The sequence below is a fragment of the Enterobacter sp. ECC-175 genome, assembly GCF_043968675.1.
Classification (GTDB): domain Bacteria; phylum Pseudomonadota; class Gammaproteobacteria; order Enterobacterales; family Enterobacteriaceae; genus Enterobacter.
Map to the genome: position 1 here is coordinate 1,255,924 of NZ_CP143776.1, position 56,832 is coordinate 1,312,755.

Sequence of the window (56,832 nt, forward strand, 5' to 3'; positions counted from 1 at the left end):
TCACACAGGGTTAAACGCACTTTTGGTGAGTGGCTGGCGAGTACCGTTGACAGCACGCCCGCGCCGCAGCCCACGTCCAGCACTTTGCCTTTAGTATGCGGTGTGAGAGTGGACAGCAAAAGCTTGCTGCCGACATCCAGATAGTCGCGGCTGAAAACGCCCGGCAGGGTTTTGATGGTTAAATCGTCAAGCTGATACTCGCCCCAGAATTTCTCTGCGTCGAACGCAGGCTGTTTTTCGAGGCGCCCGTGATACAGGCCGCAGCGGCGGGCGCTGTCGACTTTGTTCAGCGGCGCATACTCTTCAAGCATCTGTTCTGCGCTACGCACGCCGCTGCGGTTTTCACCGACGATGAAAATATCGCAGCCAACCGGCAGCAGGGAGAGCAGGTTCATCAGCTGGAACTGGGCTTCCGGCTTGTTTTTCGGCCAGTAGTAGATCAGCGTATCGCAATCGGCGATATCGCTTTGCTCCGCCACCAGGCTAAAGCGCGCGCGCTCGCCCATCTGGCGGCTCAGCACCTGCCAGTGGTGGTAATACTGGGTGTGGGCACGGCTTTCAGCACAGTCGAAACGCGCAGGCAGGTCATCCTGCATATCTCCGGCAAACAGAATACGGCTTTGTTCGAAATCATCACTGTGACGCAGCAAGACTTCACTTGCCGGGGTAAATGCAGACATGAATTGTTCCTCAATAAACTCAGGCGGGGATTATAGTAGGTAGATGGCGCAGTTTCGACACATTTGCTATATTTGCGCGCCTGAGAGACAGGAGTTTTCGCTATGACATCCCGACGAGACTGGCAGTTGCAGCAGCTGGGCATTACCCAGTGGGCCTTGCGTCGCCCGACGGCGCTGCAGGGCGAAATCGCGATCGCGATACCTGCGCACGTGCGTCTGGTGATGGTGGCGGATGAACCGCCCGCCCTGAGCGAAACCGTGATCGGTGATGTGCTTCGTAGCCTAAAGCTCACGCCGGATCAGGTTTTGCAGCTCACGCCCGACCGCGTGGCGATGCTGCCGCCTGAAAGCCGCTGTAACAGCTGGCGAATTGGCGACGTGGGCGATATTTCTTTGCAAGGGAGCCAGATCTGCTCGCCAGCGCTGGAAGAACTCAAGGCCAACCCCAAGGCGCGCAGCGCGCTGTGGCAACAAATTTGCGATGACGAACATGATTTCTTCCCTCACGACGCCTGATCTCGCGCAAGCGTTCGCGATTGAAACCCGCGCCCACGCGTTTCCCTGGAGCGAGAAAACCTTCGCCAGCAACCAGGGCGAGCGTTATCTAAACTACCGTCTGGACGTTGACGGCACGATGGCGGCATTCGCCATCACGCAGGTCGTCCTGGACGAAGCGACGCTGTTTAATATTGCGGTTGATCCCGCGTTTCAGCGTCGGGGGCTCGGAAGAGCGCTGCTGGAGCACCTCATTCGCGAGCTCGAAACCCGTGACGTTTTCACCCTGTGGCTGGAAGTGCGCGCCTCGAACGTCGCCGCCATCGCGCTCTACGAAAGCTTAGGCTTCAACGAGGCGACAATCCGCCGTAACTACTACCCCACCGCAGAGGGCCGTGAAGACGCCATTATTATGGCTCTGCCGATTGGATAACAAAAATAAGGTTGTAACGATGAAATGGGACTGGATTTTCTTTGATGCCGACGAAACGCTGTTTACGTTTGACTCGTTCGGCGGCCTACAGCGGATGTTTCTCGACTATAGCGTGACCTTCACCGCGGAAGATTTTCAGGACTATCAGGCGGTGAATAAGCCGCTGTGGGTGGACTACCAGAACGGTGCCATCAGCGCGTTACAGCTACAGCATCAGCGTTTTGACGTGTGGGCCGAGCGGCTCAACGTCAGCCCGGGTTTGCTGAACGAGGCGTTTCTGAACGCGATGGCCGATATTTGCGCGCCGCTGCCGGGGGCCGTTTCCCTGCTGAACGCGCTGAGAGGGGAGGTGAAGCTTGGGATCATCACCAACGGCTTTACCGCCCTGCAGCAGATCCGCCTTGAGCGTACCGGCCTGCGCGATTATTTCGACGCGCTGGTGATCTCGGAAGAGGTCGGCGTGCCAAAGCCGGACCCGCGAATTTTTGACCATGCGCTTGAGCTGGCGGGGAACCCCGACCGCGCGCGCGTGCTGATGGTCGGCGATACCGCCGAATCCGATATTCTTGGCGGCATGAACTCAGGCCTGTCGACCGTCTGGCTTAACGCGCACGGTCGCGCTCAGCCGGAAGGCATCCAGCCGACCTGGACCGTCACGTCATTGAACGAACTGGAGCAGCTCCTGTGTAAACAATGATTGCCTGCCCCCCGTTGATGGGTAAAATAGCCGCAATTTTGTATTCCATGATGCGTGGCGTGCTGCCGCGCTTATAAAAGAAGATTTAATTATGACGTTGTCTCCTTATCTGCAAGAGGTGGCCAAGCGCCGCACTTTTGCCATTATCTCGCACCCGGATGCCGGTAAAACGACCATCACCGAGAAGGTGCTGCTGTTCGGACAGGCCATCCAGACCGCCGGTACCGTTAAGGGCCGCGGCTCCAGCCAGCATGCCAAATCCGACTGGATGGAGATGGAAAAGCAGCGTGGTATTTCGATTACCACGTCCGTGATGCAGTTCCCGTATCACGACTGCCTGGTAAACCTGCTGGACACCCCGGGCCACGAAGACTTCTCCGAAGATACCTATCGTACCCTGACGGCGGTGGACTGCTGCCTGATGGTGATCGACGCCGCGAAAGGGGTAGAAGATCGTACCCGCAAGCTGATGGAAGTGACCCGCCTGCGCGATACGCCGATCCTCACCTTTATGAACAAACTTGACCGCGACATCCGCGATCCGATGGAGCTGATGGATGAGGTCGAAAACGAGCTGAAAATCGCCTGTGCGCCAATCACCTGGCCGATCGGCTGCGGCAAGCTGTTCAAGGGCGTTTATCATCTCTATAAAGACGAGACCTATCTGTATCAGACCGGTAAAGGCCACACCATTCAGGAAGTGCGCATCGTTAAAGGTCTGGACAACCCGGAGCTGGACGCGGCGGTTGGCGAAGATCTGGCGGCGCAGCTGCGCGATGAGCTGGAGCTGGTGAAAGGTGCGTCTCACGAGTTCGATAAAGAGCTGTTCCTGGCGGGTGAAATCACCCCGGTATTCTTCGGTACCGCGCTGGGTAACTTTGGCGTTGACCATATGCTTGACGGCCTGGTGGAGTGGGCACCGAAGCCTATGCCGCGTAAAACCGACACCCGCGAGGTGGAAGCGCAGGAAGAGAAGTTCACCGGCTTCGTGTTTAAGATTCAGGCCAACATGGACCCGAAACACCGCGACCGCGTGGCCTTTATGCGCGTGGTCTCCGGCAAATACGAAAAAGGCATGAAGCTGCGCCAGGTGCGTATCGGTAAAGACGTGGTGATCTCCGATGCGCTGACCTTTATGGCCGGCGACCGCTCGCACGTTGAAGAAGCCTATCCGGGCGACATCATCGGCCTGCACAACCACGGCACCATCCAGATTGGCGATACCTTTACCCAGGGCGAGATGATGAAGTTCACCGGCATTCCGAACTTTGCCCCTGAGCTGTTCCGCCGCATTCGCCTGCGCGATCCGCTGAAGCAGAAACAGCTGCTGAAAGGCCTGGTTCAGCTTTCGGAAGAGGGCGCGGTACAGGTGTTCCGTCCGATTGCCAACAACGACCTGATCGTTGGCGCGGTTGGCGTCCTGCAGTTTGACGTGGTGGTTGCGCGCCTTAAGAGCGAATATAACGTTGAGGCGATTTACGAATCGGTCAACGTGGCGACGGCGCGCTGGGTTGAGTGCGCTGACGTGAAGAAATTCGAAGAATTTAAGCGCAAGAACGAGGTTCAGCTGGCGCTGGACGGCGGCGATAACCTGACGTATATCGCCCCAACCATGGTTAACCTGAACCTGACGCAGGAACGTTATCCTGACGTGCAGTTCCGTAAAACTCGCGAGCACTAATCCCCTTCAGAGCACGGCAGCCGCCGTGCTCTTCTTTAATTCCTGTCTTATTAATCCCTTGCGGAATGTTCTTAATTCATCGCTTTTTATTATTGATTGCGCGTTTTTTCCGCAATTCTGAAAGCGGCTTCGGAAATGTGATCTATATTTAACTCAGTGTTTAACACCGGGCGTGGATGAATTAACTGTTCAATGCATGACTTTGGGTTCGCCATTTTGCCTACGTGTTTATTCGCAAAATATAAATCTAGTGATAAAGGAAGTTTGACGCCCGAATAACGGGCAAAACACAGGAATACATCGATGAATATGACAAGACTGAAGATTTCTAAAACTCTGCTGGCCGTAACGTTAGGTAGCGCCCTGGTAAGCGGTTCCGTTTTCGCGGAAACCACCACTATGGACAAAGCGCAGTCCTCAGCGAATAGCGCAGGGGAAAAAATCGATAGCTCTATGAATAAAGTCGGTAATTTCATGGACGACAGCTCCATCACAGCAAAAGTGAAAGCAGCCCTGGTGGACGATGAAGCCATCAAGAGCACCGACATTTCAGTAAAAACTGAGAAAAAAGTTGTCACCCTGAGCGGCTTTGTTGAAAGCCAGGCCCAGGCTGAACAGGCCGTGAAAGTGGCCAAAGGCGTTGAAGGCGTCGCCTCTGTGAGCGATAAGCTGCACGTACGCGACGCGAAAGACTCCTCCGTGAAAGGTTATGCCGGGGATGCGGCTACCACCAGCGAAATCAAAGCTAAACTATTAGCAGATGACGTCGTGCCGTCTCGCAAGGTGAAAGTTGAAACGACCGATGGTGTGGTTCAGCTTTCCGGTACGGTGGATTCGCAGGCACAGATTGAACGTGCTGAAACCATCGCCAAAGCCGTTGATGGCGTGAAAAGCGTCAAAAACGATCTGAAAGCGAAGTAATCGACATAATTCGCCCTAACGGCTGAGGCCTGCGGGCGAAATAACAACGACACTTGAATACTGCGCCGGTGAGGTGCCTGAGCACTCACGTTTAGCGGCCGACATTAACTATGGTAAAGGAGAGGCTTATGTTTCGTTGGGGCATTATATTTCTGGTTATCGCGTTAATTGCCGCCGCATTGGGCTTTGGTGGACTGGCAGGTACAGCTGCATGGGCAGCTAAAATTGTCTTCGTTGTCGGTATTATCCTGTTCCTGGTCAGCCTGTTTACGGGTCGACGCCGTCCGTAGCGATACGCTCATTGAAAACAATACTTCAAAGCCAGTCCATGCGACTGGCTTTTCTTGTTTGAGTAATCGTACCTGAGTGCGGTACTGTGTCTTCACAGAACAATAAAAACAGGAAAGCAGAGGTGGGGCAGCGAATACCCGTTACGCTCGGAAATATTGCGCCGCTCGCGCTAAAACCGTTTCACGCAGGCCAGCTTGCGCTGGTATGTGAAGGCGGCGGACAGCGCGGCATTTTCACGGCCGGCGTGCTGGACGAATTTATGCGCGCGCAATTTAACCCGTTCGATCTCTATTTTGGCACCTCTGCCGGGGCGCAAAACCTGTCTGCCTACGTCTGCAACCAGCCCGGCTACGCCCGAAAAGTCATCATGCGCTACACCACGGCGAAAGAGTTTTTCAATCCTGTGCGCTTCGTGCGCGGCGGAAATCTTATCGATTTAGACTGGCTGCTGGATTCCACCTCCAGCCAAATGCCGCTGGCGATGGATACGGCGGCGCGACTTTTCGATACCGGTAAAGCGTTCTGGATGTGCGCCAGCAAAGGCGATGATTACTCCCCCAGCTATTTTTCACCGCAGAAAGAGAACTGGCTCGATATTATCCGCGCATCAAGCGCTATTCCCGGCTTTTACCGTACGGGCGCGCTGCTGGAGGGGATCAACTATCTGGACGGCGGCATTAGCGACGCGGTGCCCGTGCAGGAAGCGGCGCGCCGTGGCGCAAAAACCATTGTGGTGATCCGCACGGTGCCTTCGCAAATGTATTACACCCCGCAGTGGTTTAAGCGCATGGAGCGCTGGCTGGGCGACAGCAGCCTGCAGCCGCTGGTGGACATCGCCCATCGGCACGAGTCCAGCTACGGCGAGATGCAGCGTTTTATTGAAAAACCGCCGGGCAAGCTGCGTATCTTTGAAATTTATCCGCCAAGGCCGCTGGTCAGCATGGCGCTCGGCAGCCGTTTACCCGCGCTGCGCCAGGATTATAAAACCGGTCGGCTGTGCGGACGCTATTTCCTCGCGACGGTGGGCAAAATGCTGGCAGCACAGCCGCCGATTCGCCGGCATAAAACGATCATTACGCCGCCCGCCGTCGTGGCCAACGACGTGCTCGACGTGCCGCTGGTGGATGTGGCACAGGCAAACGACACCGCGTTTGATAACGAGGACCTGGCGTAATGCACCGCTTTGTCGACACCCACTGCCATTTTGACTTTCCGCCGTTTACGGGAGATGAGCCGCACAGCATCGTCCGCGCGGCGCAGGCGGGGGTGCGGGCCATCATTGTACCGTCTGTTCAGGCCGACAGGTTCGAGCGCGTGCTCGATCTCGCCCGGCATCACGATGCGGTATTCGCGGCGCTGGGGCTGCATCCGATCGTCATTGAGCATCATCATGATGGGGATATCGACAGGCTGGATGACGCGCTGAAAAAGCCGAACAGCAAGCTCGTCGCCATCGGCGAGATCGGCCTCGATCTCTACCGGGACGATCCGCAGTTTGAGCGTCAGCAGGCGATCCTGGATGCGCAGCTTCGGCTGGCAAAGCGTCACGATCTGCCGGCGATCCTCCATTCCCGCCGTACGCATGACAAGCTGGCGATGCACCTTAAACGCCAGAACCTGCCGCGCACCGGCGTCGTGCACGGCTTTTCAGGCAGCCTGCAGCAGGCGCAGCGGTTTATTGAACTCGGCTACAGGATTGGCGTGGGCGGGACGATCACCTATCCCCGCGCCAGCAAAACCCGCGACGTCATCGCGCAGCTCCCTCTCTCGGCGCTGTTGCTGGAAACCGATGCGCCGGATATGCCGTTAAGCGGCTTTCAGGGCCAGCCTAACCGCCCGGAGCAGGCGGCGCGCGTGTTTGCTGAACTGTGCGAACTGCGAAAGGAGCCGGAGGATGTGATTGCCGATGCGCTGCTCGAAAACACCCGCGCAACGTTCGGCATCACGCTAAAGGTATAGCGCCGGACGAAGCACCGTAATCTGCTGTTTTTCAAGCGCCCGCGCCAGCGGCTCCACGTCATCCGGCGTGGCGCTGCGCCATGACGCCGCCTCGCCGTAAACCCCGTGCGCGTGAAAGGCGTTAATGCGCACCGGAATGCTCCCAAGCGCGCGGATAAACGCCGCCAGGGCGGGAAAATGGTCCATATAATCACACCGCTCAGGAATCACCAGCAGCCTCAGCTCGGTAAGGCGCTGGCGTTCGGCCAGCCAGCGTATGCTCTGCTTAATCTGAGGATTGTCGCGCCCCGTCAGGAAGCGGTGGTGCTCATTGCCCCACGCCTTGAGATCCAGCATCGCCCCGTCAAGCACCGGAAGGAGTTTCTGCCAGCCGGTTTCGCTCAGCAGGCCATTGCTGTCCACCAGGCAGGTTAAGTGGCGCAGGGCAGGGTCGGCTTTGATCGCTGAAAACAGGGCGATCAAAAACGGCAGCTGGGTTGTCGCTTCGCCGCCGCTCGCGGTGATCCCTTCAATAAAGGGCGAGGCCTTGCGGACCTGCGCGAGGATCTCCTCGACGCTGTAGCGCTGCGCCATGGGCGTCGCCTGCTGCTGGCACAGATGCAGGCAGGTATCGCACTGGTGGCAGAGGCTCTCCTGCCACCAGACGCGGCCGGCCTGCACGTTTAGCGCATCGTGCGGGCAGTGGGGAACGCAGTCGCCGCAGTCGTTGCAGCGGCCGATCGTCCACGGGTTATGGCAGGTTTTACAGCGCAGGTTGCACCCCTGCAGGAACAGCGCCAGGCGGCTGCCCGGCCCGTCCACGCAGGAAAACGGGATAACCTGACTAACTAAAGCGCATCTGCTGTTCATGGCTCACCACTCGCGGCTGTCGCTCCAGAATGCGGGTATTGCGCGCGGCCTCCTCGCCGAGCCAGGTGGTGTTAGTGCGTGACCCCGCCTCGCGGTACTTCTCAAGATCCGACAAACGCACCATGTACCCGGTCACGCGTACCAGATCGTTACCGGCGACGTTAGCGGTAAACTCGCGCATCCCGGCCCTGAACGCGCCCAGGCAAAGCTGGACGACGGCCTGCGGGTTGCGCTTAACCGTCTCTTCCAGCGTCAGAATGTCGCTGATCCCGGCGTGGTAATACTGATGGTGTGGCGCAACGGCCAGCAGGTGGCTGATGGGATCGGGCTCATCGCCATAGGGCAGGCGCGCGCCCGGCGTGGTGCCTGAGTCGGAGCTGATCCCCGACTGGGCGTGCAGCATCGCCCGCTGCTTCCAGCCGTGTTTTACCGGCGTTTTGTCGACAAACGTCGAGAGCTGTTCGCTGATGCGATAGCCCAGCGCGTTCGCCCGTTCGTCCTTGCCGTAACGTCCTTCGATACCTTCCTTTTCGCACAGCGTATTGACCGCTTCCGCGAGGCCGTACATGCCAAACATCGGCACGAAACGATCGGCGTCGATCAGCCCCTCTTTCACCAGGAAGCTATTCTCAAAGAAGCCGGACTGCTGATAGAGGAAATCGCAGCGGGCATCGATGATGGCAATCTGCTGCTGGCAGTAGTGCGGCAGGGCGCGAGTGAAGAAGTCCTCGATGGATTCGCTGCGCTCGGCAATCGCCTTCAGATTGAGGCGCACCAGGGTGCTGCCGCCGCCCGCGAGCGGCAGGGAGTTGTAACAGCTAACCACGCCGTAGCGTCCTTTTGTGAAAATTTTATCATTCACAGGGCCATTAGAAACGTGCGGTTTACTGCATTCACATATGTTATTAGCGACGTTTAGCAGCAGATCGTCCGGCGTGACCTGTGGGTCATAGATAAAGGTCAGATTGGGTGCAACCTGCTTAAGCTCAGCATCGGCGCTGAGAATGGCGCGCGTGACGGGCGTATCTTCCGGGCCGATGTTGGCGTGCATAAAGGCATCCGGCAGCGTGCGGTCCAGGTAGCGCCAGAAACGTTTTATTCGGCTATCGATTTCTTCTTGTGTTAGAATTTTAACATACGGCTGCAGCAGTGCATCCAGATGGCCCAGGTACACCGGCATGGAGGTAACGGAGGGAACATGGTGGTAGAGGATGGTGAGCAGCGACAGCGCGTCATCAAGATCCTGCGCCCCCTCCAGCTCCAGCCAGTCTGAACCGTTCGCGAGGAATTTGGCGTAGTCCGGCAGCACGTAGCGCGGCTTGTAGGGGGCGTGTCCCTCGTACATATCGCAGATAACGCCTTCGTCCAGCGCGGCGCGGGCTGCGGCCGGGAGCGCCGGGTAGGGGAGGTTGTCTTCCGCTTCCAGCGCCAGCAAATGACGCTTCTGCTCGGGGCTCAACGTCGGGCTTGTCACAATTTGCTGGCAACGTTGCTGCATGTCATCGGGGCTGGCGTGGGACATATTCGCTTCCTTTATCGTTCTGCGGATGATGCCGAGAATTTTAAGAAGCGATCCCGTCGGGGCTATTGATCCCACAGGGGTAACCGCTGTTTTAGGCAGCCGTTATCGGGTTAAAATTTGACGTCGATCTCATTACAGTAATGCAAATTTGCATGAAGTTTTCATTAACTGTGATGAATGTCGAAGTGTGAGTGCGGCTGGATGTTAGAATAGTCACAGACCGCAAGGTGAAATTTATACGGCGATGCCGTTGGAGAATGTTATGACCGATTTAACCGCAAGCAGCCTGCGCGCGCTGAAGCTGATGGACCTGACCACCCTGAACGATGACGACACCAATGAGAAAGTCATCGCCCTGTGCCATCAGGCGAAAACCCCCGTCGGCAACACCGCTGCCGTCTGCATTTACCCGCGTTTTATCCCTATCGCGCGTAAAACCCTGAACGAGCAGGGCACGCCGGACGTGCGTATCGCGACCGTGACGAACTTCCCGCACGGTAACGACGACATCGAGATTGCGCTGGCAGAAACCCGCGCGGCGATTGCCTACGGTGCGGATGAAGTTGACGTAGTGTTCCCGTACCGCGCGCTGATCGCCGGCAACGAGCAGGTAGGTTTTGACCTGGTGAAAGCGTGTAAAGACGCATGCGCCGCGGCAGACGTGCTGCTGAAAGTGATCATCGAAACCGGCGAGCTGAAAGAAGAAGCGCTGATTCGCAAAGCATCTGAAATCTCCATCAAAGCCGGCGCGGACTTCATCAAAACCTCTACCGGTAAAGTGCCGGTGAACGCGACGCCGGAAAGCGCGCGCATCATGATGGAAGTGATCCGCGATATGGGCGTATCAAAAACCGTTGGCTTCAAACCGGCGGGCGGCGTGCGCACCGCGGAAGACGCGCAGCAGTTCCTGGCGATCGCGGACGAACTGTTCGGCGCCGACTGGGCCGATGCCCGCCACTACCGCTTCGGCGCATCCAGCCTGCTGGCAAGCCTGCTGAAAGCGCTGGGTCACGGCGACGGTAAGAGCGCAAGCAGCTACTGATTGTCAGCCAATGCCGGATGACGCTTCGCTTATCCGGCCTACAGGGTCGTAGGGCGGGTCAGCGTAGCGCCACCCGCCACAATTCCCCCGATTCCGCATGGAGGTTACCGTGTTTCTCGCACAAGAAATTATTCGTAAAAAACGTGATGGTCATGCATTAAGCGACGAAGAGATCCGCTTCTTTATCAACGGCATTCGTGATAACACCATCTCTGAAGGGCAGATTGCCGCCCTGGCGATGACCATCTTCTTCCACGATATGTCGATGCCTGAGCGCGTGTCGCTGACCATGGCGATGCGAGATTCAGGAACCGTGCTGGACTGGAAAAGCCTCAACCTTAACGGCCCGATTGTGGATAAACACTCCACCGGCGGCGTGGGTGATGTTACCTCGCTGATGCTTGGCCCGATGGTGGCCGCCTGCGGCGGTTACATTCCGATGATTTCCGGGCGTGGCCTGGGCCACACGGGCGGTACGCTCGACAAGCTGGAAGCCATTCCGGGCTTCGATATCTTCCCGGACGACAGCCGCTTCCGCGACATTATTAAAGACGTTGGCGTGGCGATTATCGGCCAGACCAGCTCGCTTGCTCCGGCAGACAAGCGTTTTTACGCGACGCGTGATATTACCGCCACCGTAGACTCCATCCCGCTGATCACCGCCTCGATTCTGGCTAAAAAGCTGGCGGAAGGCCTGGACGCGCTGGTGATGGACGTGAAGGTGGGCAGCGGCGCGTTTATGCCAACCTATGAACTTTCTGCCGCACTGGCGGAAGCCATTGTGGGCGTCTCCAACGGTGCGGGCGTGCGTACGACCGCTCTGCTGACCGACATGAACCAGGTCCTCGCGTCCAGCGCCGGTAACGCCGTCGAAGTGCGCGAAGCCGTGCAGTTCCTGACGGGCGAATACCGCAACCCGCGTCTGCTCGACGTCACCATGGCGCTGTGCGTTGAGATGTTAATCTCCGGCAAGCTGGCCAAAGACGACGCGGAGGCGCGCGCCAAACTTCAGGCGGTGCTGGACAACGGTAAGGCGGCGGAGATCTTTGGCCGCATGGTGGCGGCGCAAAAAGGCCCAACCGACTTCGTTGAGAATTATGCGAAATATCTGCCAACCGCGATGCTCAGCAAGGCGGTATATGCCGACGCGGAAGGATTTGTCTCCGCGATGGATACCCGCGCGCTCGGCATGGCGGTCGTTTCCATGGGCGGCGGTCGTCGTCAGGCATCAGATACCATTGACTACAGCGTCGGCTTTACCGAGATGGCCCGTCTGGGCGACAGCGTTGACGGGCAGCGCCCGCTGGCGGTGATCCACGCGAAGGATGAGGCCAGCTGGCAGGATGCGGCGAAAGCGGTGAAAGCGGCCATTACCCTTGACGATAAAGCACCAGAAAGCACGCCTTGCGTCTATCGTCGCATCATCGAATGACTGTATACTGATCTGATCCCTATTTTTTAAGCACTGAGTACGGAGAACAATTATGAAACGTGCATTTATTATGGTGCTGGACTCATTCGGCATCGGCGCAACCGAAGATGCAGAACGTTTTGGCGACGTGGGTTCCGATACCATGGGCCACATCGCGGAAGCCTGTGCGAAGGGCGAAGCGGACAACGGTCGTAAAGGCCCGCTGAATCTGCCAAACCTGACCCGCCTCGGTCTGGTGAAGGCGCATGAAGGTTCTACCGGTAAAATCGCAGCCGGTATGGACGGCAACGCGGAAGTGGTGGGCGCCTACGCCTGGGCTCACGAGCTCTCTTCCGGTAAAGATACCCCGTCTGGCCACTGGGAAATTGCCGGTGTGCCGGTGCTGTTCGACTGGGGCTATTTCTCCGATCACGAGAACAGCTTCCCGCAGGAGCTGCTGGACAAGCTGGTGAAGCGCGCCAACCTGCCGGGCTACCTCGGTAACTGCCACTCTTCCGGTACCGTGATCCTGGACCAGCTCGGCGAAGAGCACATGAAAACCGGTAAGCCGATTTTCTACACCTCCGCTGACTCCGTATTCCAGATTGCCTGCCACGAAGAAACATTTGGCCTGGATAAACTCTACGAGCTGTGCGAAATCGCCCGTGAAGAGCTGACCGAAGGCGGTTACAACATTGGCCGCGTGATTGCGCGTCCGTTTATCGGCGACAAGGCGGGTAACTTCCAGCGTACCGGTAACCGTCATGACCTGGCCGTTGAGCCACCGGCGCCTACCGTGCTGCAAAAGCTGGTCGAAGAGAAAGACGGCCACGTGGTCTCCGTGGGTAAAATCGCGGATATCTACGCTAACTGCGGCATTACCAAAAAAGTGAAAGCCACCGGTCTGGACGCGCTGTTTGATGCGACCATCAAAGAGATGAAGGAAGCGGGCGACAAGACCATTGTCTTCACCAACTTCGTCGACTTCGACTCCTCCTGGGGCCACCGTCGCGACGTGGCGGGCTATGCTGCCGGTCTGGAGCTGTTCGACCGCCGTCTGCCGGAGCTGATGGAGCTGGTAGGAGAAGACGACATTCTGATCCTGACCGCTGACCACGGCTGCGACCCAACCTGGACCGGTACCGACCACACCCGCGAGCATATTCCGGTGCTGGTGTACGGCCCGAAAGTCAAACCAGGCTCGCTGGGACACCGTGAAACCTTCGCGGACATCGGCCAGACGATTGCGAAATACTTTGGTACGTCCGATATGGAATATGGCAAGGCTATGTTCTGAATCATTTTGGGTGCGGTCTGATGGCCTCACCCCGGCACTCTCCCACGAGAAACACGGGTGCGGTCTAATGCCCTCACCCCAACCCTCTCCCACAGGGAGAGGGAGAATTTAAAAATGAAAAGGAACTGAAGATGGCAACTCCTCACATTAATGCAGAAATGGGTGATTTCGCTGACGTCGTATTGATGCCGGGCGACCCGCTGCGCGCGAAGCACATTGCGGAAACTTTCCTCGAAGACGTGCGTGAAGTGAACAACGTTCGCGGCATGCTGGGCTTCACCGGGACATACAAAGGCCGCAAGATCTCCGTTATGGGCCACGGCATGGGCATCCCATCCTGCTCCATCTACACCAAAGAGCTGATCACCGACTTCGGCGTGAAGAAAATCATTCGCGTGGGCTCCTGCGGCGCGGTGCGTATGGACGTTAAGCTGCGCGACGTGGTTATCGGCATGGGCGCATGTACCGACTCCAAAGTAAACCGTATCCGCTTTAAGGATCACGACTTCTCCGCCATCGCAGACTTCGACATGGTGCGCAACGCGGTTGACGCGGCAAAAGCGCTGGGCGTTGACGCACGCGTGGGCAACCTGTTCTCTGCCGATCTGTTCTACTCTCCTGACGGCGAAATGTTCGACGTGATGGAGAAGTACGGCATCCTGGGCGTGGAAATGGAAGCGGCGGGCATCTACGGCGTGGCGGCTGAGTTTGGTGCGAAAGCGCTGACCATCTGCACCGTATCTGACCACATCCGTACCCACGAGCAGACCACTGCCGCGGAGCGTCAGACCACCTTCAACGACATGATCAAAATCGCGCTGGAATCCGTTCTGCTGGGCGATAAAGAGTAATGTTGTGCAGTCGGGCGGCCTTCGCCGCCCGGTTTTTCTTTACAGGTACACCACGCTGATGGTTGCCTGACCATCAAATTCGGTACGTTCCGTCAACGAGAGCTTCTTAAGGCTTTCCACCGCCAGCGAGACGTTAAGCGGGAAGGTAACGCGCGTCACCGACATCGGTTCGGTTTTACCCGTCCGCGCTACGCTCATCAGTCCTAAATCCTTATTGGCGATAGTTCCCGTATTCGTTTTCTGCCAGCGGCTGGCTCCTCTTCCTGCCGTTGCTGCCGTGCGAATAGGTTCGGCAGACGCGCCGTTCGCGGTGACTTCAGCCGTGCGCGTATAAATCGCGTAAGCACCGATGTTTTTACCGTCATGGGTCTTGCCCAGGCCGAAGGTGGCCGTGGAGCCGCGCAGGGCATCGCCGCTGGCCGTGGCGTTCATCACCTTCAGATTCGCGGTGCCGCCGGTGCTGGCGTTGGTTTCGGTGCGGTTATCGGCAATGCTCCAGCCAACTTTGGTTGGCGTCGGGCAGGAGATGGTCAGGTTCAGGCTTTTATCACCCAGCTGCGTTGCCTCGGTTTGCGACAAGTCGCCCACCTCCACGCGTCCAAAATCGATCACGCCGTTATTGCTGAGTTCCGGCGTGCAGGGAAGGCTCGTGAGCGAGGCCTGCACCTTCAGGACGGCGGCTTCATCAGCCTGGGCGCTGGTGGCGGCCAACGCCAGTGCGGCAAAGAGAAGACTCTTTTTCATTTTTTTTCCTTAACATAGAGTTAAATAAGCATTTCATTACGTCGTTACAGCGACGGTGTTTTACTGATTTTCTTTTTATTCGCTCGGGTTACTCACCCGAAAGTGAATCCTGTTTGTTCCGCGTCACGACTGAAGATGGCCAGCCTCACCGGCACACGCCCTGTGCTTTTTCGTAATACGCGTCCTTATCTTTCTCATCGCTCAGGGAGTAGTGGATTTCGCAGATTTTGTTCATCCTGTCGTCCACAACGTAAAGCGCCGGGGTGCCCGATGCGTCGGAAATAAAGACGATGCCGTTATCCATCACGCTGACGACGTAGTGACTGTTGCTGTCGACGATGCTTAGCCCGCGATCCAGCCATTCACCGCTCTCTCGTTTGACTTCCAGCAGGACGCGGCGGGTATTCAGCACCCTGAAGTCAACCTGCGCAAACGAGCCGTAGGCCGCCGAGACGGACTGAATCCCGTTCGACAGGTCCATCCCTTTTGGCAGCGAGCCGGTGTTAATCACAATCTGTGATTTTTGCCATTCGCGCAGCCCGGGCACCACGGCCTGGCCCCAGTAGTCGGTCCAGACGGTGCCGTCCGGCGTGGAGATCTCAATGCCGCTCTCCGGTTCGCTCAGGCGCGCAATGCCAAACGTCTCCTTGATGGGGTAGGGGGTAAAGGTCATGCCGTGGCGGTGAAGGGCGATCCCGCCGCTTAACGACGTGCTGTAGCTGCGCTGATCTCCATCGCTCACCCCGGCTGAAAGACCGAGCTGCGTGTAATGCAGGTTGGAGCTGAGGTTGCCGTAGAAGGCGTTGCTTTTATCTTTATGATCGCGATCGGCTGAGAGGGAGTAGCTCACGTTTTGACTGACGTTTCCGCTGAGCTGCGCGCCGTAGGTCTTATTTTCACCCTGGCTGCGCACATAGGTGCTGATACGTTCTGCGCCAAAAGGCAGGTTCAGGTTGACATAAAACAGGTCATCATCCCGGCTTTGGGTATCGTCGCCGCTGCTGTTGTTCATGGCGTGCTGCCAGTTGACCGAAAGGGACGCGTGGCCTCGGCTCTTACTCCACGAGGCTAACAGATAGCGTGAATCATCCCCCTGTTCATAGCCTGACGTGGCGCTGTACTGGAAAGACACGGCGCCGAGCAGATCGTGGCTCCAGCTGAGGTTTGCGCTCCACGCATTTTGGGCGCTTAACGACCCCTCATCCATTGCTTCAGTAAACTCGCGGAAATCCCCCTGGTACTGCGTTGCGCTAAGCCCCAGCGAAAGCTGGGAAGGGAGAAGAAGGTTGCTCATCAGCTCGGCCTTGCCGCCGCGCTGAGTGCCGTAAAAGTCAGACTGGCTCAATAACACCGTGGAGGAGATCATCCAGTCGTCGTTAATTGACCATTCCAGCATGCCGCCGGCCGCCTGATACTTTTCCGCCAGTACGCCGGCGGTTACGCCAGAAAGCTGCGCGGCCAGCCGCGTTCCGGTTGACGCGTTGAACACCCAGGGGGAGCTCTCCGCACTGCCGCTGTCGCGGACCTGTCCCAAAGACAGGCTCAGCCCCTCGCTGCGGGCGAATCCGCTGAGGTTCAATGATGATGCCGGAACCGTAAACCGGGTGGTTGCGCCATTCGTTTCAATCACGCTGACGTCGAGATCGCTGTTGCCGCGCACCACCGGCACGTCCGTCAGGGTGAACGGGCCCGCATTGACCATTGACGAGTAAATCACCTGTCCGGACTGACGGATTTCCACGCGGGCCTGATTGCTTCGGGCGATGCCGGTAATGGTGGTCGAGGGAATATTCGGCTGGAGGCCCGTTTCGGGCAAAAGCTGGAGCCCGGTGATTTGCGCCCCGCTAAACAGTGCCGAACTGACGTTGATCTGCCCCACCTGCGCGCGCACCTTACGCGCTTCGAAGACGTGTTCTGCGTAGGTATACAAATTCTCCGCGCTGCGCTGGCCGTTATCATCCGTAAGGATGTAATGACTGCGCAGAGTCCAGTTTGCCGCGTTGATGCCGGTGCCAATATTCCCCTGGGTATAGGTGCTGCTGCCACTGCTGCCGTACTGGTTGTAATTGCTGAAGGCGCTGTAGTTGATCAGACCCGCGACCCCACCATAGGAATAATATTTTGCGGAATAGAATCCGTTATCCATGGCTTCTGCGGGGACGAACAGCTCGATAGAATCGGTATTTGGCTTCGGGGTGATCGTGGCGGAAGGGTAGTCCTTCAGCAGGTCGTGGCACGTTTCATCCGGACGGGTCTTCAGCGGCAGCAGGCCGGTTGCTGCGGTGAAATCATTATCCGCGCAGAGATGGCCCTCTTCACCGATCTCGACAGCCAGCATGCCTTTATCCACGCCGTTGATTTTAACCTGCAGCGCATGCTTTCCGGGCAGGAAACGCTGAGCCTCAGAGAAATAGTGGGCGAGGTTGGTACTGATACCCCGGTTTGTCAAAATATCCGTATTAAAGTCCAGCTCGGCCGCGTGCAGCGTTAAGACGGGCAGAAAGGCTGAAGCAAACGCCGCCTGCTGCAGCCTGTTATGCGCTAAGAATCCCTTCACCAACGCGTCTCCGTCAATTAACGCTTAAGCGGAGCGGTGTAGTTTTCGACTTCGATCCCGTATCGGCTGGCAGGGCTAAACTCTACGGCGTTGTCTGCGCTGCCGGCGGGTTTATCCATTTGCACGTTCATGGTTTCGCCCGGCAGGATGAACGTTTTGTTCAATACGCCTTCCGTGCGCGAAGGAAGAAGCGTCACGTTGGTGTTGAAGCGTACGACATACGGCGAGCTGTTCTTCACCTGCACTTCCTTTCCCGCTACGGACCAGGAGAGCAGCGTCCAGGCATCGGTGACAACGGGCAGGGTTTCAGGATGAATGAGTACCGGCAAGCTCTGTCGAATATTGATCCCGACCTTCACGTTTTTATCGCTGGTCTTTGGCGGAATGCCCTCAAAAATGACGCGCTTGTAATGTTCCACGGTCAGCGGCTTGTCGGTTTCAAGAATGAAGCGAACCTGCTGTTCCTGGCCTGGCTCAAGCCTGACCAGAGGCTGCGTCACGGTAAGCTTTACCCCGACATCATCTTCAGAATCAACAATGGAGGTATAGAGCAGAGTAGGAATGGTGTCGGTATTTTTGACGTTCATCACGCCGCCATGGCTGGCTTCATCAATCATCAACAGGGTGGTTTCAGGCACCATTCCGGCTGCAAACAGCGGGGATGACAGGGCGACATAGAGTACGGACATTAAGGACAACGATTTCAGGTTAGTAGACATAGCGTTCACGGGTTCGGCGAAGTAAAGAAACGCCTCGCGGGACGCGAGGCGTTTTCAGAGAAGATCTCAATCAGAGATAAACCAGGGTGATGGTGGATTGACCATCGAGATCGGTTTTATCCGTCAGGGTGAGGTTTTTGCTCGGTCCAATAGCCAGGGCGACCTTCAGCGGGAAGCTGGCGCTGGTGAAGGCCAGCGGTGCGCGAGCGCCCATCGCGGAGACGGTCATGACGTCGCTGCCGTTGTTGTAAATGATGCCGGTTGCCCACATGTTGATCCAGCTTTTGCTGCTGATGGTGCCGCCGCTATACAGCGTGCTGGCGATAGGCTGCACCGCAACGCCATCGGCGGTTACGGCGGAGAGGTCGGTTGAAACGGCGTAGCCGCCGATGTTTTCACCCGCGCTGGTTTTGCCTACGCCGCTCAGCATTGCGCCGGAGGCTCTCCCACCGTTTGCGGTGCCGTTTTCAACGTAAAATTCGCTGGCGAGGGTTTTCGCACCCAGGTTTGAATCTGGGCGATCGTCTTTAATCGCCCAGCCAACGCGCGTGGCCGACTGGCATTTGATGGTCAGCGTCATGTTTTTATGACCGGCCTGATAAGGCACGGCTGAAGAGAGTGAGTCCAGACCCACTTCACCAAAATTTGCCAGACCGCCGTTAGTGAGTTCCGGTACGCAGCCCGCAGTGGTCAGCGAGCCCTGGACTTTCAGCATAGCAGTAGGATCGGCATATACTGCCGTTGCGGTCAGAGATAATACCGCAGCAAGAAGATGCTTTTTCATCGTTTTTCCTTAACCATAAAGATGAAATAATGTTGAGCTTGTTTGAATAAAATTATTCTTAATTACGCTTGCTATTCTTAAGTGCATGAATAACAAGTGCGCAGATTCTAATGGTCATTACTGTGATTAAGAATTTAGTTTTTCTACGTTACGGTTTGAGTTTTATTAACTGATCAATGAATACATTTGTGTATGTATTTATTGTTAACCGTAAAACGGCGGAAAAATTCCGCCGTAAAAAATATCATGTATTAAGTTTTTATAAATAAAGCAGCGTAATGGTCGTTTCGCCGCTCAATTGCGCCTCATCGGTAGTGGTAAGACGATTCGTATTAACAATCGCCAGAGACACCTTGAAAGGATAAACCACATTCGTGATCGCCAGCGGCGAAATCGTTCCCGGCCGGGTGGCCGTCATTATTTCCGCATTGCCGTTGGCAATCACGCCAGAGCTCAGGTGGCGCCACATGTATTCTCCCTGGCTATTAACCCACGATGGGGCAAAAATGGCCTGGGCCGGGACGCCGTTGGCGGTGATTTCATTGAGGCGGGTGCTGATCGCGTAAGCCCCAATCTTCTCGCCCGCCGCAGTGGTACCGACGCCGTAGGTTGTTCCGGCGCCGAACACGTCACCGCCGTTATCTTTCGCTTCGCGAATAACGAATTCGCTGGAGCTCAGGTCGTTTGCGGCGTTGGAGTCTTCTTTATTGTCGGCGATGCTCCAGGCTACCTTAGTGGCGGCCGGGCAGTTGATGGTTAAAGACATGTCTTTATGGCCCATCTGGTTGGTCTCAGTTGGGGACAGTTTATCCAGCGCAATGGTGCCAAAATCTATGGCGCCTCCATTGCTTAAGGTTGGGGTACAGGAGGCATTATTCATTTTGCCTTTTACTTTCATGACGACGGAATCAGCGAGCGCGGCGGACGACGCCAGAGCAACAAGCGTCGCAAGAGCGATTTTTTTCATTGTTAATCCTTAACCATAAATTAAAATAGGATATATTTGTATGGAGTGTTGCTTGCATAATACAAGCGAGAAGATTTTATTAAGAGAAAGGGTAATTTAGATATTTAGGAACTCTTCATTGAATATTGAGAGTTCCTAAGGTGTGTAAATACATTTATGCATGTATTTACACGGCGGGCGCGAGATTATTATTTAATAGCCCGTTCAATCCACGTCGATAATTCCCGCAATTCCATTTCCTGTTCTGGAAAATCGGCAACTAATGTGTCGCACGCCTGCTGAAGCTTATCCGCTCGATATAAACAGCCCTGCAAACGTGTTGCCAGCGCCTCTAGCGGTGCCGGGTTCAGGCTGTCGGTAAAGACCTGCGTGCGGGTGATGTGGCCTTTCTCCACGTCGAAATGCAGCTCCACGCCGCCCCAGGTGAAACGCTCGTCCAGAAGGTGCGAGAAGGCGGGAGCCTGACCGAAGTTCCACTCCCAGCTGCTCTGGCGCGCAAAGGTATCAGTAAAATTGGGCAGGTCGGGCGACTTATCCGGTGAAATGACCTCCGCCTCAACCCGCTCGCCGTAGTGGGCAAAGAAGGCCTCCCGGATGGCATCGCAAACCTGCTCGTGCGTGATGTCGGGCAGCAGTTCTACCAGGTTCGCCACGCGGCCGCGCACCGAGGTGATGCCTTTTGCCTGAAGCTTTTTCTTGTCAGGATTGAGGTAGTTTGCCAGACGGCTTAAATCGGCATTCAGCAGCAGCGTACCGTGGTGAAATCCGCGATCCATCGTTTCACGGTAGGCGGAGCCGGAGACTTTGCGATCGCCTTCAGCGGTTTTGACCACCAGATCGTTACGACCGGAGGCTTCCGCCGTGACGCCAAGCGCGTTCAGCGCGTTGAGCACAATAGAGGTAGAGATCGTTTTATCGTATTCCGGCTTGCCAGCCATGAAGGTAAAGCAGGTATTGCCGAGATCGTGGAATACCGCGCCGCCGCCGCTGCTGCGGCGAGCAAGTCGAACGTTATCCTCTTCCATGCGCCGCGTATTGCACTCCTTCCACGGGTTTTGCGCGCGCCCGATGACCACCGTGTCCGCATTGCGCCAGAGGAAAAGTACCCGCTGCGTGGCAGGCATCTGGCGGAAGATGCACTCTTCCACCGCGAGGTTGAACCAGGGATCGTACGAGTCAGAGATGAGCAGGCGTAGCGTCGACATGGCAGATTTCCTTATTCCGAATCATCTGCCTACTTTACCATTATTCCTTCTTCTCGCTCTCTTCCTCTTCTGGAACGGATTTGCTGGCGGTCAGCAGGAAGGGGGATTGCTGCCAGCGGGTGCGCTTGCCTTGCAGCAGCGTGCGCGCCAGCACGACGCCGATGGCCAGCGAAAGCAGCAGCATCAGGCGAAGAATATTGGTGGTGTTATCGACCTGTTTGGCTTCGGTCGGCAGCGTGTGGGTGTCGAGCGTCAGGCGTAAATAGCCCAGCGGACCATTCTTCCCCTGAATAGGTTCAACGATCTGCTGGTTGAAATAGCCCCCGGCTTTTTTGCCGTCCAGCGCCAGCCTGTCGCGCACGTCAACGTGTTCACCGGCGCGGGCAATCAGGTCGCCTTGTTCATCGTAAACGCCCGCATCCAGAATGCGGCTGTTTTCCGTAAGCTCGCGCAGCACCTGGCCTATCCGCTTGTCGTCCGGCGTTTCGTTACGCATCGACGGGGCGACGTTGAGCGTGACCTGGCGCGCCAGCGTGCGGGCCAGCTCCTCGAACTGCGGGTTGCGCTGACGTTGATGGTTCTGGCTAAACCAGGAGGCCCCTTGCATCAGCACCACCAATAGTGCGAGACAGATCAGGACAATCACGGCGCGATGAAGCCGGAATTTCAGTTTTGCTCGAGCCATATTCCACCTGCTGAAAATTTACGGCTTAATGTTGCCAGAAGTGATGGTTACAGGGTAGCCTCATGCGTTATTTTCCCTCTTGACCTTGCGGCGCGAACGAATTTACAGGAGCTTCAATGCCGAACATTACCTGGTGCGACCTGCCAATGGATGTCTCTTTATGGCCAGGATTGCCGCTCTCGTTAAGTGGCGATGAGGTGATGCCTCTCGACTACCACGCCGGTCGTAGCGGCTGGCTGCTGTATGGCCGCGGGCTGGATAAGCAGCGCCTGACGCAATATCAAAGCACGCTGGGCGCGGCGATGGTGATCGTTGCGGCCTGGTGCGTGGAAGACTATCAGGTTATTCGCCTGGCCGGCTCCCTGACGCCGCGCGCCACGCGCCTGGCGCACGACGCCGGTCTGGACGTTGCGCCGCTGGGCAAAATTCCGCATCTGAAAACCCCGGGCCTGCTGGTGATGGACATGGACTCCACCGCGATCCAGATTGAATGCATCGATGAGATTGCGAAGCTGGCGGGCAGCGGCGAGCTGGTGGCGGAAGTGACCGAACGCGCGATGCGCGGCGAGCTGGATTTTACCGCCAGCCTGCGCCAGCGCGTGGCAACCCTAAAAGGGGCGGACGCTAACATTCTGCGTCAGGTGCGCGACGAGCTGCCGCTCATGCCGGGGCTGACGCAGCTGGTGCTGAAGCTCGAAACGCTCGGCTGGAAGGTGGCGATTGCCTCGGGCGGCTTCACCTTCTTCGCGGAATACCTGCGCGATAAGCTGCGCTTGACCACCGTGGTGGCGAACGAGCTGGAAATCATGGACGGCAAGCTGACCGGTCAGGTAATTGGCGACATCGTGGATGCACAATACAAAGCCAACACCCTGACGCGCCTGGCGGAAAAATATGACATCCCCGTCGCGCAGACGGTAGCTGTCGGCGACGGCGCGAACGATCTGCCGATGATCAAGGCAGCGGGTCTTGGCATCGCCTATCACGCCAAGCCAAAAGTGAATGAAAAGACGGAAGTCACCATCCGTCACGCTGACCTGATGGGGGTGTTCTGCATTCTCTCCGGCAGCATTAATCAGAAATAACGAGGTAACCCGTGGCGAAAGCTCCAAAACGCGCATTTGTCTGTAATGAATGTGGTGCGGATTATCCGCGCTGGCAGGGGCAGTGCAGCGCCTGTCATGCCTGGAACACCATCACCGAGGTGCGCGGAGTGGCGGCTTCGCCGAGCGTGGCCCGCAACGAGCGCCTGAGCGGCTATGCGGGCAATGCGGGCGTGTCGAAGGTACAGAAGCTTTCAGACATCAGCCTTGAAGCGCTGCCGCGCTTCTCTACCGGATTTAAAGAGTTTGACCGCGTGCTCGGCGGCGGCGTGGTGCCGGGCAGCGCGATTCTGATCGGCGGTAATCCGGGCGCGGGTAAATCGACCCTGCTGCTGCAAACGCTGTGCAAGCTCGCCGAGCAGATGAAGACCCTTTACGTCACCGGGGAAGAGTCATTGCAGCAGGTGGCAATGCGCGCGCACCGTCTGGGCCTGCCGACCGGCAACCTGAACATGCTTTCGGAAACCAGCATCGAGCAGATCTGCATGATTGCGGAAGAAGAGCAGCCGAAGCTGATGGTGATCGACTCCATACAGGTCATGCACATGGCGGACATTCAGTCCTCGCCGGGCAGCGTGGCGCAGGTGCGTGAAACCGCCGCCTACCTGACGCGCTTTGCTAAAACGCGCGGCGTGGCGATTGTGATGGTCGGCCACGTGACTAAAGACGGCTCGCTGGCCGGGCCGAAGGTGCTCGAACACTGCATCGACTGCTCCGTCATGCTTGACGGCGACGCGGACTCTCGCTTCCGCACTCTGCGCAGCCACAAGAACCGCTTCGGCGCGGTAAACGAGCTGGGCGTATTTGCCATGACCGAGCAGGGCCTGCGCGAGGTGAGCAACCCGTCCGCGATCTTCCTGAGCCGCGGGGATGAAATTACCTCCGGCAGCTCGGTGATGGTGCTGTGGGAAGGGACGCGCCCGCTGCTGGTCGAGATTCAGGCGCTGGTGGACGTGTCGATGATGGGCAACCCGCGGCGCGTGGCGGTTGGCCTGGAGCAGAACCGCCTGGCGATCCTGCTTGCCGTATTGCACCGTCACGGTGGCCTGCAGATGGCGGATCAGGACGTGTTCGTCAACGTGGTCGGTGGCGTCAAAGTCACCGAAACCAGCGCGGACCTGGCGCTGCTGCTGGCGATGGTCTCCAGCCTGCGCGACAGGCCGCTGCCGCAGGATCTGGTGGTCTTCGGCGAAGTGGGCCTGGCCGGTGAGATCCGTCCGGTGCCGAGCGGGCAGGAGCGCATCTCCGAGGCGGCGAAGCACGGCTTCCGCCGGGCGATCGTTCCGGCCGCCAACGTGCCGAAGAAAATCCCGGAAGGGATGCAGGTTTTCGGCGTTAAAAAACTCGCAGATGCGTTAAATGTCTTTGACGACTTATAATTACGTAAATTTGATTTTGCAGGAGGCACCGTAATTTATGTCAACATTTGACTATCTCAAGACCGCCATTCGCCAAAAAGGCTGCACCCTGCAGCAGGTGGCGGATGCCAGCGGCATGACCAAGGGCTACCTGAGCCAGCTCCTGAACGCCAAAATCAAAAGCCCCAGTGCGCAAAAGCTGGAAGCGCTGCACCGTTTTCTGGGGCTTGAGTTTCCGCGCATCCAAAAGAACATCGGCGTGGTGTTCGGCAAATTCTATCCGCTGCATACCGGGCATATTTATCTGATCCAGCGCGCCTGTAGCCAGGTCGACGAGCTGCACATCATTATGGGCTTCGACGAAACCCGCGACCGCCAGCTGTTCGAAGACAGCGCCATGTCGCAGCAGCCCACGGTGTCAGACCGCCTTCGCTGGCTGCTCCAGACGTTTAAATACCAGAAAAACATTCGTATTCATGCCTTTAACGAAGAGGGCATGGAGCCGTATCCGCACGGCTGGGACGTGTGGAGCAACGGCGTAAAAGCGTTTATGGAAGAGAAGGGGATAGCCCCTAACTGGATTTACACCTCCGAAGAGTCCGACGCGCCGCAGTTCCGCGAGCATCTGGGCATTGAAACCGTGCTGATCGATCCTAAGCGCACCTTTATGAACATCAGCGGGGCGCAGATCCGCGAAAACCCGTTCCGCTACTGGGATTACATTCCCACCGAGGTGAAGCCGTTCTTCGTGCGCACGGTTGCCATACTGGGCGGCGAGTCGAGCGGAAAATCGACGCTGGTCAACAAGCTTGCCAACATCTTTAACACCACCAGCGCGTGGGAGTACGGACGCGACTACGTTTTCTCGCATCTTGGCGGCGACGAGATGGCGCTGCAGTATTCCGATTATGACAAGATCGCGCTCGGACACGCCCAGTACATTGATTTTGCCGTGAAATACGCCAACAAAGTGGCGTTTATCGATACTGATTTCGTGACCACCCAGGCGTTCTGTAAAAAGTACGAAGGGCGCGAGCACCCTTTTGTGCAGGCGCTGATCGACGAATACCGCTTCGACCTGGTGATCCTGCTGGAAAACAACACCCCGTGGGTTGCCGACGGCATGCGCAGCCTCGGCAGCTCGGTGGACAGAAAAGAGTTCCAGTCCATGCTGGTAGAGATGCTCAACGAAAACAACGTGCAGTTTGTGCACGTTGAGGAGTCAGACTACGACAGCCGATTCCTGCGCTGCGTCGAGCTGGTGAAGGAGATGATGGGGGAGCAGGGGTAATTCCCTCGCCCCTCACCCTAACCCTCTCCCCGAAGGGGAGAGGGGATTGCACAGAGCCGTCTTTTCCCCCTCGCCCCTACGGGGAGAGGGCCGGGGTGAGGGGGGAAGACCTCAAAACGCAACCACCACTTTCCCCCGCATATGCCCCTCCAGCACCTTACGGTGCGCTTCACGGATGCTTTCCACGCTCAGCCCGTGCAGCGTTTCGCTAAGTGAGCTTTCCACCACACCGTTATCCACCAGCTTCGCCACCTCATTGAGGATCTCGCCCTGACGCGCCATATCCGCCGTCTGGTACATGCTGCGGGTATACATAAATTCCCAGTGCAGGGCGGCAGATTTGGATTTCAGCTTGTCCTGATCCAGCGGATGTTCATTCTCAACGATGGAGCAAATATGCCCCTGCGGCGCTATCAGCTCGCTGACCGCGTTCCAGTGGCCGTCCGTGTCGTTGAGAATGAAAATGTAGTCAACGAACGTGATGCCCTGTTTTGCCAGTTCGCCCTTCAAATCGCGATAGTTCACGACCCGATCCGCACCGCGATCGCGACACCACTGGGCGGAATCTTCTCTTGACGCCGTCGCGATGATTTTCACCTTGCTGTTGTGCTTCGCAAACGGGATCGCCAGCGAGCCCACGCCGCCCGCGCCGCCAATAATCAACAGCGTTTTATCCGCGCCAGCGTCCTGAATGTTCAGCCGTTCGAACAACCCTTCCCAGGCGGTGAGGGCGGTTAACGGCAGCGCGGCAGCGGCGGCCCAGCCGAGGCTTGCAGGCTTGTGCCCGACGATGCGCGCGTCAATCAGCTGGTGGGTGGCGTTGCTGCCCGGACGCGTGATGTCACCGGCGTACCACACCTCGTCTCCCGGCTTGAATCCGGTGACGCTCGCGCCAGCCGCTTTGACGATCCCGCTCGCATCCCAGCCGAGAATGCGCGGCGCTTTCAGCCCGCTTTTAGCAATGCTGGCATGCACTTTAGTATCGACCGGATTAATAGAGACGGCTTTTACCTCAACGAGCAGATCGTGCTCGCCAGGCTGCGGCATGGGTTGTGAAATCTCAATAAAATGAGAAGGATTCTCAGGGTTAACGGCAATGGCTTTCATTGACATGGCATGCTCCTCAGTGGAATGCGTTTTGTTGAGGCTAGTCTATAAAGCGAGCGATGGCGTGATAAGATGGACAATCAAGAACGAAGCGTTCGTACAGGGTGAACAATCATGTTTAAACAGCTGCAGGATATGGCGCTGTTTGCGCTGGTGGCGGAGATGGGGAGCTTTACCGCCGCGGCGCAGAGGGCGGAACTGCCGAAATCGAGCGTCAGCCAGCGTATCAGCCAGCTTGAGCAGCAGATCGGGATACGCTTGCTCAACCGCACGACGCGCAGGTTAAACCTGACGTTTGCGGGCGAGCACTACCTGGTGCACTGTCGAGAAATGCTGGCGGCCAGCGAGCGGGCGGAGTACGCCATCCAGCGCCTGCGCGAGAACCCCAGCGGACGGCTTCGCATCACCTGCCCGGCGGGGCTCGGCGCGACCCTGCTGGCGCACCTCAACGCGGAGTTTCAGCTCCGCTACCCGGACGTGTCGCTGGACGTCTCCATCTCTGACGACGTGGTCGACCTGGTGGAGTCCGGCTTTGACGTGGCGCTGCGCACCGGCAAGCCGCAGGACTCCTCGCTGATCGGCCGGATGATTGGCCACTGTCCGCGCTATATGCTGGCCTCGCCGGACTACCTGGCGCGCCGGGATCCGGTGCTCCATCCGCGTCAGCTGGTGGAGCACCGCTGTATTACCCATAAGGCCTGGTCCGAGTGGCTGCTGCGAAGCGAGGGCGAGGATTACCGCTATCTGCCGGATAACGCCCATATGACCGATAACCTGGTCTACGCCCGTGAATGTGCGATTGCGGGGGCAGGGATCACGCTGCTGCCGGCATTTCTGCTGGAAGACAGGATCGAAAAGGGCGCGCTGGTACAGGTGCTGCCGGACTGGGGCGTGGAGGGAAACGAGCTGTGGTTGGCCTATCCGAGCCGCAAGCTAAACTCGCCCGCGCTGATGAGCTATATCGACTTTGCGATGCGGTTTGATGAGGTGAAGCGGTATTACGTGGGAGGGTGATTATGTGCGGCCTGATGCCCTCACCCTGGCCCTCTCCCACGGGGAGAGGGAACAAACACTAAAAACGGCACCATGCGTTACCGTTTTGCTTTTACCTTGCCTCACCCTGGCACTCTCCCACGGGGAGTGGGAACAAAACTAAAAACGGCAACCGAGGTTGCCGTTTTGCTTTTATTTCGCGATACGCTTGTACTTAATACGCTTCGGCTCCAGCGCGTCGGCGCCCAGCGTGCGTTTCTTGTACTCTTCGTATTCGGTGAAGTTACCTTCGAAGAACTCCACTTTCCCTTCGTCCTGGTAGTCCAGAATGTGGGTGGCGATACGATCCAGGAACCAGCGGTCGTGCGAGATAACCATCGCACAGCCCGGGAACTCCAGCAGGGCGTTTTCCAGCGCGCGCAGGGTTTCGATGTCCAGGTCGTTGGTCGGTTCATCGAGCAGCAGCACGTTACCGCCCACCTGCAGCAGCTTCGCCAGGTGCAGACGACCGCGCTCACCGCCGGACAGCTCGCCAACGCGTTTGCCCTGGTCGGTGCCCTTGAAGTTAAAGCGGCCAACGTAGGCGCGGCTTGGCATCTCGGTGTTGCCGATGCGCATAATATCCAGACCGCCGGAGACTTCTTCCCACACGGTTTTGCTGTTATCCATCGCGTCGCGGAACTGGTCAACGGAGGCCAGCTTCACGGTCTCACCCAGGGTGATTGAACCACTGTCAGGCTGTTCCTGGCCGGACATCATGCGGAACAGCGTCGATTTACCCGCGCCGTTCGGGCCGATGATGCCGACGATTGCGCCTTTCGGTACCGAGAAGGTCAGATCGTCGATCAGCAGGCGGTCGCCGTAGGACTTACGCAGATTGGTCACTTCAACCACTTTATCCCCCAGGCGTGCTCCAGGCGGAATAAACAGTTCGTTAGTTTCGTTACGTTTCTGGTATTCGGTGCTGTTCAGCTCTTCGAAGCGTGCCAGACGGGCTTTGCCCTTAGACTGACGGCCTTTCGCGCCCTGACGAACCCACTCCAGCTCTTTCTCGATAGACTTGCGACGCGCCGCTTCCTGAGAAGCTTCCTGCGCCAGACGCTGATCTTTCTGCTCCAGCCAGGAAGAGTAGTTGCCTTCCCACGGAATACCTTCGCCGCGGTCCAGCTCCAGGATCCAGCCCGCCACGTTGTCGAGGAAGTAACGGTCGTGGGTGATCGCCACCACGGTGCCTTCGAAGTCGTGCAGGAAGCGCTCCAGCCACGCCACGGATTCCGCATCCAGGTGGTTAGTCGGTTCGTCGAGCAGCAGCATGTCTGGTTTTTCCAGCAGCAGGCGGCACAGCGCCACGCGGCGGCGCTCGCCCCCGGAGAGGTTTGCGATTTTTGCATCCCAGTCCGGCAGACGCAGGGCATCAGCCGCGCGCTCCAGCTGCACGTTCAGGTTGTGACCGTCATGCGCCTGAATGATCTCTTCAAATTTGCCCTGCTGCGCGGCCAGCTTGTCGAAGTCCGCATCCGGCTCGGCGTATTTGGCATACACTTCATCCAGGCCTTTCAGCGCGTTAACCACTTCGGAAACCGCTTCTTCAACGGATTCGCGAACGGTATGTTCCGGGTTAAGCTGCGGCTCCTGCGGCAGGTAGCCAATTTTGATGCCGGGCTGCGGGCGGGCTTCACCTTCGATGTCAGTATCGATGCCCGCCATGATGCGCAGCAGGGTGGACTTACCGGCACCGTTGAGACCCAGAACACCGATTTTTGCGCCCGGGAAGAAGCTCAGCGAGATATTTTTAAGAATATGACGTTTCGGCGGAACGACTTTGCCGACACGATGCATGGTATAAACGAATTGAGCCACGTTGGACTTCGCCTCTTTTATCGTGATGTGAATAGGTTTCAGCCCCGAAGTGTAGCCTTTTTCCTGCCCTAATCCCAGCCAGGAAAGCCGGGAGTGTTAAAACGCGCAGGAAAGGTAAAAAAGTGTCCGTAACGTGGCGCGTTACCGGATGCCTGGTTAGCATAAGTTGATATGACTTTGACGCGGCAAGACGCTGCAATTGATGAAAAAACAATGAGGAAGAGCTTGTGGAAAAAGCCAAACAGGTGGTCTGGCGTCTGCTGGCGGCCAGCGTATGCGTGATGGCGGTAAGCCAGGCGGTGCATGCCGATTCACTGGATGAGCAGCGCAGCCGCTACGCCCAAATCAAGCAGGCGTGGGACAGCAAGCAGATGGATACCGTACAGGCGCTGATGCCGACGCTAAAAGATTATCCGCTGTATCCATACCTTGAGTATCGCCAGATTACTGACGATCTGATGAATCAACCGACGGTGACCGTAAGCAGCTTCATTCAGGCAAACCCGACGCTGCCGCCTGCGCGTACCCTACAATCCCGCTTCGTGAACGAGCTGGCGCGCCGTGAAGACTGGCGCGGGCTGTTGGCCTTTAGCCCGGAAAAGCCGGGCACGACCGAGGCGCAGTGTAACTATTACTATGCCAAATGGGCCACCGGCCAGCAGGAAGAGGCCTGGGCGGGAGCGAAGGATCTGTGGCTAACCGGCAAAAGCCAGCCAAACGCCTGTGATTCTCTCTTCGGCGCGTGGCGCGCCTCCGGCAAGCAGGACCCGCTGGCCTACCTTGAGCGTATCCGACTGGCGATGAAGGCCGGCAACACGCGTCTGGTAACCGCGCTGGCCGGGCAGATGCCGCCGGACTATCAAACCATTTCCACCGCCGTCATCGGTTTGGCAAACGATCCGAACTCGGTGCTGACCTTTGCGCGCACCACGGGCGCGACCGACTTTACCCGCCAGATGGCGGCCGTCGCGTTTGCCAGCGTGGCGCGGGACGATGTGGAAAACGCGCGGCTGATGATCCCGCAGCTGGTGCAGGCGCAGCAGCTTAATGACGATCAAACCCAGGAGCTGCGCGACATCGTGGCGTGGCGGCTGATGGGCACCGACGTGACCGACGAGCAGGCCCGCTGGCGCGACGATGCGATTATGCGCTCTAATTCCACCTCGCTCGTTGAGCGCCGCGTGCGCATGGCGCTGGGAACGGGCGATCGCCACGGGCTGAATACCTGGCTGGCGCGCCTGCCGATGGATGCCAAAGAGAAAGACGAGTGGCGCTACTGGCAGGCGGACCTGCTGCTGGAGCGCGGCCGCGAGGACGAAGCGAAAGCGATCCTGCACGCGCTGATGCAGCAGCGCGGGTTCTACCCGATGGTGGCGGCGCAGCGGCTGGGCGAGGAATACACGCTTAAGATCGACAAGGCGCCCGCCAATGCCAGCCCGGCGCTGACGCAGGGGCCAGAGATGGCGCGCGTGCGCGAGCTGATGTACTGGAACCTCGACAACACCGCGCGCAGCGAGTGGGCTAACCTGGTGACCAGCCGCACGACGGATGAAAAAGCCCAGCTGGCGCGCTACGCGTTTGATAACCGCTGGTGGGATCTGAGCGTGCAGGCGACGATCGCCGGCAAGCTGTGGGATCACCTTGAGGAGCGATTCCCGCTGGCGTACAAGGATCTGTTCGATCGCTACACCAGCGGTAAAGATATTCCGCAAAGTTACGCGATGGCGATTGCCCGTCAGGAGAGCGCCTGGAACCCGAAAGTGCGTTCTCCTGTAGGGGCCAGCGGCCTGATGCAAATTATGCCGGGTACCGCGACGCACACGGTGAAGATGTTTAACATTCCGGGCTACAGCAGCCCGTCGCAGCTGCTGGATCCGGACACCAACATCAACATCGGCACCAGCTACCTGCAGTACGTTTACCAGCAGTTCGGCAATAACCGCATCTTCTCCTCGGCGGCGTACAACGCCGGTCCGGGCCGCGTGCGGACATGGCTCGGCAACAGCGCCGGGCGCATCGACGCGGTGGCGTTTGTCGAGAGCATTCCGTTCTCCGAAACGCGCGGCTACGTGAAGAACGTGCTGGCCTACGACGCCTACTACCGCTACTTCATGGGGCAAAAAGATACCCTGATGAGCGACGCCGAGTGGCAGAGACGTTACTGATCGGCGTGGGTTGTGTTATGCTGTACTCGCTAATGAGTACAAGAGGCAGCATAACATGACCCAGCATTCCCCGTATTCCTCGGCGATGGCCGAACAACGCAATCAGGAGTGGCTTCGTTTTGTGGAGTTGCTCCGTCAGTCGTACGACAAGGATCTGCACCTGCCGCTGATGCAGCTGATGCTGACGCCCGACGAGCGCGAAGCGCTGGGCACGCGCGTGCGGATTATTGAAGAGTTACTGCGCGGCGAGATGAGCCAGCGCGAGCTGAAAAACGAGCTGGGCGCGGGCATTGCGACGATTACGCGCGGCTCAAACAGCCTGAAGTCCGCGCCGGTTGAGCTGCGCCAGTGGCTTGAAGCGGTACTGCTGAAAAACGCCGGATGACGGCTTCACCTTATCCGGCCTACACATTTAACGATAAATCGCGTTATGGAACGGGCTTAATGCCAGGATCACCGCCTGATGGTAAACGCTGGATCGCGTTAGCTTTCCTGCGGTAAAGACGCCAATCGCCCCTTCCTTACGTCCTATTTCATCAATGCCTGTGTATTGCGACATAACCGGCCCAAGGGCTTCGCCCTCGCGCACTTTTTTCAGGATAACCTCCGGCAGCGGCAGGGTGGCCGAGCGCGCTTCGCCGCGCTGCTCGCGGCTCTCTATCACCACCCAGCTAAAGGTTGCGCCTTCATCAATGCCTGCCTCAATGGCGACCCAGAAGTCTGCGTCAGGCGCTGCGGCTTTGGCATTCGCCACGCGATTTCGTGCGCCAGCCCGCGTTTCCTCACTTCCAAACGGCTGTTCGGGAACGCCGCTCTCGACGCCAACCGCGTCAATGTGGCACGATCCTTCGCCGAAGATCTCTTCAAATGCCCTTAGAATTGCCTGAATTTTGGCAGGATTAGTGGTAGCAGAGACAACATGGTGCATAATTAAGCTCGACTCAAAAAAAACTCATCGCAGTATAACGGAAAAAAAGCATGTTACAGGTATACCTTGTTCGCCACGGTGAAACGCAGTGGAACGCCGAGCGACGTATTCAAGGCCAGTCAGACAGTCCTCTTACCGAAAAGGGTGTGCAGCAGGCGAGGCAGGTGGCAGAACGCGCCAGAACGCTGGGCATTACCCACGTCATTTCAAGCGATCTTGGTCGTACACAGCAGACGGCACGCATTATTGCCGAGGCCTGCGGCTGCGATATTACCCTTGAGCCGCGCCTGCGCGAGCTGGACATGGGCGTGCTGGAAAAGCGCCATATCGACTCCCTCACCGAGGAAGAAGAGGGCTGGCGGCGCACGCTGGTCAACGGAACGGAAGATGGCCGCATCCCTGAGGGAGAATCCATGCAGGAGCTGAGCGGTCGCGTAAACGCCGCGCTGGCCGAGTGCCTGAACCTTCCGGCGGGAAGCCGTCCGCTGCTGGTCAGCCACGGTATTGCGCTGGGCTGCCTGGTGAGCACGATTCTGGGATTACCGGCCTACGCTGAACGCCGCCTGCGCCTGCGCAACTGCTCGATTTCCCGTATTGATTATCAGGAAAGCGCGTGGCTGGCGTCGGGGTGGGTCGTGGAGATGGCAGGGGACATTTCGCATCTTGATGCCCCTGCGCTGGACGAGCTGCAGCGTTAGCGGCGTATCGGGATTAAAAATTCCATACGCAGATTGATAGGCCCTTCTTCCGGCTTAGCGTCGCTGGCCGGAAAGTAGCGCTCAATGTCCTGACCTTTACGGCGATTCAGATTCAGCATCGGCATGCAGGTCCCGTAAACGGTCAGGATAAATTCCTGAACGCCCGTTCCCAGCCCCTCATACGCGAACATCACATACTCTCCACCTTCGAGAACGACCGGCTTCGAGCCCTGAATGTAGCCGTTGGCCAGCTCCGGCGTTAAGGCGGTGGTGTAAAACACCTCCTGCTCATCGTCTTTTTCCAGGCTCGGATGCGTTTCGTTGAGGCCATACAGAATCGGCGGGATCGCAGGGGCATGGCTGAGGAAATCACGCCAGAACTGAACGCGCATCTGGTGGCGGAACTCGGAAATCTGCTCGAGAGAGCAGGAGTAGCTCTGGGTCGTACCGATCAGATGCGTTTCCGGCAGGGTGATAAATTCGTACTTCGGCATCGCGAATTCGCCAAGGCGCAGAGGTGGACGCATGCCAAAGGAACTCCAGTCCGGCGAGCGGCGATAGAGCGCAGGCGTCAACGAAAACTGTTTTTTAAACGCGCGGGTAAAGGTCTGCTGCGAGTCGAAGCGGTACTGAAGTGCAATATCCAGAATCGGCCGCGCGGTGAGGCGAAGCGCCACGGCAGATTTTGACAGACGGCGAGCGCGAATGTAGGCACCGATAGCATGACCGGTAACATCCTTAAACATCCTTTGCAGATGCCACTTGGAATAGCCTGCTTTTGCCGCCACATTATCCAGTGACAAAGGCTGGTCAAGATGACCTTCCAGCCAGGTAAGCAGGTCGCGAATAATTCCAGCCTGATCCATATACTATCCTCATCCTTAAAACAGCAGGTGCCTGATAACAGGTTAGCGGATAATAGCATTTTTTGATGTTTTAGCATTCAGTGTTTTTTTTGCGCATAAATGCTTTTTGGCGCACATTATGGGCGAATATTTTCTAATCCTGTGATCTTGCTACATTTTTGTCTGACGTGTTGAATAATTGCTCAATGTAATTTTAAAGAATGGTAACAATATGAAATACAAGACTTTGATCTTCACCGCGCTGCTTCTGATGGTTGGCCGCGCAGCGCAAGCGGAACAGGTAGGTTCCGTTGATACGGTATTCAAAATGTTTGGCCCGGACCACAAAATCGTCGTGGAGGCATTTGACGATCCGGATGTGAAAAACGTCACCTGCTACATCAGCCGCGCGAAAACGGGCGGGATTAAGGGCGGCCTGGGGCTGGCAGAAGACACCTCCGACGCGGCTATCTCCTGCCAGCAGGTCGGGCCGGTCGAACTGAGCGAGAAGATCAAAAACGGCAAAGCGCAGGGGGACGTTGTGTTCCAGAAGCGTACGTCGCTGGTGTTCAAAAAGCTGCAGGTCGTTCGTTTCTATGACGCCAAACGCAACACGCTCGCGTATCTGGCCTACTCCGACAAAGTGGTGGACGGTTCACCGAAAAACGCGCTGAGTGCGGTGCCGATAATGCCGTGGCGGGAATAAAAAAAACGGCGCTTTCGCGCCGTTTTTTACTGCGTTCGCTGCGGGATTACTCCTGCAGATCGCCGCAGAAACGATAGCCTTCGCCGTGGATCGTGGCGATGATTTCCGGCGTATCCGGCGTCGATTCGAAATGCTTACGAATACGGCGGATGGTGACGTCAACGGTACGGTCATGCGGCTTCAGCTCGCGACCGGTCATTTTCTTCAGCAGCTCTGCGCGGGACTGAATTTTGCCCGGGTTTTCGCAGAAGTGCAGCATCGCGCGAAACTCGCTGCGCGGCAGTTTATACTGCTCGCCGTTCGGGCTAATCAGCGAACGGCTATTGATATCAAGTTCCCAGCCGTTGAATTTGTAGCTGTCTACGCTACGACGCTCTTCGCTCACCGTGCCCAGGTTCATGGTACGGGACAGCAGGTTGCGTGCACGAATGGTTAACTCGCGTGGGTTAAACGGTTTGGTGATGTAATCGTCCGCACCGATCTCCAGGCCAAGAATTTTATCAACCTCGTTATCACGTCCCGTCAGGAACATGAGTGCGACGTTCGCCTGTTCACGCAGCTCGCGCGCCAGAAGAAGGCCGTTTTTACCCGGCAGGTTGATATCCATAATGACCAGATTGATATCATTTTCAGAAAGGATCTGATGCATCTCTGCGCCATCGGTCGCTTCAAAGACATCGTAGCCTTCTGCTTCGAAAATGCTCTTTAACGTGTTGCGTGTTACCAACTCGTCTTCAACGATAAGAATGTGCGGGGTCTGCATGTTTGCTACCTAAATTGCCAACTAAATCGAAACAGGAAGTACAAAAGTCCCTGACCTGCCTGATGCATGTCGCAAATTAACATGATCGGCCTAACATGACTAAAGTACGTAATTGCGTTCTTGATGCACTTTCCATCAACGTCAACAACATCATTAGCTTGGTCTTGGGTACTTTCCCTTTGGACCCGACAGTGTCAAAAACGGCTGTCATCCTAACCATTTTAACAGCAACATAACAGGCTAAGTGACACCGGACACCCAATAAAACTACGCTTCGTTGACATATATCAAGTTCAATTGTAGCACGTTAACAGTTTGATGAAATCATCGTAGCTGAATGCTAGCCTTTGTTACAATTTTTCAATAATCCAACTAGTTGCGGACATTAATAGATAAACGATACGAATCCAAAAGTGAACAGGTATTCATCAGCGTATTATCATTATAAAACATAAGGATAAAGGCTGTTTATTAACATTCTAACTGATTGTTAAGTCACAAAATAGTTTAGCGCTTTTAATTTGTTGTGAAACGCTATTTCGGTGATTTGTGTTGCAAATTTGTAAATTCGTGCTGCGTAATATGTTGAGGCGCATCACAGTTTTGCCCGTTAACTGTTTAAAAAGAGACCATAAATGCATCTGTCGATTGTGCTGGTGGCGCCAGCAAGAGCGGAAAATATCGGCGCAGCGGCGCGCGCCATGAAGACCATGGGTTTTACTGATTTACGTATTGTCGATAGCCGCGCGCATCTTGAGCCTGCCGCCCGCTGGGTGGCGCATGGTTCAGGAGATATTCTCGATAATATAACCACTTACGACACGCTGGCGGAGGCGCTGCACGACGTTTCATTTACCGTGGCGACCACGGCGCGCAGCCGGGCGAAGTTCCATTATTACGCGACGCCGGAAGAGCTGGTGCCGATGCTGCGCGAGAAAAACGCGTGGCTGACCAAGGCCGCGCTGGTCTTTGGCCGGGAGGATTCCGGCCTGACGAATGAAGAGCTGGAGCTGGCGGACGTGCTCACGGGCGTGCCGATGGTGGCCGATTATCCGTCGCTGAATTTAGGCCAGGCGGTCATGGTCTATTGCTATCAATTAGCATCCTTAATGCAAATTCCTCGGCCGCCTGTTACAGGAACAGATGAAAACCAGCTGGCTGCGCTGCGCGCGCGCGCGAACAATTTGCTATCGCAGCTTGGCGTGGCGGACGATCAAAAAATGGTCGACTGGCTCCAGCAGCGTCTTGGCCGCCTTGAGCAGCGCGACACGGCAATGTTGCACCGTTTGCTTCATGATATTGAAAAAAAATTGGCCGAGTAAAATCCTGTCATCGTTTTTTATTATGGTTCAACAGTCTGTTAATAAGGGTTGTATCCGGCAGGATCGGATGAAAATAAATCTGTTCACAGCGCGACCTCAGAGCGTCCCGAAATGTGATCAAATTAAAAATTCATTGACTTGAGGTGCTCAATCCTTTAACCCTAAAAGAATACAGCACAGACAGATAATAATGACAGAGTACACAACATCCATGAAACGCATCAGCATCACCACCATTACCACAACCACCATCATTACCACAGGTAGCGATGCGGGCTGACGCGTACAGGAAAAACAGAAAAAAGCCCGCACCCAGACAGTGCGGGCTTTTTTTTCGGCTAAAGGAAATGAGGTAGAACCATGCGAGTGTTGAAGTTCGGCGGTACGTCAGTGGCAAATGCAGAGCGTTTTCTGCGTGTTGCCGATATCCTGGAAAGCAACGCCAGGCAGGGGCAGGTGGCAACCGTGCTCTCTGCCCCGGCAAAAATTACCAACCACCTGGTGGCGATGATTGAAAAAACCATCGGTGGCCAGGATGCGCTTCCGAACATCAGCGACGCCGAGCGTATTTTCGCCGAGTTTCTCCAGGGGCTGGCCGACGCGCAGCCGGGGTTCCCGCTGGCGAAGCTGAAGGCCGTCGTTGAGCAAGAGTTTGCGCAGATTAAGCACGTTCTCCACGGCATCAGCCTGCTCGGGCAATGCCCGGACGGCGTTAACGCCGCGTTGATTTGCCGCGGTGAAAAACTCTCTATCGCGATCATGGCGGGCGTGCTGGAAGCGCGTGGCCACAGCGTAACGGTCATAGATCCGGTTGAAAAACTGCTGGCCGTGGGCCACTACCTTGAATCCACCGTTGATATTGCCGAATCAACCCGCCGCATTGCCGCAAGCAAAATCCCGTCCGACCACATGATCCTGATGGCAGGTTTCACCGCCGGAAACGAGAAGGGCGAGCTGGTGGTGCTGGGCCGTAACGGTTCCGACTACTCCGCCGCCGTGCTGGCCGCGTGCCTGCGCGCCGACTGCTGTGAGATCTGGACTGACGTTGACGGCGTTTATACCTGCGACCCGCGCCAGGTGCCGGACGCCAGGCTGCTGAAGTCGATGTCGTACCAGGAGGCGATGGAGCTTTCCTACTTCGGCGCCAAGGTGCTTCACCCGCGTACCATCTCCCCGATTGCCCAGTTCCAAATTCCCTGCCTGATTAAAAACACCGGCAACCCGCAGGCGCCGGGCACGCTGATCGGCGCCAGCAGCGACGAAGACGGCCTGCCGGTGAAAGGCATTTCCAACCTCAACAACATGGCGATGTTCAGCGTCTCCGGCCCCGGCATGAAGGGGATGGTCGGTATGGCGGCGCGCGTCTTTGCCGCGATGTCCCGCAACGGGATCTCCGTGGTGCTGATCACCCAGTCCTCTTCCGAATACAGCATTAGCTTCTGCGTGCCGCAGGGCGACTGCCTGCGCGCCCGCCGCGCGCTGGAGGAGGAGTTTTATCTGGAGCTGAAAGAGGAACTGCTGGAGCCGCTTTCCATTCAGGAGCGCCTGGCAGTGATCTCCGTCGTGGGCGATGGCATGCGCACCCTGCGCGGTATCTCCGCCAAATTCTTTGCCGCGCTGGCCCGCGCCAACATCAACATCGTGGCAATTGCCCAGGGCTCGTCCGAGCGCTCTATCTCCGTGGTGGTGGATAACGACGATGCGGTGACCGGCGTACGCGTGGTTCACCAGATGCTGTTCAATACCGATCAGGTCATTGAGCTGTTCCTGATCGGCGTCGGGGGCGTCGGCGGGGCGCTGCTGGAGCAGGTGAAGCGCCAGCAGGCGTGGCTGAAGAAAAAGCATATCGATCTGCGCGTGTGCGGTATTGCGAACTCAAAAGCGCTGCTGACCAACGTTCACGGCCTGAACCTGGAAAACTGGCAGGCCGAGATGAGCGAGGCGAAAGAGCCGTTTAACCTTGGCCGCCTGATCCGCCTGGTGAAAGAGTATCACCTGCTTAACCCGGTGATCGTCGACTGTACCTCGAACCAGGCGGTGGCCGATCAGTATGCCGACTTCCTGCGCGAAGGCTTCCACGTGGTGACGCCGAACAAAAAGGCCAACACCTCGTCGATGGATTACTATCACCAGCTGCGCCTGGCGGCGAGCAAGTCGCGCCGCAAGTTCCTGTACGACACCAACGTCGGCGCTGGCCTGCCGGTTATCGAGAACCTGCAAAACCTGCTGAACGCGGGTGACGAACTGCAGCGTTTCTCCGGCATCCTCTCCGGCTCATTGTCCTTCATCTTCGGCAAGCTGGATGAGGGGATGAGCCTCTCGGAGGCGACCCGCGCCGCGCGTGAATTGGGCTATACCGAGCCGGACCCGCGCGACGATCTTTCCGGAATGGACGTGGCGCGCAAGCTGCTGATCCTGGTGCGCGAAACCGGTCGCGAGCTGGAGCTGTCCGATATCGTGATTGAGCCGGTGCTTCCCGCAGACTTTGACGACGGCGGCGACGTGAACGCGTTTATGGCGAATTTACCGCAGCTGGACGACGTCTTTGCCGCCCGCGTGGCAAAAGCCCGTGATGAAGGCAAGGTATTGCGCTATGTTGGCAACATCGAAGAAGACGGCGTGTGCCGGGTGAAGATTGCCGAAGTGGACGGAAACGATCCGCTCTACAAGGTGAAAAACGGCGAGAACGCGCTGGCGTTTTACAGCCACTATTATCAGCCGCTGCCGCTGGTGCTTCGCGGCTATGGCGCAGGAAACGACGTGACGGCGGCGGGCGTGTTTGCCGACCTGCTGCGCACCCTGTCATGGAAGTTAGGAGTTTAATATGGTTAAGGTTTATGCCCCGGCTTCCAGCGCCAATATGAGCGTCGGGTTTGACGTGCTGGGCGCGGCGGTGACGCCGGTGGATGGCTCCCTTTTGGGCGATACGGTAACGGTTGAAGCGGCAGAGAGCTTCAGCCTGAACAACGTGGGCCGCTTCGCCAGCAAGCTGCCGACGGAGCCGCGTGAAAATATCGTCTATCAGTGCTGGGAGCGTTTCTGTCAGGAGATTGGCAAAAACGTTCCGGTCGCGATGACGCTGGAAAAAAGCATGCCGATTGGATCGGGGCTTGGCTCAAGCGCGTGCTCCGTGGTTGCCGCGCTGGTGGCGATGAACGAACACTGCGGTAAGCCGCTCAACAACAGCCGCATGCTGGGCCTGATGGGCGAGCTGGAAGGGCGTATTTCCGGCAGCGTTCACTACGATAACGTGGCGCCGTGCTTCCTCGGCGGCATGCAGCTGATGATCGAAGAAAATGGCATCATCAGCCAGCAGGTGCCAGGGTTTGATGAGTGGCTGTGGGTGCTGGCCTATCCGGGCATAAAAGTGTCTACTGCGGAAGCGCGCGCGATCCTGCCCGCGCAGTATCGCCGACAGGACTGCATCGCCCACGGACGTCATCTGGCGGGCTTTATCCACGCCTGCTATACCCGCCAGCCGCAGCTGGCCGCAAAGCTGATGAAAGACGTGATTGCCGAACCGTACCGCATGAAGCTGCTGCCGGGCTTTAACGAGGCGCGACAGGCGTCCATGGATATTGGCGCGCAGGCGTGCGGCATATCGGGCTCCGGCCCGACGCTGTTCGCCCTGTGCGATAAGCCGGACACCGCGCAGCGCGTGGCGGACTGGCTCTCTAAACACTACCTGCAAAATCAGGAAGGCTTTGTTCATATTTGCCGTCTGGACACGGCTGGCGCACGAGTACTGGGATAAATAATGAAACTCTACAACCTTAAAGATCATAACGAGCAGGTCAGCTTCGCGCAGGCGGTGACTCAGGGGCTGGGCAAAAACCAGGGGCTGTTCTTTCCGCACGACCTGCCGGAATTTCAGCTGACCGAGATCGACGAACTGCTCAAGCAGGACTTTGTCACCCGCAGCACCAAAATTCTCTCTGCGTTTATCGGCGACGAAATTCCGCAGGAGCTGCTGGAAGAGCGCGTGCGCGCGGCGTTTGCCTTCCCGGCGCCGGTGAAGCAGGTTGAGCCGGACGTCGGCTGCCTGGAGCTGTTCCACGGCCCGACGCTGGCGTTTAAAGACTTCGGCGGCCGCTTTATGGCGCAGATGCTGACCCACATCAGCGGCGATAAGCCGGTCACCATTCTGACCGCGACTTCCGGCGATACCGGCGCGGCGGTGGCGCACGCGTTCTACGGCCTGAAAAACGTGCGCGTGGTGATCCTCTACCCGAAAGGCAAAATCAGCCCGCTGCAGGAAAAGCTGTTCTGCACCCTGGGCGGCAACATTGAGACCGTGGCCATCGACGGTGATTTCGACGCCTGTCAGGCGCTGGTCAAGCAGGCCTTCGATGACGAAGAGCTGAAGGCTGCGCTCGGCCTGAACTCGGCGAATTCCATCAACATCAGCCGCCTGCTGGCGCAGATTTGCTATTACTTCGAAGCGGTGGCGCAGCTGCCGCAGGACGCGCGCAATCAGCTGGTGGTCTCCGTGCCGAGCGGAAACTTCGGTGACCTGACGGCGGGCCTGCTGGCGAAATCGCTGGGGCTGCCGGTGAAGCGCTTTATCGCCGCGACTAACGCCAACGACACCGTGCCGCGCTTCCTGAAGGACGGAAAATGGGCGCCTAACGCCACGCAGGCGACGCTTTCAAATGCGATGGACGTGAGCCAGCCGAACAACTGGCCGCGCGTGGAGGAGCTGTTCCGCCGTAAGGTCTGGCGTCTTGGCGACCTGGGTTACGCTGCCGTGACGGACGAGACCACCAAAGCGACGATGCGCGAGCTGAAAGCGGTGGGGTATACCTCCGAGCCGCACGCGGCCATTGCCTACCGCGCGCTGCGCGACCAGCTGCAGCCGGGCGAATATGGCCTGTTCCTCGGCACCGCGCATCCGGCGAAGTTTAAGGAGAGCGTGGAAGAGATTCTGGGCGAGACGCTGCCGCTGCCGAAGGAGCTGGCGGATCGCGCCGACCTGCCGCTGCTGTCCCACGAGCTGCCGGCGGATTTTGCCGCGCTGCGTAAGCTGATGATGACGCGCGGGTGATGTTTTGTCGGGGGCGCTGCGCTTACCCGACCACCACGACCCCATTCGTAGGCCGGGCATGGCGTAGCCGCCACCCGGCTTTTTTATGGAGAAATTAAGGAGAAAAAATGCAGAGAAAAAGCAGGAATTCTCAATAAATGCGGTCACTTAGAGAATAGGATTGCAGAGAATAACATCCCCCGTCTCCCTCACGTATTCTCCTTACATCGGCCCACGCTGGGCAAGAATAATAAGGAGTCACCTATGTCGAAACTGAAACCTGCACTCATCGCGCTTTCACTGATGCTGGTCGCTCCTATGGCGGTACAGGCATCTGAGATCACCCTCGTGCCTTCGGTAAAACTGCAGATTGGCGATCGGGATAATAACGGCCACTACTGGGACGGCGGCCGCTGGCGCGACCACGACTGGTGGAAAGCGCACTATGACTGGCGAGATAACCACTGGCGCCCGCACGACGAGCACCGCGATCGCGACGACCACCACGATAACGGCCATCACGATCGTCACGATGACCGCGGCCACGGCCCGGACTGGAAACACCATTAACGCAAAACCCCGCCAGCCGGCGGGGTTTGTTTTTACTGCTCGTGGCGCTTAAACACCAGTTCGCCTTTTCCTGACGATCCCTCGTCAAAGAAATAACCTTCGCTGTTAAATTCGATCAGCTGTTCCGGCTTCGTCAGGCGGTTCTGAATGATGTAGCGGCTCATCAGCCCGCGCGCTTTTTTCGCGTAGAAGCTGATCACTTTGAACTTGCCGTTTTTTTCGTCGAGGAAGACCGGCTTGATAATTTCGGCATCCAGCTTTTTCGGCTTCACCGACCTGTAGTACTCATCGGAGGCCAGGTTAATCACCACGTTATCGCCCTGCGCGCGCAGCGCCGCGTTGAGCTTATCGGTGATGATGTCGCCCCAGAAGTGGTAAAGATCTTTGCCTTTGGCGTTCTCCAGGCGAATGCCCATTTCCAGACGATACGGCTGCATCAGATCCAGCGGGCGTAACACCCCGTACAGGCCGGAAAGCATGCGCAGGTGCTGCTGGGCAAAGTCGAAGTCGGCTTCGCTAAAATCCTCCGCCTGCAGGCCGGTGTAAACATCGCCCTTAAACGCCAGAATGGCCTGACGCGCGTTGGACGGCGTGAAGTCCGGATGCCAGTCGTGAAAGCGGGTGGCGTTCAGGTCTGCCAGCTTGTCGCTGATGCTCATCAGCGAAGCGATTTGCGGAGCGGACAGCTTTCGCGCTTCGTGGATCAGCTGTTGCGAATAGTCCAGCAGTTCAGGCTGGGTAAAGCACTCGGTGGCGAGCGGGCTCTGGTAGTCGAGCGTTTTTGCAGGTGAAATCAGAATCAGCATATCCAGTCCTTGCAGGAAATTTAGAGCGACTTTAGCAAAAAATCGCTCTGAATTGATCGATAGCTGTTATTGCCGCGGCAAATCGTCCCAGGTGCCGGGAGCGAGCTGCGATTCGATTTCGGGGTATCGTGATGCATCAAACACCGGGGGAACGCCGAGCTTTCGCTGGCGGAGATAATCTCGGGCAATCACCGACACGACCGGCGAGAGCAGCAGAATCGCCGTCAGGTTGGTGATGGCCATCAGCGCCATAATCACATCCGCCAGCTGCCAGACCAGCGACATGCTGAGCAGGGAGCCAACCATAACCATCGCGACGACGCTGACGCGAAGCAGGCTGCGTGAATACCACGAATTTATCTTCAGGAAGATAAGATTATTTTCCGCATAAACGTAGTTCACCGCGATAGAGCTAAAGGCAAACAGCCCGACGATGAGCGAAACAAATCCGACGCCCCAGCCGCCGACCAGGTTCGCCAGTGCCTGCTGTAAAAGCTGTATCCCGGACGCGCTCGTTGCATAGGGCAGGGGGCCGGCCAGCAGCACGATCATAGCGCTGGCGGAGCAGATGATAATGGTATCCGTAAATACCCCGATCATCTGCACAATGCCCTGTGCGGCCGGATGCGGGGGCCAGGAGGCCGCCGCCGCGGCGGCATTAGGGGTAGACCCCATCCCGGCTTCGTTGGAAAACATTCCCCGCTGGAATCCTGCCGTCAGCGCCTGGCTGATGGTGTAGCCCAGCGCGCCAGACGCTGCTTCCTGCCAGCCGAACGCGCTTTTAAAGATCAGCGTGATGATGCCGGGCAGCTGTTCAATGTTCATCACGCTTACGAACAGGCTGGCTCCAATCCAGAGTAGCGCCATGATGGGGACGAACCACTGCATGAGCCGGGCAATACCCTTTAGCCCGAAGGTGATGGTGAGAAGCGTCAGGAGGGCCAGAACAATACCGCTTAGCCATTTCGGAGAGTCAAATGCGTAGTGCATCGCATGGGCGACGGAGTTGGCCTGGACAGTATTAAAGATGAGGCCATAGGCGAGGAGTAAAAAGAGGGAAAACAGAACGCCCATCCAGCGCATCCCCAGGCCGCGAGCCATGTACCAGGCGGGGCCGCCGCGAAACTGGCCAGTCGCGTCTTTTTCCTTATAAAGCTGCGCCAGAGAGCATTCAGCAAACGAGGTCGCCATGCCAATAAGGGCTGAGATCCACATCCAAAACACCGCCCCCGGTCCGCCGGCCGTAATCGCCAGCGCAACGCCTGCCAAATTACCGCTGCCGACGCGCGCGCCAAGGCTGGTGCACAGGGCTTGAAACGACGTTAATCCCCCCGGCTGCGGGGAGACGCTGTTTTTCAGACTTCTGCCAAACTTGCGAATATAGCGAAACTGAATAAAGCCGCTGCGTAGCGTAAACCAGATACCTGCTCCCATGAGCAGGTAGATCATTATCGAACCCCAAAGCACTTCATTGATAAAGAAAAAGAAATCCGGCATTAACGTCCCTCTTGTTGATGCCAATGTGAATAGGTAAGCGCTACCATTGATTGAGCATGCTGTTACTTAGCAGCCTGTTAATATTCTCAGTTTATCATACTCTGCCTTAGGGCACTGTCTGCGGTTGCGCTGCCCCGGCGTCGTGTTATCATCAGGGCAGACCGGTTACATCCCCCTAACAAGTAAACCTGTCATTTTTCCGCTGCTGGCAGGCTGTCGGTGGCGTGAATTATCCAGGGCACGTTAAAAGAGAAACACTATCATGACGGATAAATTGACCTCCCTTCGTCAGTTCACCACTGTCGTAGCTGACACCGGAGATATCGCGGCAATGAAGCTGTACCAGCCGCAGGATGCCACAACCAACCCTTCTCTGATCCTTAACGCCGCGCAGATCCCTGAGTACCGCAAACTGATTGACGACGCTGTGACCTGGGCGAAAGCGCAGAGCAACGACCGCGCGCAGCAGGTTGTGGACGCCACTGACAAACTGGCAGTGAACATCGGTCTGGAAATCCTGAAGCTGGTTCCTGGCCGCATCTCCACCGAAGTGGATGCACGTCTGTCCTACGACACCGAAGCCTCCATCGCGAAAGCAAAGCGTCTGATCAAGATGTACAACGATGCTGGCATCAGCAACGACCGTATCCTGATCAAACTGGCCTCGACCTGGCAGGGCATTCGCGCAGCCGAGCAGCTGGAAAAAGACGGTATCAACTGTAACCTGACCCTGCTGTTCTCCTTCGCGCAGGCGCGTGCGTGTGCGGAAGCGGGCGTATACCTGATTTCTCCGTTCGTGGGCCGTATTCTGGACTGGTACAAAGCCAACACCGATAAGAAAGAGTACGCACCGGCTGAAGATCCAGGCGTGGTTTCCGTGACTGAAATCTACGAATACTACAAGCAGCACGGCTATGAGACCGTGGTGATGGGCGCAAGCTTCCGTAACGTCGGCGAAATCATCGAGCTGGCCGGCTGCGACCGCCTGACCATCGCGCCTGCGCTGCTGAAAGAGCTGGCTGAAAGCGAAGGTACTATCGAGCGCAAACTGTCCTACACCGGTGAAGTTAAGGCGCGTCCAGAGCGCATTACCGAGTCCGAGTTCCTGTGGCAGCACAACCAGGACCCAATGGCGGTAGACAAGCTGGCGGACGGTATCCGTAAGTTTGCCGTTGACCAGGGCAAACTGGAAAAAATGATCGGCGACCTGCTGTAATCATTCCGCGTGACCGGGCCCCCGGTCACGCTACTTCTTTCGTACGCTGTCTGATTTTCCCCTCTGCGTGTATCATTCCCCCTAAATGCATTAGTGGAATGGAATGAATATGAATACCTTACGCATCGGCCTGGTGTCGATTTCTGACCGCGCCTCCAGCGGCGTTTACCAGGATAAAGGCATCCCTGCTCTGGAAGAGTGGCTTGCCAGCGCGCTGACCACCCCCTTTGAGATCCAGACCCGCCTGATCCCGGACGAGCAGCCGATCATCGAGCAGACGCTGTGCGAGCTGGTGGACGAGATGAGCTGCCACCTGGTGTTGACGACCGGCGGCACGGGGCCCGCGCGCCGCGACGTTACCCCGGACGCGACGCTGGCGATTGCCGATCGCGAAATGCCTGGCTTTGGCGAGCAAATGCGCCAAATCAGCCTGAACTTTGTTCCGACCGCCATTTTGTCGCGCCAGGTTGGCGTAATCCGCAAACAGGCGTTAATACTTAACCTTCCGGGCCAGCCGAAGTCGATCAAAGAGACGCTGGAAGGGCTTAAAGCCGAGGACGGCAAGACAATTGTGCACGGCATTTTTGCTAGCGTACCGTATTGTATACAACTGCTGGACGGCCCGTATGTGGAAACCGATGAGAAAGTAGTAGCAGCATTTCGCCCTAAAAGCGCACGTCGCGAGACATTATGCTGAAATTAATGGATAGGTGACATTCGCTGTAACAGCCTTAGCGCGCGGGTTTTTTTACGGTATAGTAACTTTTTCTTTACGGTTGCTGTAAGAATATAAAAACACCTAAGGTGCGCTATGTCTCATTCTGCCCGGCCTCTGAATCGTCAGGACTATAAAACGCTCACCCTCGCCGCGCTCGGCGGGGCGCTCGAGTTTTACGATTTCATCATCTTCGTCTTTTTCGCCGCCGTGGTAGGCGCGCTCTTTTTTCCGGCGGATATACCGGAGTGGCTGCGTCAGGTGCAGACCTTCGGCATCTTCGCTGCGGGCTATCTGGCTCGCCCGTTAGGCGGCATTGTGATGGCGCACTTTGGCGATCTGGTCGGGCGGAAAAAGATGTTTACCCTCAGCATTCTGCTGATGGCCGTGCCGACGCTGGCCATTGGCCTGCTGCCCACCTATGCCTCGATGGGCATTCTCGCCCCGCTGCTGCTGTTGCTGATGCGCGTTCTGCAGGGGGCGGCGATTGGCGGTGAAGTGCCCGGTGCCTGGGTGTTTGTCGCAGAACATGTTCCGGCGCGTCGCATTGGTATCGCCTGCGGAACCTTAACGGCGGGGCTGACGGTCGGGATCTTGCTCGGCTCGGTGGTCGCAACGATTGTGAATACCAGCATGACGCAGCAGGCCGTTCACGACTGGGGCTGGCGTATTCCTTTCCTTCTGGGGGGCGCGTTTGGCCTGGTGGCCATGTATCTGCGCCGCTGGCTGCAGGAGACGCCGATATTTCTCGAGATGCAGCAGCGCAAGGCGCTGGCGCAGGAGCTGCCGGTTAAATCGGTGGTTATGCGCCACCGACGCGCGGTGGCGATCTCCATGCTGCTTACCTGGCTGCTGTCGGCGGGCATCGTGGTGGTCATCCTGATGTCCCCGGTCTGGCTGCAAAAACAGTACGGTTTCGATCCGGCGGTGACGCTGCAGGCGAACAGCGTTGCCACCATTATGCTCTGCTTCGGCTGTCTGGCCGCCGGGCTGGCGGCGGATCGCTTCGGTGCCAGCGTTACTTTTATTGTCGGCAGCCTGCTACTTGCTGGATCAAGCTGGGGGTTTTACCACCTTGCGGGCAATCATCCTGAACTGTTGTTCCTGCTGTACGGTACGGCGGGCCTGTGCGTGGGCGTTGTCGGCGCGGTGCCGTACGTCATGGTGCGCGCGTTTCCGCCGGAGGTACGCTTCACCGGCATCTCTTTCTCTTATAACGTGTCGTATGCCATCTTCGGCGGGCTGACGCCGATTGCGGTCACGATGCTGATGGGGGTGTCGCCGATGGCACCGGCATGGTATGTGCTTGCGCTCTCGCTGATGGGGCTGGCGCTAGGATTTTGGCTGCGTCAGGCGGGGGGATGTCGTGCCCGCGATGCGGACACGACAGAGCAATCAGTGTTTTTCACCAATCGGTAGAACGGTACGGCCAAACTGCTCGTTGAGCACTTCGCCCATCGCCAGGTAGATCGCGCTTGCGCCGCACACGAGGCCAATCCAGCCTGCAACGTGCACGATGCCTTCGTTATCTGCCAGGTGGCCAATCGCCAGCAGGGCGAACAGCACGGTCAGGCTCAGGAAGACGAACTGCAGCGCGCGGTTGCCCTTCAGCGTGCCGAAGAACATGAACAGCGTGAACACGCCCCACAGGCCCAGATAGACGCCCAGGAAGTGCGCGTTTGCCGCATCGGCCAGCCCCATCTTCGGCATGAGCAGAATGGCGACCAGGGTCAGCCAGAAAGAGCCGTAAGAGGTAAAGGCGGTTAAGCCGAAGGTATTGCCTTTTTTATATTCCAGCAGGCCGGCGAATATTTGCGCGATACCGCCGTAAAAAATGCCCATCGCCAGGATGATACCGTCCATCGGGAACATCCCGATGTTGTGCAGGTTCAGCAGAATGGTGGTCATGCCAAAACCCATCAGGCCCAGCGGAGCCGGATTAGCCAACTTAGTGTTGCCCATAAGTCCTCAAAAAAATCATCATTAATATGGTGAAATGGTGAATCCCTCGTCAATTCTCCCTGACGGGGCGCGGCATCATAATGGGCGCAACCAGTGCCGTCTATGATCTCATCAGGGTGAAATTAAAATTTTTTTTATCCTTCCCCCTTGATGGATGCCGTTGCGACCCCATCTTGTAAGCAACCGCAGTGTGTGGACCTGAAAAAATCAAATCTGGGCAGTTGAAAAAGCACGTTCTGCCCTTATTACAGGTACACAACCACATGTTGACTGAATTTTTAGTGGAGACGTTTAGATGGGTAAAATTATTGGTATCGACCTGGGTACTACCAACTCTTGTGTAGCGATTATGGATGGCACCACTGCACGTGTGCTGGAGAACGCCGAGGGCGATCGCACCACGCCTTCTATCATTGCTTATACCCAGGATGGTGAAACTCTGGTTGGTCAGCCGGCTAAACGTCAGGCAGTGACAAACCCGCAAAACACCCTGTTTGCGATTAAACGCCTGATCGGTCGCCGCTTCCAGGACGAAGAAGTTCAGCGTGACGTTTCTATCATGCCGTACAAAATCATCGCAGCGGATAACGGCGATGCATGGCTTGACGTGAAAGGCACCAAAACTGCACCACCGCAGATTTCTGCCGAAGTGCTGAAAAAAATGAAGAAAACCGCGGAAGATTACCTGGGTGAGCCGGTAACTGAAGCTGTTATCACCGTACCTGCCTACTTCAACGATGCTCAGCGTCAGGCAACCAAAGATGCTGGCCGTATCGCAGGTCTGGAAGTAAAACGTATCATCAACGAACCAACCGCAGCCGCACTGGCGTACGGTCTGGATAAAGAAGTTGGCAACCGTACTATCGCGGTTTACGACCTGGGTGGTGGTACCTTCGATATCTCAATTATCGAAATCGACGAAGTTGACGGCGAAAAAACCTTCGAAGTTCTGGCAACCAACGGTGATACCCACCTGGGTGGTGAAGACTTCGATACCCGCCTGATCAACTACCTCGTTGACGAGTTTAAGAAAGATCAGGGCATTGACCTGCGTAACGACCCGCTGGCCATGCAGCGCCTGAAAGAAGCCGCTGAGAAAGCGAAGATCGAGCTGTCGTCCGCTCAGCAGACCGACGTGAACCTGCCGTACATCACCGCAGACGCGACCGGTCCAAAACACATGAACATCAAAGTGACCCGTGCGAAACTGGAAAGCCTGGTCGAAGACCTGGTGAACCGTTCTATCGAGCCGCTGAAAGTTGCGCTGCAGGACGCTGGCCTGTCCGTTTCTGACATCCAGGACGTTATCCTGGTCGGTGGTCAGACGCGTATGCCAATGGTTCAGAAGAAAGTGGCTGAGTTCTTTGGTAAAGAGCCGCGTAAAGACGTTAACCCGGATGAAGCTGTGGCAATCGGCGCAGCGGTTCAGGGGGGCGTACTGACCGGTGAAGTGAAAGACGTACTGCTGCTGGACGTTACCCCGCTGTCTCTGGGTATCGAAACCATGGGCGGTGTGATGACTGCGCTCATCAACAAAAACACCACCATCCCAACGAAGCACAGCCAGGTGTTCTCTACCGCTGAAGACAACCAGTCTGCGGTAACCATCCATGTGATTCAGGGGGAGCGTAAGCGTGCGGCTGATAACAAATCTCTGGGGCAGTTCAACCTGGACGGTATCAACCCTGCACCGCGCGGCATGCCGCAGATCGAAGTTACCTTCGACATCGATGCTGACGGTATCCTGCACGTGTCTGCGAAAGACAAAAACAGCGGTAAAGAGCAGAAGATCACCATCAAGGCATCTTCTGGCCTGAACGAAGCGGAAATTGAAAAAATGGTTCGCGATGCAGAGGCTAACGCTGAATCCGACCGTAAGTTCGAAGAGCTGGTTCAGACCCGCAACCAGGGCGACCATCTGCTGCACAGCACCCGCAAGCAGGTTGAAGAAGCCGGTGAGCAGCTGCCAGCGGATGACAAAACGGCTATCGAAGCTGCGCTGACCGCGCTGGAAACTTCTCTTAAAGGTGAAGATAAAGCGGACATCGAAGCGAAGATGCAGGAGCTGGCCCAGGTTTCTCAGAAACTGATGGAAATTGCTCAGCAGCAGCACGCTCAACAGCAGGCAGGCGCTGATGCATCTGCAAACAACGCGAAAGATGACGACGTTGTCGACGCTGAGTTTGAAGAAGTGAAAGACAAAAAATAATCGCCCTTTGAACGGGTAATTACTGGCACGGGCGAAGAGGTTTCCTCTCCGCCCGTGCACGCATGTTAGGGGCAGATAAAAAAGATGGCTAAGCAAGACTATTACGAGATTTTAGGCGTTTCCAAAACAGCGGAAGAGCGTGAAATCAAAAAGGCGTATAAGCGCCTGGCCATGAAATTTCACCCGGACCGCAACCAGGGTGATAAAGAGGCTGAAGCCAAATTCAAAGAGATCAAAGAAGCCTACGAAGTCCTGACCGACGCGCAAAAACGTGCGGCCTATGACCAGTACGGCCATGCCGCCTTTGAACAGGGCGGCATGGGCGGCGGTGGATTCGGTGGCGGCGGCTTCGGCGGTGGCGCAGATTTCAGCGACATCTTCGGCGACGTGTTCGGTGATATCTTCGGCGGCGGTCGTGGTCGCCAGCGCGCGGCGCGCGGCGCGGACCTGCGCTACAACATGGATCTGACGCTGGAAGAGGCCGTTCGCGGCGTCACCAAAGAGATCCGCATCCCGACGCTGGAAGAGTGTGACGTTTGCCACGGCAGCGGCGCGAAGGCGGGCACCCAGCCGCAAACCTGTCCAACCTGCCATGGTTCCGGTCAGGTGCAGATGCGCCAGGGCTTCTTCGCGGTGCAGCAGGCGTGTCCACACTGCCACGGTCGCGGCACGCTGATTAAAGATCCGTGCAACAAATGCCACGGTCATGGTCGCGTTGAGAAAACCAAAACCCTGTCCGTTAAAATCCCGGCGGGCGTGGATACGGGCGACCGCATCCGTCTATCAGGTGAGGGCGAAGCAGGCGAGCACGGCGCGCCGGCAGGCGATCTGTACGTTCAGGTTCAGGTTAAACAGCACGCCATCTTCGAGCGTGAAGGTAACAACCTGTACTGTGAAGTGCCGATCAACTTCGCGATGGCAGCGCTTGGCGGCGAAATCGAAGTGCCAACGCTGGACGGTCGCGTAAACCTGAAGGTGCCTGGCGAAACCCAGACCGGCAAGCTGTTCCGCATGCGCGGTAAGGGCGTTAAGTCCGTTCGCGGCGGTGCGCAGGGCGACCTGCTGTGTCGCGTCGTGGTGGAAACCCCGGTTGGCCTGAACGACAAGCAGAAGCAGCTGCTGAAAGAGCTGCAGGAAAGCTTCGGCGGCCCAACGGGTGAGAAAAACAGCCCGCGTTCCAAAAGCTTCTTCGATGGCGTCAAAAAATTCTTCGACGATCTGACCCGCTAATTCTTCAGCAGGTACCGTCTGACATCAGGCCCGGAAGTGATTCCGGGCTTTTTTTCGTTTATTGATTCTCCTCGAAAAAACTGAGTATATACTCAATATTAATCTGCTTTTGCCGAGTTATATGGCTTGGTATGATGGTTTTATCGAAGTATTCCGCTTGAAGAGAGAATTGAAGTGAAACTACTACACCGTTTCTTTAGCAATGAAGCGTCCGGCGGCGTGATTTTAATTATCGCTGCCGTCGCGGCAATGGTGCTGGCTAACCTCGGCGCGACGCGTGAACTGTATCACGCTTTTCTGGAAACCCCGGTTGAGCTGCGGGTTGGCCCGCTGGAAATCAATAAGAACATGCTGCTGTGGATTAACGATGCCCTGATGGCCGTGTTCTTCCTGCTGGTGGGGCTCGAGGTGAAGCGCGAGCTGGTGCAGGGGTCGCTGGCCAGCCGCCAGCGCGCGGCGTTCCCGGTGATTGCCGCCCTCGGCGGGATGGTTGTTCCCGCGCTGCTGTTCCTCGCCTTTACCTGGCAAGATCCGATGGCGCGCCACGGCTGGGCGATCCCGGCGGCGACGGATATCGCGTTTGCCCTCGGCGTGCTGGCCCTGCTTGGCAGCCGCGTGCCGGTCGCGCTGAAAATCTTTCTGATGGCGCTGGCTATCATCGACGATCTGGGCGCTATCGTGATTATCGCACTGTTCTACACCAGCGACCTGTCGATCCTGTCGCTCAGCGTGGCGGCGGGGGCCATCGCGGTGCTGGCGCTGCTGAACATCTGCAACGTGCGCCGAACTGGCATTTACATCCTTGTGGGAATGGTATTGTGGACGGCGGTGCTGAAGTCCGGCGTGCACGCCACGCTGGCGGGGGTGATTGTGGGCTTCCTCGTGCCGCTTAGGGTCGAAGAGGGGAAATCCCCGGCAAAACAGCTTGAGCATGTGCTCCATCCCTGGGTGGCATTTATGATCCTGCCGCTCTTCGCGTTTGCTAACGCCGGGGTATCCCTGCAGGGCGTTACGCTGGAAGGGCTCACCTCCGTGCTGCCGCTGGGGGTTATCGCCGGGCTGTTTATCGGCAAGCCGCTGGGAATCAGCCTGTTCTGCTGGCTGGCGGTGAAAATGAAGCTGGCATCGCTGCCGCACGGAACGACGTTCCGGCAAATCATGGCCGTTGGGGTGCTGTGCGGAATTGGTTTTACCATGTCGATCTTTATCTCGACGCTGGCGTTTGGCGCGCATGCGCCTGAGCTTATCGTGTGGGCGAAGCTCGGTATCTTAATCGGATCGGTGCTGGCCGCGGTGAGCGGTTACGCGTTGTTGAAAGCGAAGCTGTCAGGGCAGGTTGCTCAGGCATAAGGGATGGCGGGAAAAGGGAGGCCTTTTCCCGCAGCAGGATCGGGAGCGAAGTCGTAATGTCTCATCTGAATTACAACCATCTGTACTACTTTTGGCACGTCTACAAAGAGGGCTCGGTTGTGGGCGCGGCGGAGGCGCTCCATCTGACGCCGCAAACCATTACCGGGCAAATCAAGGCGCTGGAAGAGCGCCTTCAGGGTAAGCTGTTTAAGCGCAAGGGCCGCGGGATTGAGCCCAGCGAACTGGGCGAGCTGGTGTTTCGCTACGCGGACAAAATGTTCACGCTCAGCCAGGAAATGCTGGATATCGTCAACTATCGCAAAGAGTCAAACCTGCTGTTTGACGTCGGCGTGGCGGATGCGCTCTCCAAGCGGCTGGTCAGCGGGGTGCTGGACGCCGCCGTGGTGGAGGATGAGCAAATCCACCTGCGATGCTTTGAATCCACCCACGAGATGCTGCTGGAGCAGCTGAGCCAGCACAAGCTGGATATGATTATCTCCGATTGCCCGATCGACTCAACGCAGCAGGAAGGGCTGTTCTCGGTAAAAATTGGTGAATGCGGCGTGAGCTTCTGGTGTATCAATCCGCCGCCGAAAAAACCGTTCCCCGCGTGTCTGGAGGAGCGGCGTCTGCTGGTTCCGGGGCGCCGATCCATGCTGGGGCGCAAGCTGCTTAACTGGTTTAACTCCCAGGGGCTGAAGGTTGAAATCCTCGGCGAGTTTGATGATGCGGCGCTGATGAAGGCGTTTGGCGAAGCGCATAACGCGATTTTCGTGGCTCCAACCCTATACGCACAGGATTTGTACACGGATGACAAGGTGACGGAGATAGGGCGAGTTGATAACGTGATGGAGGAGTACCACGCGATATTCGCCGAAAGGATGATTCAGCATCCTGCGGTGCAGCGTATCTGTAACCGCGATTATTCGTCGCTGTTTACCCCGCCGGCAATCTGAAGACATAAAAAAACCCGCGTTAAGCGGGTTCTTTTAAAACAAGCAACAACAAGCGGCGATTAAGCCAGTTTGTTGATCTGCGCGGTCAAGTTTGCTTTATGACGCGCTGCTTTGTTTTTGTGGATCAGACCTTTAGCAGCCTGACGGTCCACGATTGGTTGCATTTCGTTGAATGCGTTCTGTGCAGCAGCTTTGTCGCCAGCTTCGATTGCTGCGTATACTTTCTTGATGAAAGTACGCATCATAGAGCGACGGCTTGCATTGTGCTTACGAGCCTTTTCAGACTGAACGGCACGTTTCTTAGCTGATTTGATATTAGCCAAGGTCCAACTCCCAAATATGATCTATGTGGACAATTCAAAGGCCGAGGAATATGCCCTCTATACCTTCTTTTGTCAATGGATTTGTGCAAATAAGCGCCGTTAATGTGGCGACGCTACGTTACGTAGTGATGGCGCAGGATTCTACCAGCTTGTCTCTCGTGAATACAGCCTTTCGGCATAAAAATCGCCGTACAGGGGCAGATTTTTTTGCTGGCAAAGGTCAGCATGATGAAAACATTACGGCTTTCTGTTTTGCGTGAACAATCGCCGGTTAACCTTAATCGCCGTACAAGGTATACTTTGGCGATTTTCACTGTTTTGAGCCAGACATGAAGCTGATACGCGGCATACATAATCTCGGCAACGCTCCTCACGGGTGCGTGCTGACCATTGGTAATTTCGACGGCGTGCATCGTGGGCATCAGGCGCTGTTGCAGGGATTGCGTAAAGAAGGGGAAGCCCGCGGGCTGCCCGTTGTAGTGATGATTTTCGAGCCACAGCCGCTGGAGCTGTTTGCGGGTGATAAATCACCGGCCCGCCTTACGCGTCTGCGTGAAAAGCTGCGCTATCTGGCTGAGTCCGGCGTGGACTACGTCGTATGTATACGATTCGATCGTCGCTTTGCTGCACTGACGGCACAAAATTTTGTCAGCGACCTGCTGGTGAAGCGTCTTGGCGTGCAGTTTCTGGCTGTGGGGGATGATTTCCGCTTTGGCGCTGGTCGTCAGGGGGATTTCTTGCTATTACAGAAGGCTGGCCTGGAGTATGGCTTTGACGTCACCAGCGCGATGACCTTCTGCGAAGGCGGCGTACGCGTTAGCAGTACTGCCGTTCGTCAGGCGCTGGCCAATGACGAACTGGAGGCGGCAGAAAACCTGCTCGGCCATCCGTTCACGATTTCAGGCCGCGTAGTGCATGGCGACGCGCTGGGCCGCACGATAGGCTTCCCGACGGCGAATATACCGCTGCGCCGTCAGGTCTCCCCGGTTAAAGGGGTGTATGCGGTGGAAGTGTCTGGACTGGGCGACTGGCCGTTTTACGGCGTCGCCAATATTGGCACGCGTCCTACGGTTGCCGGTGTACGTCAACAGTTAGAAGTACACCTGCTGGACGTTGTAATGGACCTTTACGGTCGCCATATAGATGTAATACTGCGTAGAAAAATACGTAATGAGCAGCGATTCGCTTCGCTGGACGAACTAAAGGCGCAAATTGCGCGAGATGAATTAACGGCCCGTGAATTTTTTGGGCTATCAAACCCGGCTTAAATGCCTACGTGATAAATACGGAACCGAGAATCTGATGAGTGACTATAAATCAACCCTGAATTTGCCGGAAACAGGGTTCCCGATGCGCGGCGATCTCGCCAAGCGTGAACCGGGAATGCTGGCGCGTTGGACCGATGATGACCTGTACGGCATCATTCGTGCAGCCAAAAAAGGCAAAAAAACCTTCATTCTGCATGATGGCCCTCCATATGCGAATGGCAGCATTCATATTGGTCACTCTGTAAATAAGATTCTGAAAGACATTATCGTGAAGTCCAAAGGCCTCACGGGATATGACTCGCCTTACGTTCCAGGCTGGGACTGCCACGGTCTGCCAATTGAGCTGAAAGTGGAGCAAGAGTTTGGCAAGCCGGGTGAGAAATTCACCGCTGCCGAGTTCCGCGCGAAATGCCGCGAATACGCTGCCACTCAGGTTGACGGCCAGCGCGCTGACTTCATCCGTCTGGGCGTGCTGGGCGACTGGTCCCATCCGTACCTGACCATGGATTTCAGAACCGAAGCCAACATCATCCGTGCGCTGGGTAAAATCATCGGCAACGGCCACCTGCACAAGGGCGCGAAGCCGGTGCACTGGTGCGTGGACTGCCGCTCTGCGCTGGCAGAAGCCGAAGTAGAGTATTACGACAAAACCTCTCCTTCTATCGACGTGGCTTTCCACGCGGTGGATCAGGATGCGGTCAAAGCCAAATTTGGCGTGTCGTCGGTCAACGGCCCGATCTCTTTAGTGATCTGGACTACTACGCCGTGGACGCTGCCA

General features: G+C 57.0%; 55 protein-coding genes, 1 pseudogene and 1 other annotated feature (2 of these 57 cut by a window edge). Of the genes and pseudogenes, 37 read left to right on the top strand and 19 right to left on the bottom strand.

Features of this window, described 5'->3' with window-relative positions; genetic code table 11:
• On the bottom strand, positions 1-680 hold the 5' portion of the coding sequence (gene rsmC, locus V1599_RS05935) for a 16S rRNA (guanine(1207)-N(2))-methyltransferase RsmC (RefSeq protein ID WP_112011020.1). The gene continues 349 nt to the left of window position 1, outside the view; only the first 680 of its 1,029 coding nucleotides appear in the window; it begins with the start codon at positions 678-680; its stop codon lies off the left edge, out of view.
• 102 nt (positions 681-782) lie between these two features.
• On the opposite strand from rsmC, the gene V1599_RS05940 reads away from it, so the two are divergent.
• The 8 genes from V1599_RS05940 to V1599_RS05975 all read left to right on the top strand — a co-directional run bounded on the left by V1599_RS05940 (position 783) and on the right by V1599_RS05975 (position 7,157).
• Complete coding sequence (locus tag V1599_RS05940) at positions 783-1,196, top strand: DNA polymerase III subunit psi (RefSeq protein ID WP_395301193.1); 414 nt, start codon at positions 783-785, stop codon at positions 1,194-1,196.
• Positions 1,171-1,608 (top strand): ribosomal protein S18-alanine N-acetyltransferase, encoded by a 438-nt coding sequence (gene rimI / locus V1599_RS05945; RefSeq protein WP_112011022.1) that lies wholly within the window; start codon positions 1,171-1,173, stop codon positions 1,606-1,608. The genes V1599_RS05940 and rimI overlap by 26 nt, the downstream gene beginning before the upstream one ends.
• 19 nt (positions 1,609-1,627) lie before the next feature.
• Positions 1,628-2,305, top strand: coding sequence for a pyrimidine 5'-nucleotidase (yjjG, locus tag V1599_RS05950; RefSeq protein ID WP_395301194.1), 678 nt, complete (start codon positions 1,628-1,630; stop codon positions 2,303-2,305).
• 91 nt (positions 2,306-2,396) lie between these two features.
• Entirely contained in the window at positions 2,397-3,986 is a 1,590-nt protein-coding gene (prfC, locus tag V1599_RS05955) for a peptide chain release factor 3 (protein WP_112011024.1), read from the top strand.
• 303 nt (positions 3,987-4,289) lie between these two features.
• Positions 4,290-4,907 carry a molecular chaperone OsmY gene (osmY, locus tag V1599_RS05960; protein WP_112011025.1) on the top strand — a complete coding sequence of 206 codons (618 nt, stop codon included), beginning with the start codon at positions 4,290-4,292 and terminating at the stop codon, positions 4,905-4,907.
• Between the two features lie 128 nt (positions 4,908-5,035).
• Positions 5,036-5,197 (top strand): DUF1328 domain-containing protein, encoded by a 162-nt coding sequence (locus V1599_RS05965; RefSeq protein WP_003856556.1) that lies wholly within the window; start codon positions 5,036-5,038, stop codon positions 5,195-5,197.
• A gap of 122 nt (positions 5,198-5,319) precedes the next feature.
• On the top strand, positions 5,320-6,372 hold the full coding sequence (locus V1599_RS05970; protein ID WP_297121024.1) for a patatin family protein: 1,053 nt from the start codon (positions 5,320-5,322) through the stop codon (positions 6,370-6,372).
• Positions 6,372-7,157 (top strand): TatD family hydrolase, encoded by a 786-nt coding sequence (locus tag V1599_RS05975; RefSeq protein WP_395301195.1) that lies wholly within the window; start codon positions 6,372-6,374, stop codon positions 7,155-7,157. The genes V1599_RS05970 and V1599_RS05975 overlap by 1 nt, the downstream gene beginning before the upstream one ends.
• Here the strand turns inward: V1599_RS05975 and V1599_RS05980 are convergent.
• Both V1599_RS05980 and V1599_RS05985 read right to left on the bottom strand, forming a co-directional pair.
• Entirely contained in the window at positions 7,146-8,006 is an 861-nt protein-coding gene (locus V1599_RS05980; protein WP_112011028.1) for a YjjW family glycine radical enzyme activase, read from the bottom strand. The two genes, V1599_RS05975 and V1599_RS05980, sit on opposite strands and share 12 nt — an antisense overlap.
• Positions 7,981-9,528: a YjjI family glycine radical enzyme gene (locus V1599_RS05985; protein ID WP_395301196.1), complete on the bottom strand. Its 1,548-nt coding sequence runs from the start codon at positions 9,526-9,528 to the stop codon at positions 7,981-7,983. The genes V1599_RS05980 and V1599_RS05985 overlap by 26 nt, the downstream gene beginning before the upstream one ends.
• 262 nt (positions 9,529-9,790) lie before the next feature.
• Between V1599_RS05985 and deoC the strand changes: the two genes are divergently transcribed.
• From deoC to deoD, 4 genes are all read left to right on the top strand, one after another.
• Positions 9,791-10,570, top strand: coding sequence for a deoxyribose-phosphate aldolase (deoC, locus tag V1599_RS05990; RefSeq protein ID WP_297121013.1), 780 nt, complete (start codon positions 9,791-9,793; stop codon positions 10,568-10,570).
• A 109-nt stretch (positions 10,571-10,679) separates the two neighbouring features.
• A complete protein-coding gene (gene deoA, locus V1599_RS05995; RefSeq protein WP_112011154.1) occupies positions 10,680-12,002 on the top strand; it encodes a thymidine phosphorylase in 1,323 nt (440 codons plus the stop codon).
• A gap of 52 nt (positions 12,003-12,054) precedes the next feature.
• Positions 12,055-13,278: a phosphopentomutase gene (gene deoB / locus V1599_RS06000; protein ID WP_112011031.1), complete on the top strand. Its 1,224-nt coding sequence runs from the start codon at positions 12,055-12,057 to the stop codon at positions 13,276-13,278.
• Positions 13,279-13,409: 131 nt separating this feature from the next.
• The gene (gene deoD, locus V1599_RS06005) at positions 13,410-14,129 is read left to right on the top strand and encodes a purine-nucleoside phosphorylase (protein WP_065357047.1); all 720 of its coding nucleotides are present in this window, start codon (positions 13,410-13,412) and stop codon (positions 14,127-14,129) included.
• A gap of 39 nt (positions 14,130-14,168) precedes the next feature.
• Here the strand turns inward: deoD and V1599_RS06010 are convergent, their stop codons facing one another.
• The 7 genes from V1599_RS06010 to V1599_RS06040 all read right to left on the bottom strand — a co-directional run bounded on the left by V1599_RS06010 (position 14,169) and on the right by V1599_RS06040 (position 21,790).
• Positions 14,169-14,873 (bottom strand): DUF1120 domain-containing protein, encoded by a 705-nt coding sequence (locus V1599_RS06010; protein ID WP_112011032.1) that lies wholly within the window; start codon positions 14,871-14,873, stop codon positions 14,169-14,171.
• Between the two features lie 145 nt (positions 14,874-15,018).
• Positions 15,019-17,430 (bottom strand): fimbrial biogenesis usher protein, encoded by a 2,412-nt coding sequence (locus tag V1599_RS06015; RefSeq protein WP_395301197.1) that lies wholly within the window; start codon positions 17,428-17,430, stop codon positions 15,019-15,021.
• Positions 17,431-17,447: 17 nt separating this feature from the next.
• Positions 17,448-18,119 (bottom strand): fimbria/pilus chaperone family protein, encoded by a 672-nt coding sequence (locus V1599_RS06020; RefSeq protein ID WP_395301198.1) that lies wholly within the window; start codon positions 18,117-18,119, stop codon positions 17,448-17,450.
• Positions 18,120-18,219: 100 nt separating this feature from the next.
• Positions 18,220-18,933: a DUF1120 domain-containing protein gene (locus V1599_RS06025; protein WP_395301199.1), complete on the bottom strand. Its 714-nt coding sequence runs from the start codon at positions 18,931-18,933 to the stop codon at positions 18,220-18,222.
• A 259-nt stretch (positions 18,934-19,192) separates the two neighbouring features.
• Entirely contained in the window at positions 19,193-19,900 is a 708-nt protein-coding gene (locus V1599_RS06030; RefSeq protein ID WP_297120993.1) for a DUF1120 domain-containing protein, read from the bottom strand.
• Between the two features lie 188 nt (positions 19,901-20,088).
• Entirely contained in the window at positions 20,089-21,105 is a 1,017-nt protein-coding gene (gene lplA / locus V1599_RS06035; protein WP_395301200.1) for a lipoate--protein ligase LplA, read from the bottom strand.
• A gap of 40 nt (positions 21,106-21,145) precedes the next feature.
• Positions 21,146-21,790, bottom strand: a complete 645-nt coding sequence (locus V1599_RS06040) for a YtjB family periplasmic protein (protein WP_297120988.1) — start codon at positions 21,788-21,790, stop codon at positions 21,146-21,148.
• A gap of 116 nt (positions 21,791-21,906) precedes the next feature.
• On the opposite strand from V1599_RS06040, the gene serB reads away from it, so the two are divergent.
• From serB to nadR, 3 genes are read left to right on the top strand one after another with little or no spacing between them, the layout of a single operon-like run.
• The gene (gene serB / locus V1599_RS06045) at positions 21,907-22,875 is read left to right on the top strand and encodes a phosphoserine phosphatase (protein ID WP_395301201.1); all 969 of its coding nucleotides are present in this window, start codon (positions 21,907-21,909) and stop codon (positions 22,873-22,875) included.
• An 11-nt stretch (positions 22,876-22,886) separates the two neighbouring features.
• Complete coding sequence (radA, locus tag V1599_RS06050; RefSeq protein WP_297120981.1) at positions 22,887-24,272, top strand: DNA repair protein RadA; 1,386 nt, start codon at positions 22,887-22,889, stop codon at positions 24,270-24,272.
• Between the two features lie 37 nt (positions 24,273-24,309).
• On the top strand, positions 24,310-25,542 hold the full coding sequence (gene nadR, locus V1599_RS06055; protein ID WP_112011041.1) for a multifunctional transcriptional regulator/nicotinamide-nucleotide adenylyltransferase/ribosylnicotinamide kinase NadR: 1,233 nt from the start codon (positions 24,310-24,312) through the stop codon (positions 25,540-25,542).
• A gap of 111 nt (positions 25,543-25,653) precedes the next feature.
• Here the strand turns inward: nadR and V1599_RS06060 are convergent, their stop codons facing one another.
• Positions 25,654-26,655: a zinc-binding alcohol dehydrogenase family protein gene (locus V1599_RS06060; protein WP_395301202.1), complete on the bottom strand. Its 1,002-nt coding sequence runs from the start codon at positions 26,653-26,655 to the stop codon at positions 25,654-25,656.
• Positions 26,656-26,763: 108 nt separating this feature from the next.
• On the opposite strand from V1599_RS06060, the gene V1599_RS06065 reads away from it, so the two are divergent.
• On the top strand, positions 26,764-27,663 hold the full coding sequence (locus V1599_RS06065; RefSeq protein WP_395301203.1) for a LysR family transcriptional regulator: 900 nt from the start codon (positions 26,764-26,766) through the stop codon (positions 27,661-27,663).
• A 171-nt stretch (positions 27,664-27,834) separates the two neighbouring features.
• On the opposite strand, the gene ettA is transcribed toward V1599_RS06065, so the two are convergent.
• Entirely contained in the window at positions 27,835-29,502 is a 1,668-nt protein-coding gene (ettA, locus tag V1599_RS06070; protein WP_112011044.1) for an energy-dependent translational throttle protein EttA, read from the bottom strand.
• A gap of 227 nt (positions 29,503-29,729) precedes the next feature.
• Between ettA and sltY the strand changes: the two genes are divergently transcribed.
• Together sltY and trpR are read left to right on the top strand one after the other, a co-directional pair.
• Entirely contained in the window at positions 29,730-31,667 is a 1,938-nt protein-coding gene (gene sltY, locus V1599_RS06075; protein WP_297120974.1) for a murein transglycosylase, read from the top strand.
• A 55-nt stretch (positions 31,668-31,722) separates the two neighbouring features.
• Positions 31,723-32,052 (top strand): trp operon repressor, encoded by a 330-nt coding sequence (gene trpR / locus V1599_RS06080; protein WP_112011046.1) that lies wholly within the window; start codon positions 31,723-31,725, stop codon positions 32,050-32,052.
• Positions 32,053-32,079: 27 nt separating this feature from the next.
• On the opposite strand, the gene yjjX is transcribed toward trpR, so the two are convergent.
• Entirely contained in the window at positions 32,080-32,595 is a 516-nt protein-coding gene (gene yjjX / locus V1599_RS06085; protein ID WP_112011155.1) for an inosine/xanthosine triphosphatase, read from the bottom strand.
• Positions 32,596-32,645: 50 nt separating this feature from the next.
• Here yjjX and gpmB point away from each other — a divergent pair, with 50 nt between their 5' ends.
• On the top strand, positions 32,646-33,293 hold the full coding sequence (gene gpmB, locus V1599_RS06090) for a 2,3-diphosphoglycerate-dependent phosphoglycerate mutase GpmB (RefSeq protein ID WP_112011047.1): 648 nt from the start codon (positions 32,646-32,648) through the stop codon (positions 33,291-33,293).
• Here gpmB and robA read toward each other — a convergent pair.
• Positions 33,290-34,159, bottom strand: a complete 870-nt coding sequence (gene robA / locus V1599_RS06095; protein WP_395301204.1) for an MDR efflux pump AcrAB transcriptional activator RobA — start codon at positions 34,157-34,159, stop codon at positions 33,290-33,292. The two genes, gpmB and robA, sit on opposite strands and share 4 nt — an antisense overlap.
• A gap of 211 nt (positions 34,160-34,370) precedes the next feature.
• Here robA and creA point away from each other — a divergent pair, with 211 nt between their 5' ends.
• A complete protein-coding gene (gene creA, locus V1599_RS06100) occupies positions 34,371-34,844 on the top strand; it encodes a protein CreA (protein ID WP_112011049.1) in 474 nt (157 codons plus the stop codon).
• Positions 34,845-34,890: 46 nt separating this feature from the next.
• On the opposite strand, the gene arcA is transcribed toward creA, so the two are convergent.
• On the bottom strand, positions 34,891-35,607 hold the full coding sequence (arcA, locus tag V1599_RS06105; RefSeq protein ID WP_003856501.1) for a two-component system response regulator ArcA: 717 nt from the start codon (positions 35,605-35,607) through the stop codon (positions 34,891-34,893).
• Positions 35,608-35,702: 95 nt separating this feature from the next.
• Here arcA and yjjY point away from each other — a divergent pair, with 95 nt between their 5' ends.
• From yjjY to V1599_RS06140, 7 genes are all read left to right on the top strand, one after another.
• Positions 35,703-35,843: a protein YjjY gene (gene yjjY / locus V1599_RS06110; protein WP_085928893.1), complete on the top strand. Its 141-nt coding sequence runs from the start codon at positions 35,703-35,705 to the stop codon at positions 35,841-35,843.
• Positions 35,844-36,242: 399 nt separating this feature from the next.
• Positions 36,243-36,929, top strand: coding sequence for a tRNA/rRNA methyltransferase (locus V1599_RS06115; RefSeq protein ID WP_112011050.1), 687 nt, complete (start codon positions 36,243-36,245; stop codon positions 36,927-36,929).
• A gap of 190 nt (positions 36,930-37,119) precedes the next feature.
• Positions 37,120-37,209, top strand: a complete 90-nt coding sequence (gene thrL / locus V1599_RS06120) for a thr operon leader peptide (protein ID WP_112011051.1) — start codon at positions 37,120-37,122, stop codon at positions 37,207-37,209.
• Positions 37,148-37,265 (top strand) — a sequence feature (Thr leader region). Its footprint overlaps the gene before it by 62 nt.
• A 24-nt stretch (positions 37,266-37,289) precedes the next feature.
• Complete coding sequence (gene thrA / locus V1599_RS06125; RefSeq protein WP_395301205.1) at positions 37,290-39,752, top strand: bifunctional aspartate kinase/homoserine dehydrogenase I; 2,463 nt, start codon at positions 37,290-37,292, stop codon at positions 39,750-39,752.
• A gap of 1 nt (position 39,753) precedes the next feature.
• A complete protein-coding gene (thrB, locus tag V1599_RS06130; protein WP_112011053.1) occupies positions 39,754-40,683 on the top strand; it encodes a homoserine kinase in 930 nt (309 codons plus the stop codon).
• A 3-nt stretch (positions 40,684-40,686) separates the two neighbouring features.
• The gene (thrC, locus tag V1599_RS06135; RefSeq protein WP_112011054.1) at positions 40,687-41,973 is read left to right on the top strand and encodes a threonine synthase; all 1,287 of its coding nucleotides are present in this window, start codon (positions 40,687-40,689) and stop codon (positions 41,971-41,973) included.
• A gap of 243 nt (positions 41,974-42,216) precedes the next feature.
• Entirely contained in the window at positions 42,217-42,522 is a 306-nt protein-coding gene (locus tag V1599_RS06140) for a DUF2502 domain-containing protein (RefSeq protein ID WP_112011055.1), read from the top strand.
• A gap of 32 nt (positions 42,523-42,554) precedes the next feature.
• On the opposite strand, the gene yaaA is transcribed toward V1599_RS06140, so the two are convergent.
• Entirely contained in the window at positions 42,555-43,328 is a 774-nt protein-coding gene (gene yaaA / locus V1599_RS06145) for a peroxide stress protein YaaA (RefSeq protein WP_395301206.1), read from the bottom strand.
• Between the two features lie 66 nt (positions 43,329-43,394).
• Entirely contained in the window at positions 43,395-44,825 is a 1,431-nt protein-coding gene (locus tag V1599_RS06150; protein ID WP_112011057.1) for a sodium:alanine symporter family protein, read from the bottom strand.
• A 262-nt stretch (positions 44,826-45,087) separates the two neighbouring features.
• On the opposite strand from V1599_RS06150, the gene tal reads away from it, so the two are divergent.
• The 3 genes from tal to V1599_RS06165 all read left to right on the top strand — a co-directional run bounded on the left by tal (position 45,088) and on the right by V1599_RS06165 (position 48,175).
• On the top strand, positions 45,088-46,041 hold the full coding sequence (tal, locus tag V1599_RS06155; protein WP_023310342.1) for a transaldolase: 954 nt from the start codon (positions 45,088-45,090) through the stop codon (positions 46,039-46,041).
• Positions 46,042-46,150: 109 nt separating this feature from the next.
• Positions 46,151-46,738 carry a molybdopterin adenylyltransferase gene (mog, locus tag V1599_RS06160; RefSeq protein ID WP_395301207.1) on the top strand — a complete coding sequence of 196 codons (588 nt, stop codon included), beginning with the start codon at positions 46,151-46,153 and terminating at the stop codon, positions 46,736-46,738.
• Between the two features lie 114 nt (positions 46,739-46,852).
• A complete protein-coding gene (locus tag V1599_RS06165) occupies positions 46,853-48,175 on the top strand; it encodes an MFS transporter (RefSeq protein ID WP_395301208.1) in 1,323 nt (440 codons plus the stop codon).
• Here the strand turns inward: V1599_RS06165 and satP are convergent.
• Positions 48,152-48,718, bottom strand: a complete 567-nt coding sequence (gene satP, locus V1599_RS06170; RefSeq protein WP_112011060.1) for an acetate uptake transporter — start codon at positions 48,716-48,718, stop codon at positions 48,152-48,154. The genes V1599_RS06165 and satP overlap by 24 nt on opposite strands.
• A 295-nt stretch (positions 48,719-49,013) precedes the next feature.
• Between satP and dnaK the strand changes: the two genes are divergently transcribed.
• The 4 genes from dnaK to nhaR all read left to right on the top strand — a co-directional run bounded on the left by dnaK (position 49,014) and on the right by nhaR (position 54,463).
• Positions 49,014-50,927, top strand: coding sequence for a molecular chaperone DnaK (dnaK, locus tag V1599_RS06175; protein WP_112011061.1), 1,914 nt, complete (start codon positions 49,014-49,016; stop codon positions 50,925-50,927).
• A gap of 84 nt (positions 50,928-51,011) precedes the next feature.
• On the top strand, positions 51,012-52,157 hold the full coding sequence (gene dnaJ, locus V1599_RS06180) for a molecular chaperone DnaJ (RefSeq protein WP_112011062.1): 1,146 nt from the start codon (positions 51,012-51,014) through the stop codon (positions 52,155-52,157).
• Positions 52,158-52,331: 174 nt separating this feature from the next.
• Positions 52,332-53,507, top strand: a complete 1,176-nt coding sequence (nhaA, locus tag V1599_RS06185; RefSeq protein ID WP_112011063.1) for a Na+/H+ antiporter NhaA — start codon at positions 52,332-52,334, stop codon at positions 53,505-53,507.
• A gap of 56 nt (positions 53,508-53,563) precedes the next feature.
• Entirely contained in the window at positions 53,564-54,463 is a 900-nt protein-coding gene (gene nhaR, locus V1599_RS06190; RefSeq protein ID WP_112011064.1) for a transcriptional activator NhaR, read from the top strand.
• A gap of 59 nt (positions 54,464-54,522) precedes the next feature.
• Here the strand turns inward: nhaR and rpsT are convergent, their stop codons facing one another.
• Positions 54,523-54,786, bottom strand: a complete 264-nt coding sequence (gene rpsT / locus V1599_RS06195) for a 30S ribosomal protein S20 (RefSeq protein WP_003856458.1) — start codon at positions 54,784-54,786, stop codon at positions 54,523-54,525.
• A 115-nt stretch (positions 54,787-54,901) separates the two neighbouring features.
• Between rpsT and V1599_RS06200 the strand changes: the two are divergent.
• From V1599_RS06200 to ileS, 3 genes and pseudogenes are all read left to right on the top strand, one after another.
• Positions 54,902-55,108 (top strand): annotated as a pseudogene (locus V1599_RS06200) (DUF2575 domain-containing protein); the annotation flags it as partial.
• Between the two features lie 7 nt (positions 55,109-55,115).
• Positions 55,116-56,054 carry a bifunctional riboflavin kinase/FAD synthetase gene (gene ribF / locus V1599_RS06205; RefSeq protein WP_395301209.1) on the top strand — a complete coding sequence of 313 codons (939 nt, stop codon included), beginning with the start codon at positions 55,116-55,118 and terminating at the stop codon, positions 56,052-56,054.
• Positions 56,055-56,088: 34 nt separating this feature from the next.
• Positions 56,089-56,832, top strand: partial view of an isoleucine--tRNA ligase gene (gene ileS / locus V1599_RS06210; protein WP_395301210.1) — the 5' portion only. Its footprint extends 2,073 nt past the window's final position; the window shows 744 of its 2,817 coding nt (coding positions 1-744); the start codon lies at positions 56,089-56,091; its stop codon lies off the right edge, out of view.

Bases quoted from the DNA above. Each gene is read 5' to 3' on its own strand.
- creA (WP_112011049.1), top strand. From the start codon at position 34,371: ATGAAATACAAGACTTTGATCTTCACCGCGCTGCTTCTGATGGTTGGC.
- osmY (WP_112011025.1), top strand. From the start codon at position 4,290: ATGAATATGACAAGACTGAAGATTTCTAAAACTCTGCTGGCCGTAACG.
- deoC (WP_297121013.1), top strand. From the start codon at position 9,791: ATGACCGATTTAACCGCAAGCAGCCTGCGCGCGCTGAAGCTGATGGAC.
- V1599_RS06065 (WP_395301203.1), top strand. From the start codon at position 26,764: ATGTTTAAACAGCTGCAGGATATGGCGCTGTTTGCGCTGGTGGCGGAG.
- V1599_RS06040 (WP_297120988.1), bottom strand. From the start codon at position 21,790: ATGGCTCGAGCAAAACTGAAATTCCGGCTTCATCGCGCCGTGATTGTC.
- V1599_RS06140 (WP_112011055.1), top strand. From the start codon at position 42,217: ATGTCGAAACTGAAACCTGCACTCATCGCGCTTTCACTGATGCTGGTC.
- nadR (WP_112011041.1), top strand. From the start codon at position 24,310: ATGTCAACATTTGACTATCTCAAGACCGCCATTCGCCAAAAAGGCTGC.
- yjjY (WP_085928893.1), top strand. From the start codon at position 35,703: ATGACTAAAGTACGTAATTGCGTTCTTGATGCACTTTCCATCAACGTC.
- tal (WP_023310342.1), top strand. From the start codon at position 45,088: ATGACGGATAAATTGACCTCCCTTCGTCAGTTCACCACTGTCGTAGCT.
- thrC (WP_112011054.1), top strand. From the start codon at position 40,687: ATGAAACTCTACAACCTTAAAGATCATAACGAGCAGGTCAGCTTCGCG.
- thrA (WP_395301205.1), top strand. From the start codon at position 37,290: ATGCGAGTGTTGAAGTTCGGCGGTACGTCAGTGGCAAATGCAGAGCGT.
- dnaJ (WP_112011062.1), top strand. From the start codon at position 51,012: ATGGCTAAGCAAGACTATTACGAGATTTTAGGCGTTTCCAAAACAGCG.
- V1599_RS06020 (WP_395301198.1), bottom strand. From the start codon at position 18,119: ATGTCCGTACTCTATGTCGCCCTGTCATCCCCGCTGTTTGCAGCCGGA.
- V1599_RS05940 (WP_395301193.1), top strand. From the start codon at position 783: ATGACATCCCGACGAGACTGGCAGTTGCAGCAGCTGGGCATTACCCAG.
- robA (WP_395301204.1), bottom strand. From the start codon at position 34,159: ATGGATCAGGCTGGAATTATTCGCGACCTGCTTACCTGGCTGGAAGGT.
- prfC (WP_112011024.1), top strand. From the start codon at position 2,397: ATGACGTTGTCTCCTTATCTGCAAGAGGTGGCCAAGCGCCGCACTTTT.
- satP (WP_112011060.1), bottom strand. From the start codon at position 48,718: ATGGGCAACACTAAGTTGGCTAATCCGGCTCCGCTGGGCCTGATGGGT.
- dnaK (WP_112011061.1), top strand. From the start codon at position 49,014: ATGGGTAAAATTATTGGTATCGACCTGGGTACTACCAACTCTTGTGTA.
- yaaA (WP_395301206.1), bottom strand. From the start codon at position 43,328: ATGCTGATTCTGATTTCACCTGCAAAAACGCTCGACTACCAGAGCCCG.
- ribF (WP_395301209.1), top strand. From the start codon at position 55,116: ATGAAGCTGATACGCGGCATACATAATCTCGGCAACGCTCCTCACGGG.
- yjjX (WP_112011155.1), bottom strand. From the start codon at position 32,595: ATGCACCATGTTGTCTCTGCTACCACTAATCCTGCCAAAATTCAGGCA.
- V1599_RS05980 (WP_112011028.1), bottom strand. From the start codon at position 8,006: ATGAACAGCAGATGCGCTTTAGTTAGTCAGGTTATCCCGTTTTCCTGC.
- rimI (WP_112011022.1), top strand. From the start codon at position 1,171: ATGATTTCTTCCCTCACGACGCCTGATCTCGCGCAAGCGTTCGCGATT.
- arcA (WP_003856501.1), bottom strand. From the start codon at position 35,607: ATGCAGACCCCGCACATTCTTATCGTTGAAGACGAGTTGGTAACACGC.
- gpmB (WP_112011047.1), top strand. From the start codon at position 32,646: ATGTTACAGGTATACCTTGTTCGCCACGGTGAAACGCAGTGGAACGCC.
- V1599_RS05985 (WP_395301196.1), bottom strand. From the start codon at position 9,528: ATGTCCCACGCCAGCCCCGATGACATGCAGCAACGTTGCCAGCAAATT.
- V1599_RS06030 (WP_297120993.1), bottom strand. From the start codon at position 19,900: ATGAAAAAAATCGCTCTTGCGACGCTTGTTGCTCTGGCGTCGTCCGCC.
- V1599_RS06115 (WP_112011050.1), top strand. From the start codon at position 36,243: ATGCATCTGTCGATTGTGCTGGTGGCGCCAGCAAGAGCGGAAAATATC.
- V1599_RS06025 (WP_395301199.1), bottom strand. From the start codon at position 18,933: ATGAAAAAGCATCTTCTTGCTGCGGTATTATCTCTGACCGCAACGGCA.
- deoB (WP_112011031.1), top strand. From the start codon at position 12,055: ATGAAACGTGCATTTATTATGGTGCTGGACTCATTCGGCATCGGCGCA.
- V1599_RS06060 (WP_395301202.1), bottom strand. From the start codon at position 26,655: ATGTCAATGAAAGCCATTGCCGTTAACCCTGAGAATCCTTCTCATTTT.
- deoD (WP_065357047.1), top strand. From the start codon at position 13,410: ATGGCAACTCCTCACATTAATGCAGAAATGGGTGATTTCGCTGACGTC.
- thrL (WP_112011051.1), top strand. From the start codon at position 37,120: ATGACAGAGTACACAACATCCATGAAACGCATCAGCATCACCACCATT.
- V1599_RS05975 (WP_395301195.1), top strand. From the start codon at position 6,372: ATGCACCGCTTTGTCGACACCCACTGCCATTTTGACTTTCCGCCGTTT.
- V1599_RS05965 (WP_003856556.1), top strand. From the start codon at position 5,036: ATGTTTCGTTGGGGCATTATATTTCTGGTTATCGCGTTAATTGCCGCC.
- V1599_RS06010 (WP_112011032.1), bottom strand. From the start codon at position 14,873: ATGAAAAAGAGTCTTCTCTTTGCCGCACTGGCGTTGGCCGCCACCAGC.
- serB (WP_395301201.1), top strand. From the start codon at position 21,907: ATGCCGAACATTACCTGGTGCGACCTGCCAATGGATGTCTCTTTATGG.
- yjjG (WP_395301194.1), top strand. From the start codon at position 1,628: ATGAAATGGGACTGGATTTTCTTTGATGCCGACGAAACGCTGTTTACG.
- V1599_RS06150 (WP_112011057.1), bottom strand. From the start codon at position 44,825: ATGCCGGATTTCTTTTTCTTTATCAATGAAGTGCTTTGGGGTTCGATA.
- lplA (WP_395301200.1), bottom strand. From the start codon at position 21,105: ATGTCGACGCTACGCCTGCTCATCTCTGACTCGTACGATCCCTGGTTC.
- trpR (WP_112011046.1), top strand. From the start codon at position 31,723: ATGACCCAGCATTCCCCGTATTCCTCGGCGATGGCCGAACAACGCAAT.
- nhaR (WP_112011064.1), top strand. From the start codon at position 53,564: ATGTCTCATCTGAATTACAACCATCTGTACTACTTTTGGCACGTCTAC.
- V1599_RS06165 (WP_395301208.1), top strand. From the start codon at position 46,853: ATGTCTCATTCTGCCCGGCCTCTGAATCGTCAGGACTATAAAACGCTC.
- thrB (WP_112011053.1), top strand. From the start codon at position 39,754: ATGGTTAAGGTTTATGCCCCGGCTTCCAGCGCCAATATGAGCGTCGGG.
- mog (WP_395301207.1), top strand. From the start codon at position 46,151: ATGAATACCTTACGCATCGGCCTGGTGTCGATTTCTGACCGCGCCTCC.